This window comes from Flavobacterium sp. UBA7663, from assembly GCF_002483315.1.
GTDB lineage: Bacteria > Bacteroidota > Bacteroidia > Flavobacteriales > Flavobacteriaceae > Flavobacterium.
Map to the genome: position 1 here is coordinate 103979 of NZ_DLHR01000006.1, position 57671 is coordinate 161649.

The window sequence follows — 57671 nt, forward strand, 5'->3', positions numbered from 1 at the left end:
CAGTTTTAGGTGTTAAGTATTTATTATCAATCTGATCATTTTGAGCATCTGCTTCAGATGCTTTATCTTCTTCAATATTAAGTTGACTATCAATTAAATTTTCAAACTCTTCTTGAATAGGTCTTTTACCAGTTTCAAAATAGGATTTTAATATTCCTCTATTTTTTGTTGCCATAATTTATTTTTTTTGTTGATTATCTTATATAAAATGTTCCTCCTACAATCATTTCTCCTATTCCTCCAATGTCTTGCCAGTTTACTTCATTATGTATTGTTAAAATACGCTCCTCATTACTCATCATGCCAGCTGTATTTTCAGTAATTATTTTAAAATGATTGTATATAGAATTATTTTCATCATTCATAATTGATAAAGTACCTGACTGTAAGTTTGTATGCGCCAATGGTAGATAATTATTCTGATTATTTGTTTGTAGTTCATGTATTTTTACCCAATTACCTTGTGAATTCATTTTGTATAAATGATACTTACCTTTATAACAAGTTTTTTCCCAATGAAGTACAATCGTTGATAATTCATTATTAGAATTTAAAGGCTCTGAATAATAATCTAAAACTGGAGAAATAGGGCTATAGTTCTCAACAACATTAGTAATAATCAATTTTGAAGCTTCTGAAGGGGCATAATCAACTACATTTACTAATTCCTTATCATTATAACGAATTCTTCTAGAAACTGTTAACCTGTAAAATAAAGGATCTCCAAATGGTATTTCGGACAAATCGGAGAAGTCGTCCTCAAAAATCCATTTACTTTCATCTAATAAATTTTCAACTTCTAAATCGAGAACCCTTACTAATTTCATCGTTCTTATTGATAAAGCATCAGATGGATTATCTGCCCTATAAATTGAAACTTTAGCTATATTTTGAGCTTTAGGATAAGCATTAATTTGTAATTGTACCGATGGAGTAATTCCTAAAGTTCTGTTTTCTAAAACTGGAATTACTTTAATAATCTCAGGGGCAATTGGTGGAGCTGTGTTTACCAAACTTATTGGACCAAGTATTTCACTATAATCACTTGTTTTCAATTGATTATTAATTTCTCTTACGGCATAGAAATATTTTGCATTAGAAGCGCCATCTAATCCATAATCTGTAAATTGAGATTCATATTGCTGTCCTACTGGATCAATACGACACATCATAGGTGCCATATCAAAATTTGATCCAGGATCAAGTGTTGGTTTTATCAAATTACCGTTACGGTCTCTAATAACTTGTTTCTTTGGAATTGGTTTATAAGGAATTGGTTTTACAAAATTATATAAAACAGGAATCTCTGTTAATGGTACAAAACAATTTAATAATACATCTTTTAAAAAATCTTTAATCTTCAGTTCCGTATTTCTAACATCTCCATTAGGTAAAACTACTTCAGGAATAACAGTCTCATTAAGATTTAAAATAGGAACAGATATATGTCCTACCTGATTTGGTAAATTATTATAATACACATTATGGGCATCAATAAAAACATTTATACTCTCTATAAATGATGCCTTGTCTGGTAAAGGTAAAGTTCTATCTTCAAAAGTAGCAAAGTTGCCTGATGGATAATTGAAACTTAGTAAATTGTTCCATCTATCTACATAAAAATCTTCATCTCCATTTAGAAAAACATCCCTCATAACCTGTTGAACAGTGTTTAAAATAGGTTCTTCATTCTCATCATATCCATATACGGCATTATCATAAATAGCAGATAAAAACTGTATATCACTTGCCCTGTTAAACTGTACGGAGTATGGTTTATGAATCTCTTCAGGTGTACCATATTTTGTATTGAAGGTATATGATGATTTCCCGAAATAATCTGGACGTGTAGCATACATACCTCCTGTTGGCTTCTGCGGTTGAATAGGTTCCATTACAGCATTAGCAAACATCAATGCTGGAATAGACATTTTGGAGAAGAAATTATCTGCATTATCATACTGAAACTCATTAGGAAAATCCCAACTTCTCAAGCCAAAAACAGTATAACGTACCTCATCATCTCCTTGAGGTAAAACATTGTCTTCATTCAATCCTAAATTATCATCTTTATACAAATAGACTTTATAACCAGGATAATAATTAGTCATTTGGCTAATTGAATTAACTTCATCATCCATCAACTTCCATTTATATACATCTAAATCATTTAAATCGCTTGGAAAAGTTAAATCCTCAATATAAAGGACTAAGTCATTAGTTGTTGAACCAATATTTTCTGTTCTAATTACTTTAAATTCCTTTCTTGGCTCATTTACATCACTTAATGTATGTAACCTAACTACCCCATTATACCACTCAACTGAATTAGTACCTGGATTACTTTCTAAATGATATTGTGAATGTTGCGGCAGTTTAAATCCTGGAAAAGTAATTTTATATAACCCTAAATGTTTGAGAATAAAATCATCATTTGCGCCCGTATCATATTCACCATCTCCGTCTTCATCAACTTTTTCTAATACTTTTTCTATCGTTGCATTTTGATAAATTCCTCTAAACTTTTGTACATGAGTTTCAGTATTACAATCAATATTTTTAATTATAAGCTCATCTTCTCTATGTACTAAAGTGTGGTCAATATTCACACTAAACCCTGAATTATTTGGTTGCCCCCAAATAGAAGGATTTTGCATATTTTCTACAATCATAAACAAACTACCAACTTCAGGAACTAAAATTTCAGTTTCTGGGTTAGATACAGTACTTAAATTCAAAATTGCTCCACTTGCATCAGCTTTAAAAACTATAAACTTTGGGTAAGTTTCTGTATTATCTACTTCATGAATAATGTATTCAACATTATCAACTAACATTATACTTCCTATGTAATTAGCTTCCAAACCACTAGGAATTTCTGGAATCAAACTATCTCCATTACTATCAAAAACAAATTCTGATGTCTCAACTTCTATTAGCAAAGGGTTACTATTACTCCCAACAAAACTTATTTTACCAGAAACACTATTAGGCACTTGATTTCTAAAGAAAATTTGAACTTTCTCAGCAAATAATTCTTTACCATTATCTGTTTCATAATAATTAGGAATAGTTTCTCCATTTATTTTTTGATGATAATCAATCAATTCCTGGGCATGATTGTATTCAAAAGTTAAACGAACTAAAGTTTTATCCTGATTGGGATTTTCACCGAATAAAAATTGCTCATCTGATGTAGTTAACAATAACGGAAGCTCTTTTTGAATTAGGGTTGCTGTTACATTTGTTGGTGGCAATAATTCATTTTTCGGAGAAATAATCGTTTCTACTGTGTAAATAAGATTACTTGGTGTAGCTCTACTAAACCAGTTAATCCCATAAGAAGAATAATCCAAAAAACCACTTTCTTTTACAGCATGAGTAAATAAAGGTTTTCCTTGTTCAGGTATTACTAACTCAACTGTTTCGTTAGTTAATTCTCCAGCAATTCCACTAGTGTCAATATTAAAATATTGTGGATTATAAGATAGCTCGGGTTTAATCCAATTTATTTCTCCTGCTTTTCTGTACTCTAATCCCGCAAAAACAGGATCAGTAGTTTCACAAGCTACAAATTCATTACTTATATAATAAAATGGTACATCAGCTAATTCATCAATTGCATATTCAGGGAAAAGAGAGTAGTATTTAGTCTTTCCATCAGGAGAATACCCTTCTTGTGTGACTAAATTAATTGATTCGGAATCCGTAAATTCTTCTTCTCCTTCTTCCACTTCAGAATCATCATAACCATTATTAAAAAATATACCTGGAATAGGTTCTTTTAAATCAATTGGAATAGGTAAACGTTGATCATTCAAAGATGTAGGTAAAGAACAATACAAATGCTGTACTTGTCTAGCTCCCAAACCATCATTCAAATCACCAAAAGTAGTATATTCTGAAAGATAAACATATTCACCATCAAACACCAATGGGTTTAAATCTAATGTGCCTAATCCTAACATTCTTGCAACATGGTAATCCAAAGAACCTAACTTTAAAACTTCAAGAAAAGGAATTTCAATTCCTGAATTTTCTGTAGATTGTTCTGGAATGTAAGGATCATATTCAGGTTCGTCACTATCAGGGTAAGTTTGACTACATGCCTCAACATCTGCATAATTTTCAAAAGGGAATATTTCCACAGCTGTAGGATTATTAAATGCATCACTCAACTCAATATACTTTTCAACAGAAGTATGAATTCGCTCAAGTTCTGGAATACTATTCGAATTCCAACGGGTGTGATAATTTGAAACATTAACAAATGCCTGATCATTATATCTTAGCCAATTTGCCAGACAATTTGCTTGAGGCTCTAATCGTTGGTACGCTACATTAGTTTCTTTGGTTAAAGCGTACTTCCCAAGAAAATTCCATTTATTTTGTTTTTTTGTATTAATAATAATATCTGAATAGAATTCAAATGATAATAACTCAATATGTGAACCAGTACTACTAAATCGAATACTTCTGATATTTTCCGAGAGCAATGGTTTATCATTTAGTTCATCAGCAGCATATTTTTTTCTTAATGAGGCTGATTTTGGAGAAGTAATTTTATTTTCCGACACAGAAAGTAATTCTGTTTTAACAGAATTTGTACTATTTGAAATTTGAAATTTTGGAGAAATTTTAAAACTGAGTTCCGTTTTAGTTTCAACTTCAATAATACCATCACCATAATTTTTAATAAAAATTAAAGGTTCTGTAGCAGGATTAATAGTTGCTCTAACAAGATTATATTTACTAATATCTTTAAAATGAACATGGAAAATTTTTCCATTAATCTCATAAATCCAATTTCTTTGACTACCAATTTCATTAACTTGTAAAGGAATATTGTTGAAATCTAAAATAGTTTGATATGAAACATATTTAGATCTGTAAATTTTTACAAAATCATCACTTTTATTAAAATTGTGCGTTGTAGTAGCATAATTAGCTTTTGGTAAATGGTTAGATAATACATCTCGTAATGCCCAACGCAAATGAATCCCTTTTGTACTATCATCTCCCAATGAACCAGCAGATTGCAGATATAAATACCCGGATTGAATAGAAGAATAATCTGTTAAATCAAAAACATTCTCACAATTACAGTTACCTAATTGTGATAAATATTCTAAAATAAACTCAACAGCACTCAATGCTTCAAAATAAAACACATCTATTTCTTTTCCTTCTTTGTAATCAATAAAAGCTATAATTGCATCAATTTGAAATTGTAAATTCTTATCAAGATTAAGATGAGGGTAACTAATATTTATTTGATTAAAAATTTCTAAAAATTTCTTGAAGCATTCTTTAAATACAATTAAATTTTTAGCAAAATCAGGGTTTTTAATTTTAACTGCTTCAATACAACTAGTAAAAACTTCAAGTAATTTATTATATTCAGCACATATTTTTTCGTCTTTGATACACTGTGGGTCAAATGTTGAACAAATGTCTTCAGTCACAGAATTAAGATTATCTACGTTTAAATTACTCGTACCTAAAGAATAATTACTATTTATAATTGAATAATTAATTGTGGATTCTTTAATAAAAAATCCTTTTGGATCAATGCTTAATGGCGCTACATCAAATGTCTTACAACTATTAATATCTATATCTAATTTCCCAATGCACACCATATTACTCTCACCCTGAAGCATTCCAAAATTCAATAATAAAGTATCATCATTAGTAACCTGTTTTATTATGCCCCAAGCTGGTTGTGTTAAGGGATATTCAAATCTTTTAGTCCATATTACATCAAAATTATTATCAATTTTAGTTATAATACTTTCTGTTCTAGTATAACTTTCTAAATAAATAAAATCTCTATTAGATTTAAATTGAGGAGAATTTTGACTTGATAATATTATCTTTGCTAAATTATTATTAGGATATAGAGTTGAGTGTTTTATAAAAACTGGAAATTGATTTTCTAAAAGACCAGAGATTATATATTCTTGATTAATAAATTTAACATTCTTCAATAAAATATCAGATTCAAATATATTTAATGGAGATAAATTAAAATCTAGTTCTAATAAAACTCCCTTATCTATAAGTTGTGTGCTACTAGATTTAAAACCTCCATATATTGACAACTTATTAGCATAAGATGTTATTTCACCAAAATAAAATTCACCATCAGATGAATTTATATTCTTTTGACTAATAATTGATCCTGTAGCTCCTATTTTATAAATTGTCGTTTCATTAATTCCAGTTTGATCCTGAATTGTATTTAACATTAAAAAATATATCTCATTACCAACATTTATGAGCTTCTGGTTTTGATACCAATCCTCATTTAAAGTTCCTTGTTGAAATCTTTTTTCCCAAATAAAATCTCCGTTGCTATTTATTCTAATCAAAGCGGAATTAGTCGAAAGACTATCGACTGCAAGAACTAGAAAATCACTATTTGAACAAGCAATTATATTTATAAATTGAAAACAACCCTTAATGTTACTGTATCTTTTTTCCCAGATTATATCGCCATCTAAACCTGTTTTAGTAATAATCCCGTATTGGTTACCATTGAAACCAATACTATAAATTGCTTGACCTATCTTTTTAGAATTAATATAGGTGTTATTTTCAGTTTTTATATATTTTTTTAAAAATGACATACTTTTCTAATTAATTATTTAATAAATCAATGGGTAATATAACTTCAGTCATAACTGGATAATTGAGTACAACATCATCTCCTGGTAAAACATCTCTGTAGACCTTATATTTAAATTTCAAGCTAATGTTTTCAATAATATTTTTTGCAGAATTCATAATAATAGCTTGTGAGTGATCTTTAGAGAATAGAACCATATAAGAACTATTAACATTACCGTCTGCCATTACTTCAATAGTATCTTTTATAACCTCTTGTCTAAACTTAGGATTATTAAATGGTTCAGGATTTCTCACAATTAAAGCTATAATAGAACCAGTATTAGTATCCTTTATAACATTGACCTCTGTTGAAAAAGCTTCATTTAAAGGTTTCAAACCTAAAACACCCTCAAATACTCTATCAAATGGGTGTTGATAATCATTTGTTAAAGTTTCAATTATTTCTGGTGTAAATCCAGTCAAAGCCTGTTGATTTGTTATATTATTCCAATTCCAAATAGTAGTATAACTGGCATCAATTTCAGCTTGAGTAAATGGCTTTTCTAAATTGAAAATAGCATCTCTCTGTACCAAATTACCTTCAAATTCTCTTTCTAAGAAATAACTTTCAATTTGCTCTTTAAAGTCTTTGTAACGTGAAGTTTTAAAAACAAACTTATGAACTTCTCGGGTTTCATCAATAGCGGCTACTGTATCGAAATTACCATTATGATTTACATCAAACAAATTATTTACAATAGCTGTGTACAGCTTATTTGGTTTTAAATGCTTCGGAAATATAGTAACATATTCAGATGCTGGTTTAGTAATAATAACTTCCCCCATACAGTTTGGTGCTTCCATTAAGTTAAAATAATGGTCAATAGCAAATGGAACTTGAGGATTTTCCTCAGGATTCCATACTTCTTCAGTCTGCGGAATGTGTGTATATTCATTATCATTAGGATTATAATCGAGATATGGAGGATTAACAATTGAAATATCCTCTACTGGATCTTTAATCACAATTTTAAGTCTTCCTGCTAGACTATTATCGCTAGAAGGTGCATTTTTATAAGACTCCCATTTATGGAAAAAATGAGTAGCATACGCTTTACTAAAGAACAACTGAATTTGTGTGGTACTAGCAATTTGTCCGTTTATCATTGATACCTGGTCATCATAAAATAAAGGTTTAGCACTCAATAAATTACCATCAGCATTCGGATAAGATCGATTATAATCAATATATTGTTTCAATGTAGTTAACGGATACTTATCAGAATGAGCAACAACTTTTAAAGGTTTTTCAGGATTACTTCCCGGTATTTTTATATAGATTCCTGTAACAGCATCTCGTAAATATCCTGTGGTGTCCTCTAATATAAATCCGTTCGTATTGTTAATATATAAACTACCATTTTCATTTTCTAAACCATTATTACTTACTACAAAATAACTATTCCCATTGGTATTATCTTCTTTCAATAATCGATCTCCGTTTTTCAATTTAAGATCTCCATAAGTTGATTTATCATGTGTATGGAAATATCCAACAGGACCACCTGTACTAAATCCAAAGGTGTATGGATAAAATTGAATAGTACTGCCATTATCTACATTATCTTTCAAGATAAAATGTACGTAATAACTGGTATCTGGTCTCCATATAGGTTGAATATATTTTGTTATTCCATCTATTGCCGCTTGCGCATCTTCTGCAATAGCTTCTTGTGAAGGTATATTAATATTGTATTCATAATCTTCAACTGACATCCAACAAACTTGATGAATCATCGTAAATTCTTTTGGCGTACATTCACAAATACAATTACCAATCTCATTCAAATAATTAAGTATAGACTGAACCGCACTCCATGCTAGTGTATAATTTTGGATATCTTTTTTACTTAAAAACTGATTAATTAATTCCAATTCATAGTTAAGATATTCTATTAGATTATAGTTAGGATCAAATGCCGCTATAAGATTCTGAATCTCTCTGTAACATAACGAAACTGTTTCAAAATTTGACCCAGTAATAATTTGTGGGTCAATCAAACAACTTTCATAAATGTTCGAAATCTGTTGATAAAGTTGACAAACTTTAGGATCCTCTTCACCACATCCTTCTTCTTTACAATATTGTTTTATTTCAGAAGTGATTATTTCAGAATTTGAAGAATGCTCTTTTAATCCTAATTCGTAAGTTTCTTGTTTTGCATCAAATTTTATAATCCCTAATTCATTATTAATTAAACCAGAAATACTCAGCACATTGGTTAAACAGCTTTGTAAATGAGAATTAGTGTGAACAACTAGAGACCCTTCATTTTGATTAAAACAATTTAAAGTAATAGCATTACTTGCTCTATTAAATGTAAAATTCCTAATTCCGTTTGTTCCGCTATTTAAATGTATTTCTTTACTCCATATTACATTAAAATCAAAACTCATTTTATGTAAAATACCATTATAATCGTTATTCTGAAGAAAATAAAAACCTTCATTATTTAGCTCGATAGAAGAGTTATGATTTGAAGTTGAAGGAAATTGATAAGTGTTATAAACTCCTTCTTCATTAATTAATAGCGCAAAAATACCATCTTGTTTACTGTCATAACCTGATAGTAAATATGAACCATCATCCATAATTTTAATATCATGTATAGTAGTGTATCGCTTATCAATTTTTAAAGAAGAAATAATTTTTAAAGTGCTATCCAATTTTATAATAACACCAACAGAATCATTGTAATCACCTTCAATATACCTTCCTGCTACAACAAGACCTTCTTTATCTTCACAAATAGCATTAATAATAAATTCTTCTTTTTCAATTACCAGTAGAGTTCCTTTGATTAAAGTTCCAGATGAATCAACAACAGCCACGAATGGTTCTTTTTTAGTATCAATTTGGTTTCTATCTGAAAGGGTTAAATAAAACTGAAACTCCTTTTTTGATGGTGTAATATGTACAAATATATCTTCATCTTTCCATTCAATATGTTTAAACCATATAACTTTACCATCTTCAGGATTAAAACTTAATAAATAATGGTCTTTTCCTGTTGTGGCATAAACAATATACTGAAACTGATTTTCCTCTGATTTTTCAATTTGAATGATACGCTTGAAAATTAGTTTTTCATTCATATTCTCCAGAAGTTGATATTTTCTTTCCCAAATCAAAGTACCATCAGTAGCGATTTTACTAATTAATCCTTTTTGTTCAGTTGTACCTATTGAATAGATAAAGTTGGAATCTTTTTCAATAAACTCTTTTGAGTAATAATAATTTAATGCATCTTTCTTAGAATATCTATTAATAAATGATGATGAATTTCCATTATCACTTGCTCCACAAATCAATTGATTCAATTCTTGTTCTAATAATACAGTCGAAAGAATATCTCCATCAATGGCACCAATAGAAATCAAATTATTATCATTTTCAATAGTAGCAATTTGATCGTTAATTAATGCTATTTGTTGACTAATACTACTATCAAAAATAGGTTCAACTACAATTCGAGTAATTGGTCTCCAGTTTTCATGAATAGGTAGCCATTCTCCAATAGCGTTAGTGGTGTAATTATATTTTATTTCTTCGTTTAATGAGTTTCCAAATAAAACCATTTCATAAGGCTCATTTACATTTGAAGCATTTGGATTTGGATTTCCATAAACCACATTAAACATTATATCATTTTGAGGACTTTGTATAATAGAATAGAATTTTACTTTAACCCCATTACTATAATTACTCAATTTTAATCCAGTCATTATAGTGGGTTGAGGCAATAAAATTTCCAAGCCATTCCAATTATTGAAAGCTAAAGATTTAGGCACATTAAAAACGTTTGCCTCTTCAGTTATATAGGCAAAATCTTCATCTGGATTTGGTGTAATCAATTGAAAAGATACATCGTTTGAGAAAAGTGGTGTATTAACATCCCCACAATAATACTTGGCATTCAATGGTTTTTGCAAAAATTTAGCACACTTATGCTCTTTATGTTCTGCTTCACAAAACAAGGTAGAAGCATTTACACCATATTGTTCAGGTACATACCAACCTGGCTCTCCTTGCTCAGTATATGAAAATGGAGTTGTTGCTAATATTCGTACGGCATTATATATCCCATCTGTTTTTTGGAATTGCCCAACTTTCAGATTGGCAATACTAGGCTCATTAGGATATAACGCCTCATAAGGATGATAGCTTTCCCATATATTTTTTGTCTCATTCCAAAATTTAATTTCCAGATGGTCTATAGTATATTGATGTTTAACTTGTCGAATACTTCTTCCATTAATAGTACTTACAGGTGGAATCAAATCCACATAATTTGCTGGTGCATTATTAATACCTCCTATTAACTTTCTTACAGAATTGTTAGGATCTTGAGCGTTACCTGGTAATAAACCCTTTTGTGATTTTATATCAATATAAGTGTCCAGTGGGATAACATGATTTAATATTTTTCCATTTTCAAAATTTTCAGGAGTTCTTTCATTTAAAGGCACTTGATTATCATCAGGACGAGAGCTTAAATAACAAAGTGAAAAAGATTCATTTGTTAACATGTTAATACCTTCTACAATTTCATCTAAAACTACTATCTGAGCTTCTGTTAATGAATTAAGATTATCAAAACCTCCTAAGAATGGATTAATTGGAGTTCTATCCACATTTTTATTAAAATTCCAAACTACTTCAAGATTTCCACTGAATTTAAATAAAGTTATGCGCTTACCAAATATCTTAATACCAACCTTAACTCTAAAATAGAATTTACCATAGATCAAGAATGGTTTTGGTGCTTCAACACCAAACAAAATTCCTATTTCTAAGTTTAAAGTCACGAATAGAACTCTCACTCGAGCACTAACTCCGGCCATTAAATAAGCCCCCATTTGAGGTCTTTCAAAACTAATTTTACCACCTACTTCAATAAAAGCATGTGCTTGCACTTTAATGACACCGTAATTTCTATCAAAATTAAATTCACCACGAGCGCCTGCTTCAATACCTTTTGCCGATAGCATTACATAACTCTTAATAGTAAGTAATGTTAATATTCTAGCAGTAATTGGATTAACATTAGTACCAATATTTACATACCAAGGTTTCTGATTTTTAAAGAAGAAACCAGCCTGAACATCTGCATAAACCGTTAATATTTTTCCATTTCCAGGCAATTTATAATCAGCACCAAATCCAAATTCTAACGAGTTATCTCCAACTGCTACAAAAGCAAAAAATGGAGGATCTTTAGTATCATCAAGTCCTAAACGAGCAGCAAGTATATTTGCTCTTCCGTCTATCATAAATAAAGAAGGTATAGAAAATAAAGCCATTGCTTTTATACTAAAAGTATATCCATCATCAGCAGATGTCCCTAAAGTAGCCCCTGCACCCAAAGAAACAAGAGTATTGTAGTTTACACTCTTATCCGGCCCATTAAACTTCTGTACATTTATTCCTAATTTTGGAGCCTTATAGTATTCATACCAAGTATTATCTGATGTTAATCCTGGTACTGCTTGTTTCTCTGCAACATAACGATAACCTAATAATCCTCTAAAACCATAAATGGCAAATGAACCTAATGGAATAGGAACGGGAGGTTCTAACTCGCAATCAATTATAAATGCTGGATATTTTGGCATCAATTTAATATCTGCCTTTCCTGCTAAATTTACAGAAGGTATTTGCAGCGTTATTCCACCAGCATACTCTTTAGAAACCCCCGGTTCAGGAATAGTTACCCATCCATTAATTTTCGCCAAAGATCCTGAATTAGCAGGAATTACTAAATCTAAATATAAAGTCTGAATGTGTAAATAAGGATGGGGTTTATCATCTAAATCATCTACACAATAATAATATTTAACCCCATCTCCACGAACTTCAATTCCCAGTGGATCTATACTAACACCTCCGTCAAATCCGAAGTAATTAAACTTACGCATTACGCCATTAACCTCTTTTTGGTGTGAACCATAATGTATAGCCGAAACAGTAATTTCAACTGGACCAAGTGGTAAAACAATTGGATCTATAAGTTGTACTGAACCTCCTTTAAACTCAATAGAACCATCACTATAAATGCGTAATCTTTCAATTTCAATTGGACCTAAATTTAAAGTTTCTTTTAAAAATCCTTCAAATTGTAAGGTTCCTGAGGTACCAATATAAAAGTCATCGTCTTCTTTACCTAATTCTACACTTTTCATTCGATAGGTGAAAACGTTAGGAAACTCTATAGGGTATGGTGGTTGTGCTGAGGCTGTTAAATTAAAATCACCATCATCACTTAAATGTCCATCAATATTTATACGAACAGTTGTGTTTGGAGGTATTTGACTTCCATCAGGGTATGTGGCTCCATTTGGATAAACAAATTTTTTAATTTCCAATGCCCCTTTGATGTTGGATGAAATAACTTTGTTTTGTTTGAAAGTGATGTCAAATTTTTGGAAACCAACTAAAAAGCCATTATCGCCACCTACATTTGCCCACATAGTGCCATTTTCTGCAATAATAAAACTCGTTATGAAATTTCTAAATTCTTGCGAACCTCTAAATTCTCTGATAATACCAGAAGAAGATACTTCTAAAGGAAATTTAAAATTGTATAAACTTTTGTTGGTGAGCGAGTTTAGATAACTTAATAATTCTACTTCATTATTTATTTCAATTACTTCTTCATTGTTGGTTGAAGCATTATTCTTTAACCCTTTAATTGGGTATACAAATTCGAACTTATCACTAAAAAAATCTATAATTTGACCATCAGAAGGATTTTGTGTAGGTACAGCTTCTAAAGCAAAAGTACCCGAAACTCCACCTGTACCAATTAACAAATTATATCCTCCTATTCTTAAAGTTGAACCGTTGGTATTTGTAGCTGACTTAAACCATTTAGCTGGTAAAGTTACTGATAAGGCGTCTGCATAAACACCTCTAAAATCAACAGGCCGACCATCGGCATCTGCTTCTGGAATGTTAACTTTATCGCTTAAATCTAACTTTAGTTTTTCTAATTGAAGTAATAATCCCGTTTTTCCAATTTCGCTATAGGTAGGACGTAAATCCCCTACCAAATCCATTTTGTAACCTACACCTGCTTCTGTATCGGCATATAAAAGTATTTTACCAAAATAAAAACGAGTTAACACATTACTATTCTCTGGCTCACGCTCCCATATACCATTACCATCAGTATCTTGGTAAGGATATAAAATATTTCTTGGAAACTCAATGGCAGCTGAAACAGTAAGTGTGGCTCTAACTTTAGGAATTAAAATGTCTTTTATATAACTTTCAATATCTGTTGGGATAAAGGATCTAAAAAATACTTCTAACTTTTTCTTGGTTTCGTTTAAATCATTGTTTAATAAATATGCCCCAAACGCATATAAAGTGGCATATTTACCTGTATGGTCATTAATTGCCTGAACTACTTCTGTTAATTTTGAATCTTCATTTATGGTTAAATTCAAAGATTGAATTACAGGGTCGTTGTTATATTGTTTTAAATCATTAACAAACTGCTCTAATGCGAGTGTATCTTCATCAATAGGCACCGTAAATGTGTTAATAAACTTAGCCAGTGCTTGCTCTTCTGAGATATTAAGAATAATTAAACCTAATTCAAAAAACTCTTGAGGTGTGAACGAAAAATTATTCAAATCAAAACTGCGCAAATAGGCTAATATTTTCCACTGATATTCTACTGTAACAGGGAAAGCTGAAATATTAAAATCAGTAGTTTCGCTTTCATCAGGATTCAATACTAAACTTATGCCCGAACCAAACAATTCTATTGCCAGTTTATTAGATACTATGCTCAAGCTATAAAAAGCAGCATCACCTTTAGGGCTTTTTTTGTACTGTAAATCTTTATAGTGAATTTTACTAAATAAACTTTCAATAGCTTGTTTTAAAAAACCAAGTGACTCAGGAAAATCATCTAAAGTAACCACCGAAGATAAAGTAGGATAATATCTTTTAATTACTGGCTGTGGTGCTGATGGTGTTGGCATAATGCTTTTTTATTATTTCTTAGTTATAACGTATTTTTTTGTTTAAAAAAACATATTCAGTATATGATCCGTTTTTATTTTGTTTTTTCATTCTTGCTTCAATTTTATCTTTATATAAATAGAATGTCACATCATTTATATCTGTACTCTTTAGTATTGCTCTTTTATCAAAAGGAAAAACTTCAAATAATTTTTTATTTAATTTTTCTTCATTTTTTATTTGAAAATAAATTGTTTGATTTTTGCAATCAAGATTGTCAAAATGTAGTTTTAAATAAGGCTCATTATTGCTATCATATTCAATTTTATAATTTATATATTTAAAAGAGAAGCTTATAGATTCAGAAACTGTTATCATTTTCCCTAATTCATCAACAAACAAAAAGTCTTTATCCGAAAGTTTTAATGTTACTTTTGGTTCTGTAAAATAAAATTTTCCTTCTGGTGTAATTATGTCATAAAACCTTGCAATTGGGTCTGGAGTATATTTTCTAAAAAATAAGTTTATATTATTTCTACATTTTTTCTCATCAGTATTTTTTAAATATATTTCATATCCAACAGTTGAAGAATATTGATTAGTTTTTGCATAAATTATTTTTGTTAGTTCGGTTAAGGTTATATTATCATAATCAGAAATCAATAAATTTACTTTATACTTTTTTTCAATATCTTCAACATATTTTTTTATTTTATTTTCCGTATCGTCAGATATGTATCGATTTAAAAACTCTGCCATTGCTTGAGCTTCTGAAATATTTAATATCCATAATAAATTTTCATAAATTTCAAAATTGTTTGAAGGCTTGTAACTATTCAAATCAAAACTGGAATTATAAGCTTTAATTTTCCATTTTGATTCATGTTGAATACTCAAATTTCTGGATAATTTATCATCAGTACCATATTCTAGAAAAATGGCTGAATTACCAATTTCTATTTTTTTAGGTTGGTTTGTCCTTAATGAATAAATGTTTAAAGCAGCATCTTGATTGGGACTAACTTTAAAACTACCAAGTCTAAAAGGTGTTTTATTTGCAAAATCGATTAACCAAGTTTTAAGATTAGTCAATTCGCCAGGAAATTTACTTGAATCGTCAAAATGAATAGAGCTTTGAGAAAAGCATGTAGCGTTTACTAAGAAAAAAGCAACAATTAATTTTTTTCTTAATACTCCGAAAGCTCTATTTGATTTTTGATTATTCATATTTATTTCATTAATTCATTATTCTAACCTCAATTTTATTAACATATATGAAAATGGTAAGCATAATGCTTTTTTATTATTTATTATTGTCTTGTATTTATATAAGAATGCTTTTGGTATAGAATGATACAAATTACATTCTAAGGGTATTTTTTGTTTAGGAATCTGCTACTTCATAGCAATGATAACAAGCTATAGCTTCTCTGACTTTTTAACTATTTTTTCTATGCGTTTGTCTAAATCTTTCATGAGTTCTTCAAGGGCACTTTCGCACATAGGTAAAATTTTGCTAGGTTCTAAAACGGGAATTCCGCCGACCATTACCCCTGTTTTTTTAGATTGCTCACTCTCGTTAATGACCCATACTTTTTTGCCTGTTTTGTCATAAAGAGCAATGCGAGCATACACTCTCATTTTTACAGTAGCGGTGCCACCTATACCAAAACCTTTGATTAACGAAAAGTGAATGCGAGTCATCATTACACCATCGGCTTGTTCTTTAAAAATGGTTGCCATGCCTTCTTCGTTAGATTTACCAAGTAAACCTTCGTATATCTCTTTATAACCTGGGTAGTTTAACAAACTAAAAGCCGTTTCGTTTTCTTTTTCACCCACTTTTGGTTCAAAATCTTTGTAGGCTTGGTTGTTAATAACTTCTTCTTCTAGCAACAGCGCAAAAGGAAATTTTTTAGCATAACTATCAAAAAAAGCAGTATGGTATTTTTCTAAGATAGGTGCCAAATTAAAATTAGGATCGTTTTTTAAATCTAAAATTTTATCTGCCACAGCTTTAACACCATTGAGCCCTAAATCTGTTACATCAACGGTTTTGTCTGTAGAAAAAGATACTACGGCTACTTTTTTTTCTTCCTTGTTTTGTGCTTGCATTATTGCCGTTGCACATACTATTGCTAAAAATAATTTTATTTTTTTCATTTTTGTTGGGTTTAATTGTTTATTTTTTAATCTATTCTTTTGTTATAAATATTTTGCTTTAAAGTGTTCTTTTGAAAAAATCAATGATTTTGCTTTATAAACAGTTTATTCCCATTTTGCAAAGTAGATAGACATATTTGTTTCAATGAATCATAATCAAATAAACCTAAGGGATGTGGCTGGATTTGATTGCTAATTGATAATAATTGATTGTAAAATTCTTGTAATCTTTTTATTTCTGTAAAATCATTACCAAAATCCATATTCATATTATATAGATAAACTAGGCTTTCATTATGAGAATTTGTATCAAAAGGAATCCAATTAACTATTGAACTAAAATCAGCACTAAACATTCTTAACTCAAATATGATTTGATTGGAGTTGTTTTTTTCAATTAGTGTAGTTTCTAATTCACCCATATAATTTTCTGTATATAAATCTATTTGTATCATAATTATTTTGCTTTAAAATGTCCTTTTGTTAGTATTTCTTGTTCAGTTGGTGTTATAATAGGTGGTATCTTTTTTTGCCTATTTATCAAACCTTTCCAATTATCTGAACCTAAAAGGTTTGTTTTATCCTCAAACTTAAACCATGTTCCATCATTTAAATAAATCTCTTCAATTTTTTGAATTGATCCATTGGGGCTTCCACTCTTTTTCCTATTAATAACCCAAATCTGTCCATCATTAAAATAAGGAGACCCAGGTATTGGCTGATGGACTCGAGCGGAAATCTTAAATCCATTAGTATCTGTCCATACAAATCTAAATTGTAAATATCCATTTTTATTTAAGTCTGGTAAAATTTCTGCAATATGCGGAATTTCTACAGGACAAAACTTTCTAATAAAACAAAAATCTTGAAACTGATATACAGATGGTATCCATTCATCAGGTATGTTTTTTAATAAAAGTTTATCTGCTTCATTAAGGTTATTCCAGTTTCTAAAAGTTAATGGTTTTGCTTTTAACTCATTTATTAAATGTGGAGGTAAAATACCATAATGTTCACACCATTTTATCATTTCAGTTTGCCCCAGCTCAATAAAATGGTGTTTTGTAACTCCATTTTCTAAATGTATATAGGCATTATCATCTCCGTATTTTAACCATTTATTAATAAGCGAGGGGTCGTTTTCAAATTTAGTAAAATTAGGAGTGTCTATATCAATAAATATTTGTAAAAACTTTTTTCTTTTTGTAACTGCCACAATTTCTATAGTAGGTTTTGTTGCTGCGTTAGAAAAAAACTTTTGATAAGAACTTACTAAATCTGTGTTTTTTAATAAGGTTAATTCAATCCTTTCAGGAACTTTTAAAAATCTTAATGTATTCCAGTTATCTATTGCATTAATACTGTTTATATCTTGGAAAAAAGATTTACTTCTATTTTGAAAATCAAAATAAAAATCTGTTTTTTGAACATCAGTAAAATCGTCAAATTTTGTAATCAAAGGACTGTCTAAAGCCAATCCAAATTCTGTATGTAACTTGTTTCTAAAAGTTGCAAACATAACACTTGTATCAGCAATAGAATTTACTATAGTTTTTATAGCAGGATCTATCCTATAAGTAGTTCCAGCAGCTGTATGAGCATCAATTTCAAGGGATAATTTTTTACAATTTTTAATCACTTTAAAATTTGTAAATATAGAGGCTACTCCTGTACCAAGAGCTAAAAATCCAAAAACGGTTCTTTGAGTTTGATATTTTTCAAAATCGGCTTGATTATTAGTAGTACTCGCTAAAAAGGCATATTCAGCTGATATTATACCCGCTCCTAAAGAAGCAGTATTTAAAACATTTGTAGCTGTTTGCCATTTAATAATTACATTACCCGTTGTTATAGTTGCATCAGCAGCTCTACCAAAATTAGATAGTTTTCTCAAATATAGTAGTTGCCTTACTGATGAACCTCCTCCTGATACTGCAAAAAGAATTATTTCTATACCTACTTCTATAGCAAAGCTATATTTAGCATCTAAATCTTTTAATTTATCATAATCTTCTGCATAGTAAAACAAAAATGCAGGTATGATTGCTTTTTCGGGTATTTTTAAATCTAAATCAGAAGTATAATGACTTAATGAAATAGGTTGATAAATATGATATGTTAAATCGATTTTGCTTTCTCCTGCATCACCAGACCCAATGTAATTGGGAGGCAATTGAGGGTTATCAACTGAATAACTATAATATCCTGTGGTATAATGTGTGGTTTTAGTTATAGTTATTTTGTTATTTACAATTCCATCTTTTGCTTTATATACATTTCTATAATCTTTCCTTAATCTAAAACCATTATCAACATACATTTCTCCTTCAATTCTGGCAAATTCTAATGTTTTGTCTGTAACAGGTTCAAAATTACTATTTACAAAGTAGTGTAATCCTTGATTAAAAAAATAACAATTATCTTTAATTTGTGTTATTCCATTATTATCAGTATATTGTGGATAGTATTTAGAATATTTCCAAATTTTAGTTAGTGCGTTTATATATCTTTTTTTATTGTCTTTATAAATGCCTAAATCAGGCACTAATGGATATCTTTTAATACGATTATCATCTAATTTATCATATAGAATTTTAAATAATGATTCATTATGTGTAACCCCCATAGATGGAAGTAATAATTCATCTAAAAATCTATCTGCCTGTGGAGATGTTATTGATTTGATTAATTTTATTACAACAGATTCTCTTCGATAAGGCATTGTAGTTAACCAATAAGAATCATCCAACATCACGTTAGAAAATTCATGTAAAAACAATACCTTTTTTTCAACATCAATAACTTCTAATTCCTTTTCATTAAACATTGAAATTAACAAAAACATTTGTTCTGATTCTGAGGCTTGCATTATTTTTTCTCTTTGTAAATCAAACCATTGTTTATATCTAATCAGATAATTTCTATATTCTTTGTAATCGTCATTTCCATAAAAATAAAAATCCAAATCTATATCTTGTGAAAATAAAACGGTTTGATTATTAAATGCAGGTAATAAATTCCTATTAGTTAAAAGAGTATAAAAATCTGGATCATCATTTTTAAACTTTGTTAATATCTCTGCAATGTCAGCAACAATATTAATATCTATTTGCTCTCCGCCAGAAATTATTCTATTACCGTGTTTGTTTATAAAATTTTGATAATCATTACTAATGATTTGACAGTTAGTTTCTGAAGTAGAATTAGCATTTGAAGGAGCTATAACGCTAGAGTAATTGCTAAAATGATTTCCATTAAAACTCCATGAAAAAATACCTGTACAAAACTTATATGTATTCTGTGTTTGAACAATTTTTTCTCTAACTGGTAAATGTATAATATCACCAACTGCAGCTGGTATGAAAGCATTGTAAATGGCATCTTGTGGAATATCTTTTCTAAATGGTCCTTTTTTTTCTATTAAAGCTTTCTGTTCTAATTTATTATATTCAGATTCCATAACATAAATTGGATTGCCTAAATTAACTCCATCTTCTATGCTATCGCTTACACATATATATAATACTTTATTAAAAAACTTTTTAACTGTTCCATTATTGTTATAAATAATAACATTTGTATCACTAACGCTATTTTTTTTCACAACTTTACCTGATACTAAAACTACTGCTTCACCCATAACTATAAAATTAATGGTAGATTAAAGGATTCTTTATTAAAAAATATAATTTTCTCATTGTATGATAAACTTGTAAACACCACTCCATCTAAAGTATAAATAGTAATATCCTCAGACAAATTAAAATATGTTACTTCACCTATCGAATTTTCTGCAGTTATTGCTAAAACATATTTTTTGTATTCAATATTTTCTATTGATTTAAAAAAATCATCTTCACTTTCTAAAACATTTCTAAAATAAATTTTAGGGTTTATAAGATTATTAGTGTTTATCAAGTCTAAAATCTTTTGTTGTTCTTCTTCTGTAATACCCAAAACCAAAGAAGTAGGCAATGAACCATCAACAGTTTTTAAAACAATTCCATTTAAAGTTTCTCCTGTGTCTGTAAACGGTTTTATTTCTATATATTCATTACCCGGCAAGTTTGGCAAGGTTTGAAAATTACCAAAATATTGTTGGCTATACCCCGTTGCCGTTTTATCTGAAGATGATGTAGGAGAAAAATTAGAATGGCTACTTTGCTCGTTTTCTACAATGGCTAAGTAAGTAAACAAAGTAAGGTTTTCGGTTTCACTAACCGCTATGGTGTTTTGTGTTCGCTGTGTAAAAGCAATCACACGCTTTCTGTTTTTGTCTAGTTCTCCTTGATTAAACAAAAGAGGTTTATAGCTGTGTACATGGTAAATTTTATCAGCTTGTAAAAACGAAATAGCATTTATTAAATCAAAAACATCGTCCATGTATTTTGTGGTAAATAATATATCGTCTGGGGTATCAGGGTTACCATCATCAATTCCAGGCTTAGACAAGATTATGTTTTTACCAATATATACTAATTGTATAAAAGAAGCTATATTATGGTTATTAGCAATTGGAGAATGGAGTAAAACCGTTTTGGTAAAAGGTGTCTCTGGCACTCCTTCAACAGTAACAGGAATGAGGTCTTTTGCCTCCACAAAATTTTCTTGGTTGACAGAGCCTATTTGTGCCATATCTCCATACAAACTTACATTTGGGTTTTTATCTGTTGTAAATTGTAACGCAATAGTTTGTTTGGTACTACTTGCCTCAGGTGCTGCTGTAAAAACTTTTACAGGCCAACTATTGGTTTCAAATGTGGTTTCTGTTAAAGTGGTTTCACTTAAACCAATTTTTAAATTATTTGCATTGGTTTCGCTTACTACATATTTATTATAGAAATTATAGGATCGTTGCCTATTGCTTTGCACATAAATATAAATAGTGTTTTTAGTGGCAAATTTATCAATCAATGTAGCCACATCTTGTGGTGTTACTATGGGTTGAGTTTGTCCATGCCTAAATATTTTCCCACCATCATTTGCATGTAAACCATAGTATGCAGCAGGATCTAAAAATTGCGTGATGGTTTCACGTGCTAACTTTTTTTGATAGGCATTCGTAATCCCAGAAACATTAATTATATTAGAAGCCGCTCGAGCGAATTCCAAGTCAAATTTAAAAGGGTTTTGATCGTTAGCTACATAATAATCCCCGTAATTAAGCACAATATCTAAACCTATCGAACCTGTTTCAGTTGCCAAATGTGTACCTGCGGGAATTATAGGAAATTCAAAATTTTTAGTTGGGTCAACAAGGTTTTCTGCATCACCATCATAAGATTGCGATATTTTGTAAAAATAACTATCAATTAAATCTGTTTCAGCTTGTGTTGTGTTATCATCAGGATAACCAATGTATCTTGCTAAAAATTCTGGTATTGGTGGATGATTTTGATAGAAATTAGTAAACTCATTCTGAATATGGGTAATTAATCCATTGCCTGTTAATTTTACTTCCCCATTAGGTTCTATAAAATTAGATTTAGATAAACCTCTATATATAAAGTATTTTATTGAAATTCCATTTATAGGTTGTATGTATGGCTTTAAAATTAAATTCACTTTAGTATCGTCACCAGTCATCGGTTGGATAAAGATTTGACCTTTACAAATGCTAATAACTTTCTTATTAGTAACACTTACAATTGAAGTAGTTCTAAATTGGTTTTCATCTATAATACCAAAGCTTTGTGCAGCTGTTTGTGTAGCAAAAACCCCATCTTCTAGAAAGAAAAAAGACTTAGCATCTAATTTTGCAACCTTATTAGTTCCTTGATCGGAAGAAGTAGCTTGTTGCGTTTGTGTCGAATCTAATAATTCAGCCATAAATGATATAATTGAAATAATATTATTTTAGAAAAATATTTCTTTATCTGTAAGCTCTAAAACTACCGTTTGTTACTGAAATAGTAACGCCATTTTCATCTTCACCAGTAAAAGTAAACGTTCCTTTTACATAATCATCATTTAACTCTGTTATAACTAATGTTCCACTTGTTGCTGTGTAAGTAGCATCACCAACCCATAATTCTGCATTATGCAAGGTATCTAAATTTGTATCATTTGGTGTTTCATCTGTAATTGTATGACTTCCCACAGTTGGGGTAACAGGCATCCATAAAGAAATACGATTATAAACCGAACTTATTTCTTGCTCACCCATTATTAATTTTTGTAGCGATGTAATGGTTGCTGGTTCAAAATCATAGTTTACACCATTAACTGTATATTTTAAATAAAGTTCACTATCACTACTTCCAGAGGAATCATCTGACGAACAAGCAACAAAACTTAAAGAAAATAAAACTAAAAAAAGGAAAGATAATTTTTTCATGGTAGAATAATTTAATTGTTTATTTAACAAATGTAAGCTTGATAATTATTCCAATCAATACGTATTTTTACCCTATTTTAATGTTTTTTTTCTAAAAGAATTGTATTTGTTTTTATAGTGTTTATTATCATAAAACAAATAAAAGAAATAGCTTAAAGTATTTTATACTAAGCCTTAATTTGCATGTTTTCAATTTGTCTTATTGATAAATTTAATTCCCTGAATAAAAGATTTTGATTAATAAACTTCAAAATTTTTAATTTTTTATCCTGATTTAAACTAATAGAATCTTTATCTATTTCACTTAAAATAGAATTATCAAATAATATTGTATTGACTTCAACCAATGAAATACTACTTAATTTTAAGACGGGTAATTCACTCAATAAAATTCTTTCAACTAATTTATTATTCTTTTGAAACGATCTAAAATATCTTCTAAAATAAGCCGCTAACTCTTCTCCTCCTGATTCTACTAATTCAACAATCTTGAATAATGTATTATCTAAACCAGTTATGTAATCATCAAAATTTTTACTCGTAGCAGTACAATTCCTAAAATCTAATTGATCATTATAAACTTTAGTAATCTTACATGAATTATCAAAAAATGTGTTAGCATTAAATTGGCAGTTTAAAAATCTATTATAATTTTCAATTACACTATTAGTGAAGTAAAAATCAGAAAGATCTAGTTTTAGATTTAATATCTCAGGAACATCAACCAAATGGAAATTATTAAGTGCATGAAAACTTTCACTATTGAAATTTCCAACAGAAAACAATTCTATGATGATGGATCTGGTATTTATTTTAACATCTTTTAATTCGTTTATAAAAATAAACAAATTGCTTACAGCTTTATTTATTAGAGACTTATGATTTTGATTAGTCTGTAAGTTGTTAATTTCACTAATTAATACTTTAAAATAAAATATTAATTGCTCCCAAGACATTTCGCTTTTTTCTATTTTATTCTTTAATCCAACAAAAATTGCAGAATTATAAATCAAACCACTCGAAATCATTGTTAAAAATGAATCGTTTAAAGTAAATGAATTAGGATTTATTAATTTTGAATACAATGCATTTACTCGGAATACATGATTGTAAAAATCAAATCTAAATCGATACCTATCATCAATAGAACAGAAGAAAGGATTATCTTTTAAACTTTCCTCAATATTTTTAAGCATAAAAGATGCTTCTATTTTTTTTAGTAATAAATCAATATCTTCAAGATGAAAATAACCATTTTTCTCTATAGCTAATAAACTCAACAACTTTACATATTCATCTGTTTTCAGTTTAAAACCATGCTTTTCTTTTTTTGCAATTTCCCTATCTATAATTTTATAAAATAGATAATCATTACTATAATTTTTTATCAAAATTTCAGAATCATATCTATGCTGTAATAAATTATAATCAAAGTCATTATCAACAATGGTGCAAATAATTTCTAATATGAATGGAGAATAAATATAGTCTTTCTCGTCTTCAGAGTGATGATCAAAAAAATGATTTAACAATTGTAATGAGTCAGTAACCTTTTTTTGATTATTGCTAAAATTTTTATTAAAATATTCCTCTGCTAATTGTTTGTTGAATTTCAAAAGTTTGTAGTAATTGTGCTTTTGAAATAATGAATCTTGTGATTTTATCAATTCATCAATGTATATATCCCTACAACTAATAATTAATTTTCCTTTGCCTAATGTTTCTTCAAGCTGATTTAAATCAATAATAAAATCAAGTAAACTAAAGTTTGGCAAAGTTGAGATAATCTCATCAATCCCGTCAATGATTACTGTAATGTTTCCAAAAGCGAAATTTGATTTTAAGGTGTTAACATCAACCCCTCCAAATTGAATATTAGAGATTTCAAAAATTGTTTGCAAATTAAATTTTGATGTTTCAACATTTCCTCTTTTTTGAATAAAGTCTATATATGTTTGTGTATTTAAAAATATCACTAAATGATTATCAAAATTTTGTAATATTTCATCGTGAATTTTTTCACAGACTGTTGTTTTTCCATCACCACCACCTCCTGTAATAAACGAAACTGTCGTGTCTTCATTTTTAAGCCAGTTAATAATATCATCCAATGTTTCATCATCATTTTTTAATCTAAAAATTGGAGAAATAAAAACTTCTTCTAACAATCTGTTCTCTATATCTTTTCTAATATTTTTCAAACATTTGTCATATAGGTATTCATCAATAAAACTTACTTTATTCTTAGGAAATTTTTCTTGGATATAACGTAAACGTAAATCTGTTGTTTGATTATAATCTTTAGGCAATAAAATTGTTAAGTTGGTTGAATATCCATCTGAGTAATCCGATTTAAATTTACTTAAAACATCATTCCTCTTGTAGTCGTGACTAAAAATTAGAAAATTAATAACAGAATTGTCATAGGTGAAATTATATAAGCAAAAGCTTTCGACATCCTCAAAACTTTTAAATGCATGTGTAGGAAATAAGCTTCTAAGTACATTCTCAATATCTTTAAAACTATATTTTAAATTTTGCTTTGGTTTTAAATAGTCTAATATTAGTTTTTCTATTTTACTTGTGTTTGATAAAGATACTGATCTAGGGTTTTTATATTTTTTTTCGAAAATTTTATTACTAAAGTTTGTAAAATTTAGTAGAATTGGCTTAATTTCATACTCTTTTAAGTAATTAAAAATTTTACAAGTTGGCTCTTTTGAATCTAAATTATCCTGAATAATTTTAGGAGAAACAACAACAATAGCGTTTTTTATAAAGTCTAATTTACTAGTGTCTTTAAGCACTATAATGTTGTCAACAAAATTAGACTTCCTATCTTTTGCTTTTTGTAAAAGTGCAGCACTTGTGGTTACAACATTATACCCTAACTTTGAAATAATTTGAGAAAGTTCATAAGTGTTGTCCAATTCTTCTTTGTCAAAGGTTAACGCTATATACTCAAGTGTGTTATTTGAAAATATATCTATATCAAACAAAACAGATTCTATCTTTCTATTAACTTCAAAAACTTTTAACTTATCTTCTTCATTGTATAAGTGTTGATAAAGTGTACTTAAATCAATAATATTCTTATCAAAATCAAATGAAAAACGATTATCAACAATTTGAAGTAAATCTTGTTTGGTTTTATTATTAAGTCTTTTTTTGGGAGTCAAAAATAAAAAAAACAACTCTGTTGCCTTTTCATAATGTTTATATTTTAAGACTTGCTCAATAGTATGTTTTATTTTTTCAGGCGAAAAAGTTGAGCTAATTTGAAACATAACTTTATTTTCAAAATCAATTCCATCAATGCCTGGAAAATTTTTATCAATTAAATTAGTGTTTTCTAATTTGTAATTATATGCCAAATTAATAACCTCCAACAATGGAGTTTCTAGAAGAATATTTAAACTCTGATCATTTACACTGTTTTCAAATTCTATTTTACTTCTTATTAATCCTAAATTAGTGTTTAATTTATCGTTGAGATTACGTAAAGTTGTCATTACAAAAGGTTTTTAAATCAATTGATTGATAATAAATTGATAATTCATCAACAAACCTATGCGTAACCATTAAATAAATCAATACGTGTTTTTACTTAATTTTATTTCTTAGTAAGGAAAATCTTAAAATAAGATTGCATTCTATAATTCATCCAATCGAATTGCATTTATCTTTAAAGCGTATAAAACAACACCAAGAAAATTTTTAGCTTTTGTTTTTTCCATCATCCGATTTTTATGCTTTTCTACAGTGCGTTGACTTATACATAATTTATCTCCCATTTCTTTACTACTCATTTCAACACAAGCTAATTTAATAATCTCAATTTCTCTAGAACTCAAAGTTAATTGAATTGATAAATCTCCGTTATACTGAACCTTTTTTTCCCACAAAATAGCTTCGCGTATAACTGCTCCTAACTCAATATCAAAATAATAATCTTGCTCAACTACTTTTTTTATTGCACTTTCTAGAAGTTCAGGTGATGAATTCTTTGTAAAAAAACCGTTAGCTCCACACTCCATTACTTTGTGTATAGCTTCTTTAGAAGTTAATTGAGATAAAATCAATATTTTAATTTTTGGGTTAATTGAATGCAATCGTTTGCATACTTCATAACCATCAATTATAGGCATTTGAATATCTAACAATAATACATCAACTTCCTCATTAGAAGCATATTTTAAAAACTCCAATCCATCATCAGTATCAAAAACAATTTCTAATTCATCAAATGTTGATAATAATAGAGCTAAACTTTTTCTAAAAAGTTGATGATCATCAACTATGGCAACTTTAATCATATTTTTTAGGCAAATAAATTATAAAATGATTCCCCTCAGCAACTTCACATTGCTCTAATCTTGCTCCTATACTACTCAATCGCGATTGTATATTTTGCAATCCGGAACCTTTCGATTGTGAATAACTATATTTAAAATCAAACGATACCCCGTCATCAACAATTTCTATACGTATTTGTTCAGCCGTTTCATAAATATCCAATTTACATTCAGTTATGGAGCCATATTTCAACATATTAGATGTAAACTCTTGAACCACTCTAAACAATTCATATCCAATAGCAGTACTAACTACAAAGTCTTCTAAATGTTGTTGTAAAATAAAATTTTTAACTGTAGATTTACTTAAGGTTTCAAAATAATCCTTAACAGCCATAATAAAACCTCCATTCTCTAATAATGGCGGCATAAGCTTATAAGAAATCAATCGAGTATTTTCAATGGTTTGCTCTAATGCTAATTTTGTTTCTTCTAACAAAGACTGATTTTCATTATCTGTAATTTTACGTGACAATAATAAAAAATAGTTTCTAATGGCACTCAAATCACTCTGCACACTATCATGTAGATCCTTTGCAATTCGTTGACGTTCTTTTTTCTCACTCTCCAATGCAGTTTTTAAAAGTAATTCTGTTTCTTTTTGCTTCATCTTAGCAAAATGTCGTTGATAAAACAATACCATAAACAAAAGTCCAAATGCCAAAAACAACATTACAAATGTCCCAGTCCAAAACACTACATTTATTTCACTCGAGCTTTCCATATACCAATAATCAATAACGAACGTAAAACTAAGTTTAAAATTATATTTAAAAGCCAATAATATTGAAAATTTGATTTATCAATATTATAAATTGTGCTGGACATTAAAAATAAATATACTGTTCCACAATAATAAATTATTAAACCAGAAATAAAATAAAAATTAGAATTCTTTAATAGATTATCTACTTCTAAACTTCTAAACATTTTTCTAAACCATAAAATAGAAAAAGTTAAAACAACTATAGTTTGAAATATATTAAAATATGAATTTAAATCTAAAAAATTAAAATCAATCCACAAGCTAAAGGTTAAAACAACTAATAATCCAAAAACACCACAAAACAATAAAAAAATAAACTTGTAAGCCTTGTTCAACAAATAATAAAAAAAATAATGCAGACTCAAAAAAGCTAATATTTTATATATTAAATACCATTTTTCGAAACTAATTTTTAAAATAATAGTCCCTAAAAACTCATATAAACTAGCAATTAGAACTGTTAAAATAAAAGGATAGATTTCTTTTAATCCAGTTAAGTTCTTTTTAATAATTTGGTAGAAAATGAAAGGTAGGGTACCGTATAAAATCGTAAAAATCAACAAAATTTTCATAAAAAAAGTAGGCAATTTTTATACCTACTTTGCAAATTTAATTATTTATTCATTAGACTCGTCTCAATTGGACAAATTGGTGGGCAAACCGCCAAGTCATCATAAATAATTCCATCATCTAATATTTCTTTTCCATCTACATCAACACCAATCAAAACTAAACTAATTCTTTGCTTTTCTTCATCATAACCATTATATATTCTAAGTCCTACACAACCATCTTGCTTCATAATGTCTTCTATATTTTTTGAACCTATAAACGAAGAATTAATTTCCCCATTATATTTTGTATCAAATGCAATAACTAGTTTTTTTGCATGCTCTAATGTTATAATACCACCTGTATTCTCATCTAATTTCATATTAAATATTTTAAAGTTATATGGTCAAAATTAAAGACATTGAAAGAGTTGTAAAATGTGTGTTTTTACTACATTTTATAAGTATTTATACGTAATTCAGAGGATTAAAACACGTTAAACAAAAAATTTTACAAGAAAATACATCAAAAAAGATAATACAGATAGGTATTTATACGTAATGTAACTTTTGGTTTAAATAAAAAATTTGTAGAAAAGCAAAATTTTAGAATAAAAACAATTTTGATTTCCAAAAACACAAACAATAATTAAACTAAAATTTAAGTAAAAACACGTATTGCCATATCACTTAGTAAATCATAATTTTAAAAAAAATTAAACACAAAATAGTATGCTAAACTTACTTCAAAATTTATACACCGAAGAGCACAGCTTTAAAGAGGCCGCTCATGATTTCACAACAAAAGATGGCGACATCCTAGGTTCAGACAAAATTAGTGGTTTAGAAATCAGATTATCTCATGTCATTATTAAAGATAATAAAACAGCTAAAATTTTCCCATTCCCAGGATTAGCTAAAATTTATTTTCTAACACTAGTGGTGTCAGATGTAGAAAATCAAATCATTAATTTAGAACTAAAAGGTTTTGAAAAAGTAGATGATGGTGATGCTTTGTCAATTGATAAAACAATTTTCTATTGGAAGCAAACGAAAAAAGAAAAAGTTCCATCGCAAGTCCATGTAATGACATCAATTATAAAATCGAAACAAAGCTTGAGAGATGTAGCTAAAATAATGGAGAACATAAAAAACGATAGCGATTACAAAGACTTGGCGGGTAAACTAGCAGAGTTCATTAAAGATGCCAATCAATTCTCAAATATTACAAATTTAATTGGTACTGTTTCTTCAATAGTTGGAAAACATCTCGGCAAGGTTGAAGACAAACCATTTCTAACATGGTATCAAAGTTTTACCGATATTGATGGGGATTGGGACAAATTAGGTAAAACTTACAAACACGCAGAAAATAAATATGCAGCCATGGATTTATCAATTACTATTAGAGATAAAAAAAGAGATTAAAAATAATACATAAACACTGTATTATACATTTAAAAAGTAAAAAGATAAAAGAAAAGCATTATTTATTTTGATTTTAAAATACTTATTGTCTTTCCAAAGTCTTTCTTTAGATGCAAAAAAAGTCATCAAGTACTTATGAATATTTTTTATAAAAGCCTGAAAGTGAATTACTGAAATTTGTTAAAAAATGTAATACATCAACCAAAATAGTAATGGGATAAAGTCCATAAAAATGATATATTAACTTAATGAAAATATAAAATATGAAAAGTAAATTTTTATTACTGACATTGACAATATCTATTTTGATTATGAATTTAGTACAAGCTCAAAACGGTATGCCAGATAAATTTTCAAAAAGGAATAAAGACATTTTATCCCTTAACGCTATTGTTGCTGATAAGTCATATTATTCTCAAGCAATATTAGAATATCAAATAGTAAAGAAACTAATTGACAGGTATAGTGTTACAAATAAAGTAATTGAAAGTTCAAATGGTAAAATTGATGAATTCAAAAATGTAGTGATATTAGGCAATATTGATCCTTCAGATTTCGATTATTTAGGAGTAAAACCATGTAATTATCGACTTCCTGAAAAAATAGAAGATTTAAAAAGCGGTTTTCAATTTAGACATTATTTGTTTAAAGGAGAAAACAAAACGGCTTTAGAAGCTTTTGGAATCATTAATAATGAATTTAGTAAAGAAGACTTATATGTTGTTATAGACTACATCCAATACCAAGATTGTGGTTGCGATGCATTACCAAAAATCAGGTATGCAGTTGGTATACGCTCAGAATTTAAAATTTCGGGAATGAATCTTAATAAAGATAAAAACAAAGATTCTGAAGTCAAAAATCTAAACATTGAGAAGTTAGCTGCTAATGTGGAATTTGGAAGATTAAAAGTTGATATATCAATGAAGACTATAGGTATAACAGGAAAACTTGCTAGACTTAATATTCCTACTAATACATCATTCAACGTTCAAACATATGGTGAATATACAAAAGTAATTGATTTTATTAGAAATTCAATTGACCAATCAAGTGACACCACAGCCATCTTTATTCAACCAGAAATAATTCCCGTCATGGATGAATACAGAACCTCTATTTCAGAAATTAATACAGCATATTTTGATGAACTTTTTGAAATAAAAAAAAGGTACAAAAAATATTCTAAAAAACTTAAAGAATCAGAAGAAGATAAAATGAGTTCAAAAATAGATAGTATTTTGAAACTTTCACTTTATCAAGAGGTTGTAGAAAAAAATTGGAATAGAGAACAGCTGACGAACATAGACAGATTGATGAAAAATTTAAAAAAATATGAAAAAATTCTTCTATTCGTTTCAAAACCCGCAGAATTTGAAAGTAATAAAAATGCTAATATGGAAAGTCATAGTTCTACATCAGAAATATATAAATCACTGAGAGATAAATACAATGATGCTATAGTACTTATCTATGAAGGAAAAAAATCAGATGCTATTAATAAACTTCAAGAAATTAGAACAGAGAAACATAATTATGGAAATGCTTATGAAATATTGAATTTACTTTCTATTGAAACTGATGATAAAAAAATATTCTCAAAAATAGTAAATGAATATACATGGCTTATAGATATAGAAACACTTAACAAACTAAAAACAAAACTTTAAAAGATAAAACTGCATATAAAATTACTATGGTAATTACTCCAAAAAATGCAACAAAAAGAGTAAGGATTACAGGAATTCCTCCCATAATTTAATTATCATGAATTCAAGAATAAAAATATCAATCTGTAAAAAAATCAAAAGAAGCATTATATATTACTTTTCTTCATTAATGAGCTTTATTTTTTCACCAAATAAATTCATATTACTCAACGGTTACCAAATAATTATTTTTACAGCAATCTTTATTTTTATTACAGTGATGCTATCTATTTCTAATTAAATTACGTGTTTTTACGTATTGTTTTTATAATTAAAATAAATTTTATTTGAAAACTAACTATAAATCTAAGCAGTATAAATTTAATGATATTTACTATTTATGGGTAATGCAATAACACCGCAACACAATACTAAAATTTGACAAACAACTATGGCGACAATTCACTTTTTAAATGTACTTGAAGGAGACTGCAATATCATACAACACGACTCAGGACGTATTACAGTTATGGATATAAGTAATGCCTATAATGATGAAGACACTGATGAAGAAAAAGCTGTAAAATCTTCAAAAGAAAGAGAAGAAATGATAAATAGAACTCACGTTCCATCTAATAAGACAAACTATAACCAAAAGAAAGAACCCGATAATCCAATTGATTATTTAAAAACCAAACTAAAAGTTAGTAGTATTTTTAGATTTATTATTTCTCATCCAGATATGGATCACTTGGATGGAATTAAAGATTTATATGATGAATTTGAAGTTGTAAATACTTGGGATACTGACAATGATAAAGATATTGACCTCAATAATTTTTTTGGTGGATACAACAAAGAAGATTGGAAATTTTATAAAAATTTGAGAGCAGGTAAAAACACAGAGACCAAGCGTTTAACATATTTTTCAAAACAAAGTAATCAATATTATAATGAAGACGACATTACTATTTTATGTCCAACTGCTGAACTTGTAAAAAATGGCAACGACACAGAAGACTACAATGATGCTTCTTATGCTATATTATTTACACCACCAAAAAAGGACGGTGGAAAGTGGAAGATACTATTAGCGGGCGACACTCACGATGATTCATGGGATTATATACTGAAAAATCACAAAAGTGAAGTTTCTAATATTGACATCTTGCTTGCACCACATCACGGAAGAGATTCAAGTAGAAACTATGACTTTTTAGATACTCTTAATCCAAAAGTTACATTATTTGGAAATGCGAGTTCTGAACACTTGGCATACACTAAATATCCAAAAATAAGAATTACTAATAATCAGGCTGGTTATGTTATTTTAGATACCTCTCCTGACTATTTGAAAGTTTATGTGAAAAATTTTGAGTTTGCAAGAGATTTTAGAACCAAACAAGGTTGGAACGAACCAAAATATAATTCAAAACATAAAGCATATTTTCTTTTTTTATATGAAGCAAAATAGACATAACAATGAATACCTACTATTTTAAAGCAAGACTTTTTCCAACGGTATTGACTTCAATACCTGCAATAATATTATACAACAGGTTTGTATCTTCATTATATCACGAAAAACTTGAAAATATTTTTTTGGTGCTTCCGACAATTACCGACATAATATTATCATCAGCCATTGTTTTTTTGCTTGTTCAAGGAAATCGCTTTTTATCCAAAGAAATATTTCAAAAACTTTATTTTAAAGACGAAATAAATATGCCAACAACAAATTTGTTGCTAAAATCAAATTATGAGCTTGAGACAAGTATCAAACAAAAAATTGAAGATAAAATCAAAAATAAATTTGGAATAAATTTACTCTCGGAAACAAATGAATCAGTAGATGCCTTAAGAGCAAGAAAACTAATAGTAACGGCTGTTTCTCAAATCAGAAATATTTTAAGAGATAATTCACTTTTGTTACAGCACAATATTGAATACGGATTTTTTAGAAATTTAATTGGTGGCTCATTTTTAGCTTTTGTAATTTCAGTGATTATTCTTATTCATTCATATTGTTACTGCAACCTAACAACAAGAAATTTGGGTTGGATTCTTGCTGTTGCATATTTTCTTCCAATATTGTTTAGCAAACTTATTATAGACAGATACGGAAAGTATTACGCTAAAATTTTATATGAACAATTTTTGACAATTGATTAAAAGCAATAGATATAACAACATAAAATACAAAGCCAACATCACGACAAAAAACAAAAACGACAAAATTTAAAAAATGGGACTTAAACCGTACGACAGAAAAATAAGCCAAATATTCAATAACATTCAATATGATGTTGATTTTTACCAAAGAGAATATAAATGGAATGACGAACTTGAATATAAACCTGTTTCCTCATTGCTCAAAGATATTTTTTACAGATTTGACCTTGAAAAATACAATCCAAATCAAGAGATTAATCAAGAAAGCACAGACAAACTTGAATGGTACTATCTAAATACTTTTATGACAAACCTTATCAAAGGGAAAAAGTACATTGTTGACGGACAACAAAGACTTACCACTTTGACATTGGTTTCAATTGGGCTTTATCATTTGGCGATAAAGCATAAACTTGAACAGCATATAATTGACGCATTAAAAAACTCAATAGTAGGTGTAACCGAATTTGGTAAAACGTTTTGGATGGGCTTCAAAGACAGAAAAGATGCACTTGAAGATATTTTAGATAATAGCAAAGACTTTACAAAAAGGAAAGATGATAACATTATTTCTGAAAGAAATATTTATAAAAACTATTTAGTCATACTAAACAGTTTGGACGCAAAATTCGCTACACCACATAAATTACAAACATTCATTTCTTATTTCAGACATAGAGTTTACCTTATAGAAATTGAAATTGATAAGGATAAAGATGTGGCAATGGTTTTTGAGGTAATTAACGACAGAGGTGTTCCGTTAAAACCTTATGAAATTTTAAAGGGTAAAATATTAAGTCAAATTGATATAGCTGACAGAGAAAAGTACATTGAAATTTGGGAAACTCAAATCGAAAAAATCGAAAAAAATGGTGAAAATGAAATCGATGAATTTTTTGGATTTTATTTTAGAAGTAAGTTTTCAGACAACGCAGAACAGTACAGTAAACTTGACAAGACAAGATATCACAAAACCATTTTTCTTGACGAATACGAATTGAAAATAGGTTTAAAAAACAATGAAGAAAAGGCAAGATACTTTGTAGAAAAAACTTTACCCTACTTTTCAGATGTTTATGTTGAAATGCTAAAGTACTATAATGATTATTACAAAGACTTTGAATTTATTTATTTCAATAAATTGAATGATATGGACGGACAATTTGTTTTGACTTTATCGTCAATTGAATTGGACGACAAAATGCGAAATGAAAAACTTAAATTAATGCCAAAATATTTTGACAAATTTTTCAGTTTACTAAACTTGACCAATAGTTATAAATCAAATGAATTTAATACAAATGTTATTTCTCTTTCCATTGCTATTAGAAACGCATCAATAGATTTAGCAAAGGCCAGTTTTGACAATCAACTTCTTACAGCAGTTAAAAAGAAGTATGATAGAGAAACATTAGATGAAGCGTTCAAATATGAATTTTTCAAAAATGTTGGTTACAATGACTTTGGAAGAACTTTTCTAAGATATTATTTTGCAAGAATTGACCATTTTATTAGTGATTTTTCAAATGAAAGTGAGTATGGAAGTTATTATCAACTTGTTTCACAATCGCAAGGTGGCAATGTTTATCATATTGAACATATAATTACTAATCACGAAGACAACCTAAAGTTATTCGTAGATGAAGAAGAGTTTAATTTTCAAAGAAATAGACTTGGAGGACTTTTACTTTTAAAAGGCAAAGACAATCAATCTTCCGGAGACGAGCTTTACTCAGAAAAATTAAAAACATATAATGTTGTAGGTACATATTATGCAAGAACATTGCTGCCAGATATGTACCATAAGAAAGTAACTTTTGCAAAGTTTGTCAAAGACAACAACTTAAACTTCAAGCCATATCTAACTTACGGAAAAGAAGAAATTGAAGAACGACATACTTTACTTTATGAATTGACAAAAAGAATATGGGAATAAGTCCGAACCCTAACATCAGCTGTTTGCTGTAATATTCAGAAAAATCGCAATAAAAAGAAACTTACAGAATAAAATTACAATATTTATAATTAATCTAAAACATCTTAAAATATGGGGGAATGGTCTAAAAAAATCGGGGAACAAGGAGAAGATATTGTAAAATATTTTTTTGAGGAACTAATTGGTTACAGAAACTCATACAGAACAAATATCACAATAGATTGTAATCATAGTGATGACCACAAAAAGAAAGGCTCTGAAAAAAGATTAACTCATGGTGTTGATGGATTGGTTTCTTACAAATCGCCATTATTTGATGAATTATTAGAAATAGGAATTATTTCATCTAAATATACTTTTGATAAATATCCAAACAAACCAAAAGAAAAGTTCAAAGACTTTTTTGTTGAACTTGCTTTCACTATGAAATGTTTTCTTCATTCTCCAAATTACAGAGAAATTAACTCTGCCACCTCAAATGTTTCTGACACTACAATTACTGGAGTTTTGTTTTATTTGTCAAATAACGAAGAATCTAGAAGTCAGAATTTAGTTGAAGAAATCGCTGATACATCTTTTCAAAGCTATAATCTTTCTTACGATAAAATTTTAGTAGTCGATAATTCGAGAATGGAATTTCTTTTCAACTTAATCCAACCAATAAAAAATAGTTTTGGAAATGATAATTACGATTTTATTTATCCAAAAACAGGAATGAATAATTCGATGACGCAAAATAATAGTTTTGGCAAAAAATTACCTTTACAATACTTTTGTTCAAATATAATTCCAATACGAATAAAACAGGGAAGTAACACAATATTATTTATTGGTACTAGAGATAAATTTGATGAAAATGATTTATTAAAATTAATTGGATTATCAAAAGAGTTTAACCATTTAGAAGCTACAACTAAAACAATGATAAGCTTTCCGGACTATAATAAGTTATCACATAACGAAACAGTAAAAAAAGTTTTAGCTCAACTTGAAAGTGTGAATTACTCAGACCAGATAGAAGTAGTTAAACATGATTTTGATTTTAGAAACGTATAGAAATTATGGCAGTAGAACAAGAACAAATTAAAGATTTTTTGCCAATTGGTGAGCAATTACGAGCAATGATTTCACAATCATTTTTGACAGCTAAACATCTTAAAGATTTATTAAATGATCAAGGTGTTTTCATTGACGAAAACGATAAGAATAAATCTATTCCTATCCTAATGTCAACCATTTTAAGTCCGAAAGAGTTTGAAAGGCTTGTAGAAAATCAAACTACTAAGGAAGAAAAATTTAAAACAAATACATTGACAATTCCATGTAAAACTGAAAAAAAGTTACTTGAAATTATCCCTCCAAGTTTTTCGTTAAACAAAATAATTGGTGAAAATCTAGTTTACAAACCAAACTATAAAGTAAAGGGAAATCCTCAATTTGAATTGGTCGAAAACAATCCAAACAGGATTCAATTATCATATGAAATTGAAAGAGATAATAAAACAAAAGATTGGGTTCAAACTAAAACTACTCATAAAGCGTTGATAACAATCGAGAAAAAATCAGATTCAGGAATTAATCTTATCTTAACTAAAAATCATACATCCAAAGAAACAAATGAAATAAATGAAATGCTTCTTAAGAACTTGAAAAATAACTTTAAAGATGCAAAAGTAGTTAAAGAAGAAGAAGATTTTGTTAGAATACTTTTCAAAGATTTTGATAATAAGAATCGAATTCAATTCTTCTATAGTTTTACATCACCTTCAATAAGTAGAAATTTGGAGTTTGTTGAAATTAGTGACATCAATGTGCAATTAGATGAAAACGTAAATTCACCTCTGGAAATTAAAGACTTCATCTCTGGAATAAAAAATTTGAAAATAAATGGTTCTGAACTTCAAGAACATATTTTTATAACAAACCAATCATTTCATGATAAAATTATTTTTTCGTCAATTTCACTTAAGTATAAATTTGATATGATTGGCACAGGAGTAAAAGGCATTTGTATTGTAGATTTCTCTTTTCCTGAATATGTAAATAAACAGAAAGTTATCTCAGAGTTTCAATTCGATTTAACCATAATTCCTGATAAAGAATGTAGAGATTTTATAAACTTCAACAAGTTGAATAATGATATTTCAAAAATATTTGAGAATTATAAACTTGAGCAATTTGAAAAGTACAAACTGAAAGGCGAAGAATAAAATACTACTGTTTACTAAATGGCTGGTTTTATTTTCCTTAGCTGGAAAATAAAACCAGCCGAAAATTCACATATCTTTACAACAAAGCGGTAAATTTAGAAACCAAAAATTGCGATAGAAACCTGAAACCGCCACGACTAAAATAAACTAAAATATAAAAAATGAATATTCAAGATTTAGAAAAGATTTTAAACCAAATAGCAGAAAGCAAAAACATAGAAATATCTGATATCATCGAAAAAATGTCTGATTATGCTGAATTACGTTATAGTAATTGCATCGAAGAAAATGACAGAAAAATTATTGATACTGTAAAAACTAAAATTCTGAAAGGATTATATAAAATGCCAAATCATAGCTATGTAACAAGCAAACCAAATTACAAAGAAAAGTTTAAATTGGATAATTTGGAAAATGAAAAAGTAACACATGCCGTAAATGAACTTTATTCAGAAGGATTAATCGATGGCAATGAAAATTATGCAGAGTTAACAAAAAATGGAATATTAGAAGTTAAAATATTAACTGGGTATCTTTAAAAAAAATTACTGCTGGTAATTACCGTTTAGCAATATGGTGGGTTTTGGCTTCCTTAATCCGCCACATCGCATAGAGGCCAAACATTAGGCGTTATACTATGAGCGACACCGCGAACAATCAACAAATGAACGAATGAGACAATCATTACTTGATCTTATAGAAAAAACAATTGTTTACCAATATGACTTGCCGAATACAACAGCAGGAATAGCAAAAACTATTGTTTCAGTTGATAATGACCAATGTTTCAAATCAATAGACAATAACAAATTCACCGAAATTATTTACAACTCCATTTTAGAATATTCATTTAACGAATTTGAAATTGAAAACAAAGACTATGACAAATTACATTATATAGCCTTACAAAAAAGATTAAAATACAACCCAGATTTAGACCTTGATCAAAAAGTAAAGTATGGTTTTTTAGGTGAAGTAATTTTGTTTAGTGTTTTGTATGTATTATTTAAGTCACAACCTTTAATAGCAAGAGGATACTTTTACAATCCATTAGAAAATTCTGAAACAAAAGGTTATGATTCTTACCATTTGATTGAAAACAACAATCAAACGGAACTTTGGTTTGGAGAAGTTAAATTTCATAAAAACTATAAAACTGGAATCGATAGTATATTTAAAAATATTAATAAAGCTATTTCGGACGATTATTTGAAAACAAATGTATTTGCAATTTCAAATCAAATTAATAATCTCCATTATAAAGGGTCTAAAATTGAAACAGTCATAAAAGATTGGGAAGAAAACCCATATTTATCAATAATTGATGAGCTTAAGCAACATAATATGAAACTGATTTATCCAGTAATGTTATTGTACGAAGAAGACGATTTAGGATATGATGATAGTATTAAAAATATCCCAAAATATATTCAGGAAAAATACACAGCGAATACATTCAGTATAACTGTTGACTATTCTATTTTTTTTATTTTGGTTCCAATCAAAGACGTTAAAGCAATTAAAGAAGAAGTAATCAAATGGATAGAATTGAAGAAACCACTAATGTCTTAAGACAAATCAACAAATTCAATTCAAAAGAAATATCTGACGATATTCTTATTAAATCCGTATGCGATTATTTCAACGAAATAAAAAATGACACATTAAATCAATCTGACTTAAAATTTCTAAAGTATATTTCAAATGTGGTAGGAATACCGCATTATTTTGACATATTGAACAGCCAATTCAATCAAGAAACAGAAATAGAAGAATATAATTTAAATACTTTTTCCTCATTACTTTACGAAAGTACTTTACATACAAATGAGAACTTAAAAGTCCATAAATATCAAATGAAAATTATGGATTTATTTCAAATAGGGAAATTGAACCGATATTTTTTATCTGCAAGTACTTCGTTTGGTAAAACACATATTGTTTTTGAAATAATTAAAAAAATGAACTACGAAAACGTAGTTTTAATTTTTCCAACCATTGCTTTACTTTCCGAAAATTTGGAGAAATTAATATCTGATGACAACTATGAATATTTTAGAAGCAAATATAAAATTCATACTTTAAGTGAGGTAACTGAATTTGAAGAAAATAATTTATTTATTTATACACCTGAACGGTTTTTGTCTTTCAAAGAGAAAAATCCAACAAACATAACATTTAATTTCGCCTTTATTGATGAGATTTATAAAATTGACAACGAATATTTACTTGATGAAGAAGTAAAAGAAAATGAAAGAGATGTTGCATATCGTTTGTCTGTATTTTATGCTTTGGAGATCAATGTTGATGTTTTATTAGCTGGTCCATATATCGATTTTTATGATTCTCAAAAAACAGGATATAATTCTTCATTTGACAAATTTCTTAGCCAAAACCAAATTGAATTAATAAATTTCAATCAGTATGAAATTGTAAGCAAATCATATGAAGATATTAAGACTAAAAAGCATATTGACGTTGATAAATTTTTAGAATTTGATTTCGAGACCAGCAGAAAGACGGATAGACTAATTGAAATAATCAAAAAAATCAATGAAATCAATGAAAATACAATCGTTTATTGTTCAACAAGAAATTACACAGAGACATACGCTAAAACACTTTTAGAATCAGATGTTTTCAATAATCATTCAGACAATGATTATTCAGACTTTATTAAACATATATCTAAAAATTTCAGCAAAGATTGGACAATAATAAAAGCATTGCAAAAGGGAATTGGTATTCACCACGGTTTAATACCAAAGTATATTCAAAAAGAGATTATCTCACTATTTAATTCAGGTCAATTAAAAGTTTTATTGTCAACAACAACAATTACAGAAGGTGTTAATACTTCTGCGAAAAATCTTATTGTACTTCACAGTAAAAAAGGAGATAAAGAACTCAAGAAATTTGATGCCAAAAATATTGCTGGAAGAGCAGGACGTTTTTTATATCATTATTCTGGAAGAGTTATAGTTCTTCAAAATGACTTTATGAAAGCAATTGAATCAGAACCAGAAGGAATCAAACATAAAAACTATGACTTACAAGCTCCGAAAGACGAAATAGATTTGTTTTATTCAAAGGATGAGTTTCTTTCACAAGCCGACCAAGATAGAAAAACAGATATAAAAGCAGAGCAAGAAAAAAGAGGAATTCCAGATGAAATATTCAACTTATATAAAGTTGTAAGTCGGCTTGATAAGATTACAATTTATGATGAAATTAAGAAACTTAATACTTCGGAAATTGAAACCATAAATGCACTAATTAGAAAAATACAATACAAAATGGATATTGACAATGATGGATTTCAAACCATTCTTAAAGTCATTTTTCCAATTGTAAAAAGTGAAAAGCTAAAATTCTTAATATCAGAAACAGATAAAAACGGGCAATTTTCAATTCTTACTCATTTATTACACTTTTATTTAGTTGGTGGATTTATGAGTTCGGTAACTTTTAAAATTGCTCAAGGTAAGACAATTGACAAGTCTATTTCAGAAACTGCTGAATTTGTTTACAACACTTTAAAATATCAAGTAGTAAAATATCTTGGGGTTTTTAATATTATGTTTCGTTTCATTCAATCCCAGCAGAATAACAAAACATTTGAAGATGTAACAGGTATTGATAGACTTTTATTAAAACTTGAATATAATGCTTTGACAGAAAACGGACGAATTGCAAGTGATTATGGAGTGCCTTCAAGTGTTTTAGAATATTACGAAAACGAAGAAAAATCGAAAGACACTAAAGCTAATTTTGACAATTACGAAATGAAAATATTTGACAGAATAGAAACAATTATTAACGGAACAGATAAAAGCACAAACGAATAGAAGTAGTTTGGAGAAGTGTAGGTTCAGTACTTAATTGAATTTCTGTTTTCAAAAAAAATTAGCACTAAAACAAACTTAAATACATCTAAATAAAAAACAATCCATTAATTAAGTATTTTATAACAGAATCAAGAATCTAATACATTTTTTGAAATATTATATAAAATGATAGACAATATTAAACAAAAATCATTTGCAATCATAATCGCTATTGAAGACTACAGATTCTCTGATGAAAAAACAGGAATAAACTCTGTAAAATATGCACGCAATGATGCTTCCAAATTTAAAAAATTACTCAAAGAAGATTTTGGACTTTTAGAAGAAGATATTTTAATGTGGACTGATAAAGATGCAACAAAATCAGCTTTAGAGGATGAATTGAAATATCATATAAGGCAGTTAACTAAAGACAATAGATTCTATTTCTATTATGCTGGTCATGGATTTTATCAAAATGGATATAATAAATTAACCTGTTGGGATTCACATCCTGATAATTTAGACGGAACAACAGTCTCTATTAAAGAGATTCTTCTTGACCCATTAGAAGCGTCAGAATGTACACAAAGTTTAATATTTTTAGATTCTTGCTCAACCTATCTAAAAAATAATATAGTTGCAAGAGACCTAATTTCTAATTTCAATAATAGAGAACTAGAAAATTTTCTTAAATCAGAAAAATATCATGCAATATTCATGTCATGTTCTCCTGGCGAAAAATCATACCCGAATGATGTGTTAAAGCATGGTATTTGGACATGGCACTTAATAGAAGCTTTGAAAGGGAATGTTCCTGAAGTAATACTTAATGATGAATTTATAACCGACTCAACCCTTAAAAATTATTTAAGTGATTCTGTGCCTAAATATATAACACAAAAAACAATATTCAGAAATACTCAAAAACCATTTGCTAAAATCAATTCTTCAAATGATTTTTTAATTAGAAAGATTGAAAAACCTGAGTTAGAAATAAATCAAGACTTTCCTAAACTTAGTCTTAAATTTGACTCAATAACTCTGAGAAGAATTATAGTTTTAGATATTAGAAAAGCCTCCGGTTTTAAAAAAAATCATTTTATTCCCGAAAAAAATAGTCCTTCGGGAAATAGTTTTATTCAAAGTCTATTTGAACAAGAATTAAAAGATGAAATTCAAGAAGTTTATGTGAATACTAAAGAAGTCTTATCATTTAGAAAAAGACAAATTGAGTATAGTGCAGAATCTGGATATGGAAATGTTGAAAATGATGTTTTTAGGTTTTTTATAGAAGTAGAACAAAATCCTCTTGACCCAAGTCAAGCTAAAATAACTAGAAAATTACAAATTAGAGTTAATAGAAATCAACTACCTGAAAACTTTGATGATATTTTCCCTAATCAAATAAATGAAATTGCTATACCTATTGAAGGAAATATTGATTTTGATGAATTAGTAGAAAAATTTGAAAATCTTGCTGATGAAGATGGAGGTAAGCTTAGTGATAATGAATTAAAAGGAGAAATAGAATATCAAACATATAGCGGGCTTTCCATAAAAATTAGTACGAAGAATATGGAATTAATTATTAATCCTAACAGAGACATGAAATGTTTGGAACTTATCGATTCATCAATTGAAGGGTTAAAAAAAATATCAGGTACATCTATAAAATTTTTGAATTAAACTCAAAATAAATATATGGTAAGACACTTAATATTACACTTACAACATTAGAAATTTGCTATGTTAATTTACGCAGTAACATCTGTATAAATATTATAACAATGATACTTTACCCAAATTAAGTATAAATACGCATTGACAATTGACTACATTATCAATAATTTTCAAGAAATTTTTAATAATGAATCAAAAACCAATTATAAACTGCCATACCCATATTTTTACAGGCGAAAATATACCTCCATATATTGGAAAAAAATTCATGCCAGCAATTCTTTACAGGCTACTTACAGTTCCTCTTATTATTGGAATTTGTAAATTTTGGTTTACCAGCAAATACAGCCCTTATAAGTTTAATTTTAGTTTTCAAAATAGCAACCTAAAAAAAAACTTAGTAAAACTTAAACTTTTTTGGCAAAGCATCTGGTTAATTAGAACTTTAGTCGATTTAATTGGTTTTTTACTTGTAATATTTTCATCTTATTTACTATTCAAATACTTCTTTAAAGAAATTAAATTTTGTGATAACCTTCTCATTAAGCTATACAATACTCCACACTTAGAATTTCTTGAAAATGATGCCATACAAATTCTAATAATTCTGTTCACAATAACAGGAATTCCATATGGGCGAAAAATAGCAATGATGATATTCAGAAACTCAAAAAAACTCTCATTGTTATTCATTAACGAAGATCAACTAAAATTCATTACTAGATATATAAGCATTGGAAGATTCGCTTACTACAAAGAACAAAAAACAATTTTTAAAAGATTAAAAGACCAATATCCAAAAGATACGCAATTTGTCGTATTACCTATGGATATGGAATTTATGAAAGCTGGTGAGATAAAACCAGAAGGGAATTACCAAAATCAAATGGAAAAATTAAAAGAGCTAAAACAAAAAAATCCTCAAATAATTCATCCATTTGTTTTTGTAGATCCCAGAAGAGAAAATGTCGGCTATGCAGATTTTTTTAAATGGAGAAACAACAAAGGAAAAGTAGTATTAGAAGAATGTTTCATCAAAGACTACATTGAAAAAGAAAATTTTGCAGGATTTAAAATTTATCCTGCATTAGGATATTATCCATTTGATGAAAAATTACTTCCTCTTTGGAAATATGCTGCGGATAATAATTTGCCCATCATGACACATTGTATAAGAGGTACTATTTTTTATAGAGGTTACAAAAGAAAAGAATGGTACTATCATCCAATCATAAAAGATGTTAAACTTCCTGATGAATACATGTTATTGTCAAAAAGCAAAAACATTGATTTCACAGTTGACTTCACCCATCCATTGAATTATCTATGTTTGTTGAACCCTTTTTTACTAAAAGAATGGATAAAAAAATGCAATAAACCTGAACTGTTTGAATTATTTGGTTATTCAGAAGCAACTGATAGCATTAGTTCTGATTTAAGTAATTTAAAAATTTGTTTTGGTCACTATGGTGGGGATGATGAATGGAAAAAATTTTTAGAAAGAGATAGAGATAATTATTCACACAAAATGTCCAATAACTCAAATGGTATTGAATTTCTCAATCCTCAAAACCCAAATCTATCATATGGTGGATTAATGGATATTTGGAAAAATGCAGATTGGTATACTATAATTTCCAGTTTAATGATACAATATCCAAAAATTTATGCAGATTTAAGTTACATCATCCATGATCAAGAAATTATACCACTATTAAAACATACTTTACGAAATGAATCATTGAAAAGTAAGGTATTATTTGGTACTGATTTTTATGTAGTTCGCAACCATAATTCAGAAAAAGACTTACTTGCTCAAACAATGTCAAATTTGTCTTCTGAGGAATTTGATTTAATTGCCAGAGATAATCCAATAAATTATTTAAAAAACTAAACGGTAAAGCTATGATGTACAAAATTAAACCAAACGATAATTTATCAAAAATTGCCAAAAAATTTAATTGCACTGTGGAGCTAATAATGGCATTCAATCCAACTATTAAAAATCCAAATCATATATATGTCAATCAATTAATTAAGATTCCTAATCTTGAAGATGTACCTGGACCAATAATCATAACCGAGACAACTGATGTTTCTTTATTTATGAACAGAGCAAAATCAGCCATTGGAAAAGGTATAAAGTATAAATTAGGTTCTGGAGGGATGAAGCCTGAGTTAAACCTACCAACAGCAGATAAAAAATGTGATTGTAGTGGATTTGTTTGTTGGGTATTTAAAATTTCAAGAAAAACAGATATTCCATTTTACCAAAAATTTGGAGGTTGGATTTTTACAGATTCTATGGAAGCAGATATAAAAAGTGTTTCAGGTATATTTAACAAAATTGATACCCCAGAAGTAGGTTGTATTGTGGTCTATGGAGCAGGAAATAAAATTGGACATGTAGGAATTGTTTCTGAAGTAAAAAACGGAAAAATGACTAAAGTAATTCATTGTAGTTCAGGAAATGATAAAAAATATAATGATTCCATTCAAGAAACATCCCCAACTGTATTTAATAGACCAGATATTCTATGGGGTCGATTTACAGATCTTATATAATTCTATTTTTTTCATTATTTTCAAATTTAAGAACTTTTAAAAACAATCAAAATTTTAATTTTTTATTTCTTATTTTTACAATTAGAAAAAACACAGAAATATTTATTAATCAAGTTCTATTCCTGAACACGAAATTGAACACGATTTTATAAAAAACTAGTAAATTTTGGTCTCGGAAGCCCAGTAAATACGTTGAAAATTTACTGATTGCCGAATTCATAACCCTGAGGTCACGGGTTCAACTCCCGTCCTCGCTACGAAAACCCGAAATTTTACTTTATTGTAAATTTCGGGTTTTGTTTTTTAAATCTAATCCGTTGATAATGAAATTAAAACATATTTACATAGCCCTTTTTGCACTAATTAGTTCTTTGGGATTTTCTCAATTAAAAACCATAACTGATAAAACTACTTATCCATTTTGGATTAATGTTCCCGAAAAAGAAAACTCCGAAAAGCAACCCATTTTAATTTTTCTTCACGGGAAAAGTCTTTCTGGAACTGATTTGAATCGCGTAAGACGTTATGGTGTTTTACGTGCAATGGACAAAGGAAGAAAAATTCCTGCTATTGTTGTAGCACCACAATTGGCAAAAGGAAGTTGGAATCCAGATAAAGTTTTAGAAGTTTTAGAATACGTAAAGAAAAACTACAACGTAGACGAATCAAGGATTTACGTTTGTGGTATGAGTTTAGGCGGTTACGGAACCTTACATTTTGCAGGTAAACACGCTGAAAAAATTACTGCAGCAGTAGCTATTTGTGGTGGTGGAAATGTGAGTGATGGTTGCAAATTAGCCACTATTCCACTTTGGATTCAGCATGGAGATATAGATTATATTGTACCGCTTTCGGAATCTCAAAAAGTGGTGAATGCCATTAGAAAATGTAATGAAAAAGCAAATCTAATCTTTTCGATTATCAAAGGCGGAAATCATGGCAATGTGGAACGTCTTTTTCATGAAGATGCCATGTACGATTGGTTATTTAAACAGAAAAGAGAGTAATTCACTGCTTTCTCTTATCTTTGCCACATGAGTATTACATTATTATCTTCGCCTTTACAAGGTTTTACCGATTTTAGATTTAGAAACGCTTTTCACAAACACTTTGGTGGAATCGACACTTTCTATTCGCCTTACATCAAACTTAACGGAAAATTGGTTGTAAAAGGTTCGTATGAACGTGATATTCTTCCTGAAAACAATAGTACGTTAGAAGTTATTCCGCAAATAATCACCAATGATGTAGAAGAATTTTTATTTGTTGCGAAATATGTACAGCAATTTGGTTACAAAGAATTAAATTGGAACTTAGGTTGTCCGTATCCAATGGTGGCTAAATGTGGTATGGGTTCTGGATTGATTAAAAATACCAACCAAATTGAACATATTTTAAAACGTGTTCATAATGAAACGGATATTATTGTTTCAATGAAAATGCGAATGGGTTACGAAAATGCAAGCGAAATTTTAGATGTTTTCCCCATTTTAGAACAATATCCAATAAAAAATATTGCGATTCATGCTCGAATTGGCAAACAATTATACAAAGGTGGTGTCGATTTAGATTCATTTCAAAAATGTTTAGACACATCAAAGCAGAAAATTTATTACAATGGCGATATTACGTCGGTAACAAAATTTAAAGAATTACAAGAACGTTTTCCCTCCATTGACCATTGGATGATAGGAAGAGGCTTAATTGCTGATCCATTTTTACCATCAATGATTAAAAACAATACAACAGAATATCCAAAAAATAGATTGGAAATTTTTGAAGCTTTTCACGATGAAATTTATCGAGAATACGATGCGTATTTGCAAGGTCCAACTCCAATTCGTATGAAAATGTTAGGCTTTTGGGAATACTTTTCAGAATCCTTTTCAAATCCGCAAAAAACGTATAAAAAGATTAAAAAAGCAGGAAACAGCAAGAATTATGAAGCCGCTGTGAAAGAGATTTTTAAAAACGGGTAAACAAAATTCCTATAAAGCAATTATAATCAATTCATTAACAGTTATTAAAAAAACAATACCAGTTATTACTTCACCCCTATCTAATAAATAGATTTTCCTAACATTTGTTCTATAAATAAAAGCCAAACACCTTGTTTACAACGCTTTATACTTATTGATTGTTTATTTAAAAACAAATGTGTTATGGAAAGAAAAATTACCCAAAAGCTCCATAAAGAATTGATAGTAGTATTTTGTCTATTCTTTTTTTGCATCGCAAAGGCTCAAATCCGAATTTCATATCAGGGATTTGACAACAAACCAGAAGATTCTTGGAATTATACATCCACCTTAAACTCTGGAACCATTCAAACCAATACAAGCACATTTGTTTCTACACCAAATTCGTTAAGATTTGGCGGTTCAAACAGTTCTTCACCAGATGATCCTAATATTAGTTTTGATAATATTGATATTAGTAGTTTCACTAATGTTTATGTTAATATTTACTTTTCTTCAAACGGAACACCAGATGATAATGATGATTTATATTTAGATATTTCCTACAACAACGGAACTTCATACACAACTTCGATTAAGTTAATTGATGGGAAAAACAGTACAACTTCAGATGTTTATGCATTTAATCATGCCGCTAGTTCTGGCAACACTGTTGGTTCTCCATACACTTATGCTATTCCAAATGGCAATACACAAGTGAAAATTAGAATTCGATTTGATGAATTAAATGGAGGAAGTAATACCTCCGATTATTATTTCATAGACAATGTTAGTTTACATGGAAATGTTACTGGAAATCATCTAGAAATTCTTGGAACAAACAATACAACTATACCTTATAACGCATCGGTTTCATCAAGTTACGGAACAGATTTTGGAGAAACTCAAATTGTTTCAGATCCTGTAATTAGAACTTTCACGGTAAAAAATATTGGAACTAACACCATTAACTTAACCGGAACTCCTTTAGTTCAAATCATTGGAAGTTCTGATTTTACAGTTACTCAAAATCCAAGTAATTCAATTAACACTAATAATTCAAGTATTTTTCAAATACAATTCAATCCAAGTTCTATTGGAATTAAAACGGCACAAGTTTCAATTACAAGTAATAGCGATGATGTGAGTCCGTTTTTATTTGACATAACTGGAAAAGGAATTCAAACCTTTTATGACAGTGACAACGACGGAATTTTTGATAATGTTGACATAGACGATGATAATGATGGAATTAGAGATGATGTTGAAGAATCAAATTGTAATTCTCTGAACGGAAATAAAGTAAATTATAAATTTCTTAACGAAACCTTTGGTGCCGGAACTCGTACAACTATCAACACTACTTATAATGCTTTAACCACTTACTGCTTTGAAGACGGAACCGTTGGGGTAAACACTCCAGAATGTCCAAATCTAAACTTAACTGACTTAAATGACGGAAAATATACTGTTGGCTCATCGGCACAAATTGCTTCATGGGCACCTTCTTATTGGCACATGGGCGGTGATCATACAGGAAATCCAAACGGAAGAATGGCTATTTTTAATGCCTCATATACTCCAGGAATTTTTTACACGGCAACAATTACAGGTGCACTTCCAAACATTCCAGTTACATACAGTTTTTGGGTTTTAAATTTAGATAGAACTGACGCTCCTGGCATTGCAACTCGATTAAGACCAGATGTAAGAGTAGAATTTCGCGACATGAGTAATAACCTAATTACTTTTATTGAAACTGGAGATATACCTCCTACTACAGCTGGAAATTTAGCTGGTGACTGGCAACATTTTACAGCAGATATCAACCTTAACGTAAGTGCTTTTCAGGTAATTTTTATCAATAACGAAACTGGTGGTACTGGAAATGACTTAGCTTTAGACGACATCTTAATTTCACAAACTCTATGTGATTTAGACGGAGATAATATTGCCGATGTATTTGATTTGGATTCTGACAACGACGGAATTCCAGATGTAGTTGAAGTGGGACTAGGTAATTTATCAGATGGAAAAGCCTATTTATACCAATGGATTGACACCAATCAAAACGGAATGCATGATGTAGCAGAATCTCACACAATTCCCGATAACGACGGTGATGGCGCTCCTAATTACTTAGATTTAGACAGTGATAATGATAGTGTTTTTGATGTGGATGAATCTTGGGCAGGAAATACAAATGCTTATGTAGGTTTTGAAAATGGTGATGGCGACATCAATGGTGATGGAGCAGGTGACGGTCCAGAATCGGAAGATTTTAGAAATAAAGACACAAACGGAGATGGCAACTTAGAAGGTTTTGGCGACGGAATCTTAGATATTTATGATTATGCATTTAATATTTATGGAAATGAAAACCAAGGTACAAATGTAGTTCCTTTTGTTTATTATGTTAAAGATACCGATGGCGATGGAATTCCTGATTATTTAGATATAATGTCTAACGGAGTAACTTTTGATATTTCACATACCCTTTACGCTAATTTAGACACCAACAACGACGGAATTATAGACGGAACTACAGATACTGATGGCGACGGAATTGTAGACGCTTTTGACACTAATAACGCTTTCTTTGGTTCGCCAAGAGATTTAGAACGAAAACTTTTCATTGCTTTTGATGGTAGAAACGATTATGCAACTGACAACAACGTTATAAACAATTGGTCAAATGCTTCTTTGATGGCTTGGATTAATATCAATCCTGCATTTTCTACCGATGGAATTTTGGTGGGTCAAGACAAATTTCATATTAAAATAAATAATTCGAAAGAAGTTGAAGTAGTTGCAAACGGAATAACGTTAAACAACAATTTGGCACTAAATTCGGCACAATGGATTCATGTTGGTGCGGTTTATGATGGTTCAAACGAACTATTAAAATTATTTGTAAATGGTGAAATGGTTGCGAGCACTTCTATTTCTGGAACTATTTCAGATACTTCGCTATTTACCATTGGAAAAAATTCAATTACAAACACGCAGTTTTTTAAAGGAAAAATCGATGAAGTTCGCTTGTTTAATATCGCGTTAACGGATTCACAATTCCAAAAAATGGTATATCAGGAAATTCAAGATAATAGTAGCCAAATTCGCGGAACTATTATCCCAAAAGACATACCAAGTTTACCATGGATTAATCTTGTTCGTTACTTTAGAATGGATAACTACAAAGATGATGTCATTGATAATCATACTACCTCAACAATTGATACAACCCCAGGAGCTAGAATCTTCAATATTAAAACAATTGCCGTTCAAGAAGCACCAATGCCTTTTGTAACAGAACAAGTTGGAGATTTTCCAACAGCAGTGCACTCAATTCCAAATGAAATTCGCGGATTGGATATTGCAGATTACGATTGGTCAATTGTCCATGTTAAACATAATATCAATTCAAACATAAATCATATAGACTTAGGAATGATTGTAGATTCAAATGTTTTAATTGACGTTACCAATGATACTAAACTTCATAATGATTGGTATTTAAAACTGAATGGAAAAATTGATTTGCATGATTATTCGCAGTTGCTTCAAACTAGCGATAGTGATTTAGATCCTACTAGTATTGGAACCATAGAAAAAGATCAAAAAGGAACTGGAAATTTATATAATTATAATTATTGGTCGTCTCCCGTAAGTTCTATTGTTAGTACCGTTAGTAACAACACCGGATTTACCGTTAAAAATGTTCTTCGAGATGGAACAAACCCATTAGCTCCACAATCAATCATCTGGACATCTGGACTAAATAGTGTTGCAAATCCACTAAGATTAGCAAGATATTGGTTGTACAAGTTTACCAATTTAACATCTGAATATGCCAATTGGCAACAAATCAATGAAAACACCATACTTCAATCTGGTCAAGCCTATACAATGAAAGGAAGCGGAATTGTAACTCCTCCAAACATTCAACCTCAAAATTATGTATTCACAGGAAAACCTAATAATGGCTTAATCAATCACAGCGGAATTCAAATAGGAATTAGCAATATCAATTTAATCGGAAATCCTTATCCATCAGCATTAGATGCCGATGAATTTATTACTGATAATTTAAGTACAATTACAGGAACACTTTATTTTTGGGAGCATTATTCATCAAACAACACTCATGTACTATCTGGATATCAAGGAGGATACGCAGCTCGTAACTTGGTGGGAGGTGTTCCACCTGTTTCACCGGTACTAATAAGTGGTTTAGGTTCTAGTTCTCGAATTCCTGGCAGATATATTCCTGTTGCGCAAGGTTATTTTGTTAAAGGAAATTTGAATGGAGGACAAATAACTTTTCAAAATAGTCAAAGAAAATTTGTAAAAGAAACCAATGCCAACTCTAACGAAATGTTTAGACAAAATAATGTTGCTACAAGCGCACAAAATGGAGATGATGATGAAATTCCTGATAATTTTACAAGAGTACGATTAGGATATACTGGAAATACAAATTTCCATCGTCAACTTTTAATTGGTTTTATGAATGAAAACGCAAATGATGATTACAACTTAGGCTATGATGGAGAAATAATTGATATTCAACCAGACGACATCTATTTTCAATCTGGAACTTACAGATTGGTTATTCAAGGTGTTGGATACTTTAATACAAACTCCATTTATCCATTGACTTTAAAATCAAGTCAAATAGGAACAGTAAATTTCATGCTTGATGGTGTAGAAAATTTTGATTTAAGTCAACCAATTTACATCCACGATAATACAAACGATACTTACAACGATATTAGATCATCAAATTTTAGTGTAGTACTTCCAATTGGTGAAATTAATGATAGATTTTCTCTGCGATTTTCAAATCAAACATTATCAAACAATGCTTTTGAAAACAATCAAAATATAGTGTTTTTTAATTCTGAAAGTCATCAATTAGAAATTATAAATTCAAAAAACACTGAAATTGAAGAAGTTACTTTATTTTCAATTTTGGGACAAAAAATTAATCTTTGGAAAGTTAATAGTTCTGAAAACAGTATCAAATTACCAGTTAAAAATGTTGCCACTGGAATTTATATTGCCAAAATAAAAACCAATGATGGCAATTACTTTAGTGAAAAAATAGTTATCAAATAATAGAATTTAAAAACGGATACTTATCCATTTGAAAGTATCCGTTTAATTTTTTCTAAGTCTATTAGTGAGTTCTCTTTAATTTCAATAAAATATAAAACCTGCCAAGCCTGAGTTTGTATTGCCTGTTTATTTTCTGGTTTATCCCAAGGCGCATACACTCTTATACCTCGCTTTCCTCCTTTTCCATTTTGAGAGACAATTCCTTTAGCAACTAAAACCGATTTTGGAAAAATAAACTGACCGAAATTTTCAGAATCTCGTACCGAAATAATCATAAAATCTAATGAATCTGCAACATCAAAAGGAGCTGTTATACCTTCGCTATTTCGTTTCCAAATAGCAACAAATTGTCCAATTTTTGTAGGAGTGATATTCGCAACACGAAATTGAATTTTATAGTTGTTCAATTCAAAAGAACAAGCACCGTAATTTGTGCTTTCAGGATTCCAAATAAGATTTTGAAATTGAAAACCACACTCGTTATAAAGTAATTTTTCAGCAAGTTGCAAATCGGTTTGAAAACTTTCTGTAGCCATAAATGGAATTGTTTTTCTAAATTTTGAATCGATCTCCTAACTTTTTCCCAATCAAATAAGCGACTCCAATTCCTAAAATCAGAATCCAAAGATTCATGAAAATATAAAATGTATACGCAATTGGATTTTCAGTTGAATTGAAACAATAACTATCAATCAAAAAACAAAAATTAGTAGTTTCTTTAGAAAATAACGACAACGCAAAACTCATCAAAAAAGTAATTCCAATCGCCGACAAAATATAAACCACGTTTTTATTCATCGGTTTTTTACCTGTGGGCTGAAACACATTTCGTTCAGCTTCAGTACGTTTATTGTTCTGAAGTGACCAAATTACTTTTTTAGCTTCGTCGTCTACATTCATATTAATTTATTTTAACGCAAAGGCGCAAAGTTTTTCGCAAAGGCATTTTAGGACAATCTAAAGTCTAATCTTTGTGTAAAAAAGAGACGCTTTCAGCGTGACAAGTTTGCGTGTAGCAAAGTTCGACTTTTATTTATTGTAATAACGTAACTAATGTTGCAAAGTCTACTTTTTGTTGTTCGCCAGTAGCTAGGTTTTTGAAGCCAAATTCTTCTCGTTCTATTTCCGATTCTCCTACAATAACAGCAAATGGAATACCTCTTCTATCGGCGTGTTTGAATTGTTTATCGATTTTTGATTTATCTGGATATAACTCAACTTTGATTCCTTTTTGACGCAATTTACCGATGGCTTTCATCGAATACAAAGCTTCTTTGTCACCAAAGTTTAAGAATAACGCTTTTGATGTCGCTAAAACAGCTTCTGGAAACAAACCAACTTCTTCCATTACCAAAGCAATTCGGTCTAAACCAAACGAAATTCCAACACCCGACATGTTTTTTAATCCAAAAATTCCTGTCAAGTCATCATATCGACCACCGCCACCAATTGAACCCATAGCTACTCCTTTTGGCGCAGCGACTTCAAAAATGGCGCCCGTGTAATAATTTAAACCACGAGCTAATGTAACATCTAAATCCAAGAAAGCGGTTTGCAAACCTAAAGTCGTAACGTTGTCACAAATGAATTGCAGCTCGTTTACGCCTTTCATTCCTTCTTCTGAATTCGCTAATAATTGCGCTAATTTTTCTATTTTTTCGTTGATAGTTCCAGTGAAATTGAACAATGGTTGTACCTTCTGAATCGCCGTTTCCGAAATGCCTTTTTCTGACATTTCTTTCTTCACACCGTCCTCACCTATTTTATCTAATTTATCTAACGCTACTGTAAAATCAATCAATTTATCCGAAGCACCAATTACCTCAGCAATTCCAGATAAGATTTTACGATTGTTAATTTTAATAGTAACGCCACCTAAACCTAACTGACTAAAAACCGAGTCATACAATTGCACCAACTCCACTTCTTGCCAAAGCGAATTGGAACCCACCACATCGGCATCACACTGATAAAACTCTCTAAAACGTCCTTTTTGAGGTCTATCGGCACGCCAAACCGGTTGAATTTGGTAACGCTTAAACGGAAACTCAATTTCGTTTTGGTGTTGCACCACATAACGTGCAAATGGAACGGTTAAGTCGTAGCGAAGGGCTTTTTCGGAGATATGACTAGTCAATTTTAAACTATCTTTATTTTCCAATAATGTAGCATCCGCTTTAGATAAATAATCTCCCGAATTCAGAATCTTAAAAATCAAGCGATCACCTTCTTCACCATATTTTCCCATTAAGGTTTCTGAGTTTTCAAACGAAGGTGTTTCAATCGGTTGAAAGCCAAATTTTTCAAAATTGGTTTTTATCGTACTGAAAATATAATTGCGTTTCGCCACCTCTGCTGGTGAAAAATCTCGGGTTCCTTTTGGTATGCTTGGTTTTTGTGCCATTTTTCTAATGTGTCAATTTGAAAATGTGTCAATAAGACAATTCTGATTTTTTGCAATGCAAATATCGGATATATTCGGCAGTATAAAAAATCTATTTTTTGGTTTTAAACACATAGGCACATAGTTTAAATTTAAACTAAAAAGGCATTCCATTTTACATCAAAACACATAGCTTTTGTGAACTATGTAAAGTGAAACACCTAAAACTATATACAATCCAAATCTAATGTGTCTATGTGTTTAAAAAAAACTCCATGATACTGTAACATTTTACTCTTACTTTAGTCTTATAGTCATGGTAGGATTATTTAAAGAAAATACAAAAATTGCGCTTGATTCTATTAAAGGACAGGCTTTGCGTACTTCGTTAACGGTTATGATTATTGCTATTGGAATCACGGCTTTGGTTGGAATTCTAACGGTAGTTTCGGCTTTAGAAAATACGATTTTGAAGGATTTTGCTTCTATGGGAGCGAATACTTTTTCAATTAGCCAATACGATTTTTCTTCTGAAATTAATCAAAACGATACGGAGCAACGTATTAATCCTATCATCAGTTATCCAGAAGCCAAGGCTTTTCAAGACAAATTTAATTTTCCATTTACCACAACCTCTTTATCATTTACAGCAGGTTCGGCGGTCGAAGTAAAATATGGCGAAAAAAAGACCGACCCAGAAATTTCTATTGTTGGAGTAGATGAAAATTTTTGTCCGAATAAAGGTTTAGAAGTGGTAAAAGGAAGGAATTTTAATTCTTTTGACATTTCAAACAACAATTACGTTTGTGTTTTAGGTTCCGATTTTGAAAAAGGGTTATTTGAAAACATCAATCCGTTAGATAAAACCATATCAATTCGTGGAGCAAAATTCAAAGTTATTGGTGTTTTGAAAGAGAAAGGTTCAACTTTCGGAAATAGTCAAGATTTACGTGTTTTAATTCCAACACAAGTAGCGCGTTCACTGTTTTCTGCTCCAAATATCAATTACGACTTAGACGTTATGGTTACCAATGAAGCTCTTTTAGACGAAGCGGTTGACGATGCCATTATCACAATGCGAAGAGTGCGAAAATTAAGTCCGGTTGAAAAAGAAAATTTCGGAATTGAGCGTAGTGATGATTTGATTCAAACCTTACTTTCTAACACAGCAGTTTTAGGAATATCGGCTTGGGTAATCGGAATTATTACGGTTTTTGGTTCGTCGATTGCATTAATGAATATAATGTTGGTTTCGGTTTCTGAACGCACACGTGAAATTGGTGTAAGAAAATCGCTTGGCGCCAAAAGAAGTACAATTGCTTGGCAGTTTTTTACTGAAACACTAGTAATTGGTCAATTAGGTGGATTAGTTGGAATTTTATTAGGAATTCTGATTGGTTTTGTCATTGCATCAGCCATTGGTTTTGACTTTGTAATTCCTTGGATGGCGATTATTGCTGCTTTCATCACAACGTTTATTGTAACGATTGTTTCTGGATTATATCCTGCAATAAAAGCTTCTAAATTAGATCCAGTGGAAGCGTTAAGATACGAATAAAAAGTTAACCACAAGAAACACAAAGAAGGCACAAGGTTCACAAGGTTTTTAAAATAAACTACTAGAGGTATTAGATAAATATTCACCACAGATTCACAGATTTTAAAAATCCCTTTTAATCAGTGAATCTGTGGCAAAAAAAACAAATCGAAGCAGAGCTTCGAGGAATTAAACCAAACGAAATTAAATCATCGTGGGACTTTGTGAAAAAACTTTGTGAAACTTTGTACTACAAACCTAAATTGAACATTTTATCATTCGATCATTACCGTAAATATCTTTTTTCAATTCGATATTTTTGAAACCTAGATTTTCAAGTAATTCAACGGTTTCTTTTCCTAAATATTGATTGATTTCGAAGAATA

Annotated in this window: 35 protein-coding genes (2 of these 35 running past the window's edge); 17 read left to right on the top strand and 18 right to left on the bottom strand. The window is 29.3% G+C overall.

What is annotated here, in order from left to right:
- From B2741_RS01135 to B2741_RS01200, 14 genes are all read right to left on the bottom strand, one after another.
- Window positions 1-175, bottom strand: partial view of a hypothetical protein gene (locus B2741_RS01135; protein ID WP_291134649.1) — the 5' portion only. Its footprint begins 749 nt before the window's first position; the window shows 175 of its 924 coding nt (coding positions 1-175); it begins with the start codon at window positions 173-175; the stop codon falls past the left edge of the window.
- 19 nt (window positions 176-194) lie between these two features.
- Window positions 195-5990, bottom strand: a complete 5796-nt coding sequence (locus tag B2741_RS01140; protein WP_291134651.1) for a hypothetical protein — start codon at window positions 5988-5990, stop codon at window positions 195-197.
- A gap of 652 nt (window positions 5991-6642) precedes the next feature.
- On the bottom strand, window positions 6643-14667 hold the full coding sequence (locus B2741_RS01145; RefSeq protein WP_291134653.1) for a hypothetical protein: 8025 nt from the start codon (window positions 14665-14667) through the stop codon (window positions 6643-6645).
- Between the two features lie 19 nt (window positions 14668-14686).
- Window positions 14687-15874: a hypothetical protein gene (locus B2741_RS01150; protein ID WP_291134654.1), complete on the bottom strand. Its 1188-nt coding sequence runs from the start codon at window positions 15872-15874 to the stop codon at window positions 14687-14689.
- A gap of 192 nt (window positions 15875-16066) precedes the next feature.
- Window positions 16067-16810 (bottom strand): hypothetical protein, encoded by a 744-nt coding sequence (locus tag B2741_RS01155; RefSeq protein WP_291134656.1) that lies wholly within the window; start codon window positions 16808-16810, stop codon window positions 16067-16069.
- Window positions 16811-16890: 80 nt separating this feature from the next.
- A complete protein-coding gene (locus B2741_RS01160) occupies window positions 16891-17265 on the bottom strand; it encodes a hypothetical protein (RefSeq protein ID WP_291134658.1) in 375 nt (124 codons plus the stop codon).
- A 2-nt stretch (window positions 17266-17267) separates the two neighbouring features.
- On the bottom strand, window positions 17268-20450 hold the full coding sequence (locus tag B2741_RS01165; RefSeq protein WP_291134660.1) for a hypothetical protein: 3183 nt from the start codon (window positions 20448-20450) through the stop codon (window positions 17268-17270).
- A gap of 2 nt (window positions 20451-20452) precedes the next feature.
- A complete protein-coding gene (locus B2741_RS01170; protein WP_291134662.1) occupies window positions 20453-22639 on the bottom strand; it encodes a hypothetical protein in 2187 nt (728 codons plus the stop codon).
- A gap of 43 nt (window positions 22640-22682) precedes the next feature.
- Window positions 22683-23147: a hypothetical protein gene (locus B2741_RS01175; protein WP_291134663.1), complete on the bottom strand. Its 465-nt coding sequence runs from the start codon at window positions 23145-23147 to the stop codon at window positions 22683-22685.
- 167 nt (window positions 23148-23314) lie between these two features.
- Window positions 23315-26659 carry an SMEK domain-containing protein gene (locus B2741_RS01180; protein ID WP_291134665.1) on the bottom strand — a complete coding sequence of 1115 codons (3345 nt, stop codon included), beginning with the start codon at window positions 26657-26659 and terminating at the stop codon, window positions 23315-23317.
- Window positions 26660-26800: 141 nt separating this feature from the next.
- Window positions 26801-27463, bottom strand: a complete 663-nt coding sequence (locus tag B2741_RS01185) for a response regulator transcription factor (protein ID WP_291134668.1) — start codon at window positions 27461-27463, stop codon at window positions 26801-26803.
- Window positions 27456-28112 (bottom strand): sensor histidine kinase, encoded by a 657-nt coding sequence (locus B2741_RS01190; protein WP_291134670.1) that lies wholly within the window; start codon window positions 28110-28112, stop codon window positions 27456-27458. The genes B2741_RS01185 and B2741_RS01190 overlap by 8 nt, the downstream gene beginning before the upstream one ends.
- 92 nt (window positions 28113-28204) lie before the next feature.
- A complete protein-coding gene (locus B2741_RS01195; RefSeq protein WP_291134672.1) occupies window positions 28205-28840 on the bottom strand; it encodes a hypothetical protein in 636 nt (211 codons plus the stop codon).
- A 41-nt stretch (window positions 28841-28881) separates the two neighbouring features.
- A complete protein-coding gene (locus B2741_RS01200; protein WP_291134674.1) occupies window positions 28882-29202 on the bottom strand; it encodes a hypothetical protein in 321 nt (106 codons plus the stop codon).
- Window positions 29203-29551: 349 nt separating this feature from the next.
- On the opposite strand from B2741_RS01200, the gene B2741_RS01205 reads away from it, so the two are divergent.
- From B2741_RS01205 to B2741_RS01280, 16 genes are all read left to right on the top strand, one after another.
- The gene (locus tag B2741_RS01205) at window positions 29552-30247 is read left to right on the top strand and encodes a hypothetical protein (protein ID WP_291134676.1); all 696 of its coding nucleotides are present in this window, start codon (window positions 29552-29554) and stop codon (window positions 30245-30247) included.
- A 263-nt stretch (window positions 30248-30510) separates the two neighbouring features.
- The gene (locus tag B2741_RS01210; protein ID WP_291134678.1) at window positions 30511-31917 is read left to right on the top strand and encodes a hypothetical protein; all 1407 of its coding nucleotides are present in this window, start codon (window positions 30511-30513) and stop codon (window positions 31915-31917) included.
- A 430-nt stretch (window positions 31918-32347) separates the two neighbouring features.
- Window positions 32348-33370 carry a hypothetical protein gene (locus B2741_RS01215; RefSeq protein WP_291134680.1) on the top strand — a complete coding sequence of 341 codons (1023 nt, stop codon included), beginning with the start codon at window positions 32348-32350 and terminating at the stop codon, window positions 33368-33370.
- A gap of 8 nt (window positions 33371-33378) precedes the next feature.
- Window positions 33379-34068, top strand: coding sequence for a hypothetical protein (locus B2741_RS01220; RefSeq protein WP_291134682.1), 690 nt, complete (start codon window positions 33379-33381; stop codon window positions 34066-34068).
- Between the two features lie 73 nt (window positions 34069-34141).
- Window positions 34142-36004 (top strand): DUF262 domain-containing protein, encoded by a 1863-nt coding sequence (locus B2741_RS01225; protein WP_291134684.1) that lies wholly within the window; start codon window positions 34142-34144, stop codon window positions 36002-36004.
- Between the two features lie 111 nt (window positions 36005-36115).
- On the top strand, window positions 36116-37060 hold the full coding sequence (gene gapS4a / locus B2741_RS01230; protein ID WP_291134686.1) for a GapS4a family protein: 945 nt from the start codon (window positions 36116-36118) through the stop codon (window positions 37058-37060).
- A gap of 5 nt (window positions 37061-37065) precedes the next feature.
- Entirely contained in the window at window positions 37066-38214 is a 1149-nt protein-coding gene (gene gapS4b, locus B2741_RS01235) for a GapS4b family protein (RefSeq protein WP_291134688.1), read from the top strand.
- A gap of 161 nt (window positions 38215-38375) precedes the next feature.
- The gene (locus tag B2741_RS01240) at window positions 38376-38753 is read left to right on the top strand and encodes a hypothetical protein (RefSeq protein WP_291134690.1); all 378 of its coding nucleotides are present in this window, start codon (window positions 38376-38378) and stop codon (window positions 38751-38753) included.
- 133 nt (window positions 38754-38886) lie between these two features.
- Window positions 38887-39786 (top strand): HamA C-terminal domain-containing protein, encoded by a 900-nt coding sequence (locus B2741_RS01245; protein WP_291134692.1) that lies wholly within the window; start codon window positions 38887-38889, stop codon window positions 39784-39786.
- On the top strand, window positions 39753-42062 hold the full coding sequence (locus tag B2741_RS01250; protein ID WP_291134694.1) for a helicase-related protein: 2310 nt from the start codon (window positions 39753-39755) through the stop codon (window positions 42060-42062). Before B2741_RS01245 ends, B2741_RS01250 begins: the two co-directional genes overlap by 34 nt.
- A gap of 165 nt (window positions 42063-42227) precedes the next feature.
- Window positions 42228-43730, top strand: a complete 1503-nt coding sequence (locus B2741_RS01255) for a caspase family protein (RefSeq protein ID WP_291134696.1) — start codon at window positions 42228-42230, stop codon at window positions 43728-43730.
- 181 nt (window positions 43731-43911) lie between these two features.
- The gene (locus B2741_RS01260; protein WP_291134698.1) at window positions 43912-45618 is read left to right on the top strand and encodes an amidohydrolase family protein; all 1707 of its coding nucleotides are present in this window, start codon (window positions 43912-43914) and stop codon (window positions 45616-45618) included.
- Between the two features lie 11 nt (window positions 45619-45629).
- Window positions 45630-46289 carry a LysM peptidoglycan-binding domain-containing protein gene (locus B2741_RS01265; RefSeq protein WP_291134700.1) on the top strand — a complete coding sequence of 220 codons (660 nt, stop codon included), beginning with the start codon at window positions 45630-45632 and terminating at the stop codon, window positions 46287-46289.
- A gap of 323 nt (window positions 46290-46612) precedes the next feature.
- Window positions 46613-47296, top strand: coding sequence for a prolyl oligopeptidase family serine peptidase (locus B2741_RS01270; RefSeq protein WP_291134702.1), 684 nt, complete (start codon window positions 46613-46615; stop codon window positions 47294-47296).
- 27 nt (window positions 47297-47323) lie between these two features.
- Window positions 47324-48268, top strand: coding sequence for a tRNA dihydrouridine synthase (locus B2741_RS01275; RefSeq protein WP_291134704.1), 945 nt, complete (start codon window positions 47324-47326; stop codon window positions 48266-48268).
- A 183-nt stretch (window positions 48269-48451) separates the two neighbouring features.
- Window positions 48452-53365, top strand: a complete 4914-nt coding sequence (locus tag B2741_RS01280) for a LamG-like jellyroll fold domain-containing protein (protein ID WP_291134706.1) — start codon at window positions 48452-48454, stop codon at window positions 53363-53365.
- 20 nt (window positions 53366-53385) lie between these two features.
- Here the strand turns inward: B2741_RS01280 and B2741_RS01285 are convergent, their stop codons facing one another.
- The 3 genes from B2741_RS01285 to hisS form a co-directional block, all read right to left on the bottom strand.
- Window positions 53386-53901: a MepB family protein gene (locus tag B2741_RS01285; RefSeq protein WP_291134708.1), complete on the bottom strand. Its 516-nt coding sequence runs from the start codon at window positions 53899-53901 to the stop codon at window positions 53386-53388.
- Between the two features lie 16 nt (window positions 53902-53917).
- Entirely contained in the window at window positions 53918-54265 is a 348-nt protein-coding gene (locus tag B2741_RS01290) for a hypothetical protein (protein ID WP_291134710.1), read from the bottom strand.
- 133 nt (window positions 54266-54398) lie between these two features.
- The gene (gene hisS, locus B2741_RS01295; RefSeq protein WP_291134711.1) at window positions 54399-55769 is read right to left on the bottom strand and encodes a histidine--tRNA ligase; all 1371 of its coding nucleotides are present in this window, start codon (window positions 55767-55769) and stop codon (window positions 54399-54401) included.
- Window positions 55770-56064: 295 nt separating this feature from the next.
- Between hisS and B2741_RS01300 the strand changes: the two genes are divergently transcribed.
- Window positions 56065-57306 (top strand): ABC transporter permease, encoded by a 1242-nt coding sequence (locus tag B2741_RS01300; RefSeq protein ID WP_291134713.1) that lies wholly within the window; start codon window positions 56065-56067, stop codon window positions 57304-57306.
- A gap of 237 nt (window positions 57307-57543) precedes the next feature.
- Here the strand turns inward: B2741_RS01300 and prmC are convergent, their stop codons facing one another.
- A protein-coding gene (gene prmC / locus B2741_RS01305) for a peptide chain release factor N(5)-glutamine methyltransferase (protein WP_291134715.1) crosses the window boundary here: on the bottom strand, window positions 57544-57671 show its end. The gene runs 727 nt beyond the window's last position; only the last 128 of its 855 coding nucleotides appear in the window; the start codon falls outside the window, past its right edge; its stop codon occupies window positions 57544-57546.

Bases quoted from the DNA above. Each gene is read 5' to 3' on its own strand.
- B2741_RS01145 (WP_291134653.1), bottom strand. From the start codon at position 14,667: ATGCCAACACCATCAGCACCACAGCCAGTAATTAAAAGATATTATCCT.
- B2741_RS01150 (WP_291134654.1), bottom strand. From the start codon at position 15,874: ATGAATAATCAAAAATCAAATAGAGCTTTCGGAGTATTAAGAAAAAAA.
- B2741_RS01155 (WP_291134656.1), bottom strand. From the start codon at position 16,810: ATGAAAAAAATAAAATTATTTTTAGCAATAGTATGTGCAACGGCAATA.
- B2741_RS01160 (WP_291134658.1), bottom strand. From the start codon at position 17,265: ATGATACAAATAGATTTATATACAGAAAATTATATGGGTGAATTAGAA.
- B2741_RS01165 (WP_291134660.1), bottom strand. From the start codon at position 20,450: ATGGGTGAAGCAGTAGTTTTAGTATCAGGTAAAGTTGTGAAAAAAAAT.
- B2741_RS01170 (WP_291134662.1), bottom strand. From the start codon at position 22,639: ATGGCTGAATTATTAGATTCGACACAAACGCAACAAGCTACTTCTTCC.
- B2741_RS01175 (WP_291134663.1), bottom strand. From the start codon at position 23,147: ATGAAAAAATTATCTTTCCTTTTTTTAGTTTTATTTTCTTTAAGTTTT.
- B2741_RS01180 (WP_291134665.1), bottom strand. From the start codon at position 26,659: ATGACAACTTTACGTAATCTCAACGATAAATTAAACACTAATTTAGGA.
- B2741_RS01185 (WP_291134668.1), bottom strand. From the start codon at position 27,463: ATGATTAAAGTTGCCATAGTTGATGATCATCAACTTTTTAGAAAAAGT.
- B2741_RS01190 (WP_291134670.1), bottom strand. From the start codon at position 28,112: ATGAAGCAAAAAGAAACAGAATTACTTTTAAAAACTGCATTGGAGAGT.
- B2741_RS01195 (WP_291134672.1), bottom strand. From the start codon at position 28,840: ATGAAAATTTTGTTGATTTTTACGATTTTATACGGTACCCTACCTTTC.
- B2741_RS01200 (WP_291134674.1), bottom strand. From the start codon at position 29,202: ATGAAATTAGATGAGAATACAGGTGGTATTATAACATTAGAGCATGCA.
- B2741_RS01205 (WP_291134676.1), top strand. From the start codon at position 29,552: ATGCTAAACTTACTTCAAAATTTATACACCGAAGAGCACAGCTTTAAA.
- B2741_RS01210 (WP_291134678.1), top strand. From the start codon at position 30,511: ATGAAAAGTAAATTTTTATTACTGACATTGACAATATCTATTTTGATT.
- B2741_RS01215 (WP_291134680.1), top strand. From the start codon at position 32,348: ATGGCGACAATTCACTTTTTAAATGTACTTGAAGGAGACTGCAATATC.
- B2741_RS01220 (WP_291134682.1), top strand. From the start codon at position 33,379: ATGAATACCTACTATTTTAAAGCAAGACTTTTTCCAACGGTATTGACT.
- B2741_RS01225 (WP_291134684.1), top strand. From the start codon at position 34,142: ATGGGACTTAAACCGTACGACAGAAAAATAAGCCAAATATTCAATAAC.
- gapS4a (WP_291134686.1), top strand. From the start codon at position 36,116: ATGGGGGAATGGTCTAAAAAAATCGGGGAACAAGGAGAAGATATTGTA.
- gapS4b (WP_291134688.1), top strand. From the start codon at position 37,066: ATGGCAGTAGAACAAGAACAAATTAAAGATTTTTTGCCAATTGGTGAG.
- B2741_RS01240 (WP_291134690.1), top strand. From the start codon at position 38,376: ATGAATATTCAAGATTTAGAAAAGATTTTAAACCAAATAGCAGAAAGC.
- B2741_RS01245 (WP_291134692.1), top strand. From the start codon at position 38,887: ATGAGACAATCATTACTTGATCTTATAGAAAAAACAATTGTTTACCAA.
- B2741_RS01250 (WP_291134694.1), top strand. From the start codon at position 39,753: ATGGATAGAATTGAAGAAACCACTAATGTCTTAAGACAAATCAACAAA.
- B2741_RS01255 (WP_291134696.1), top strand. From the start codon at position 42,228: ATGATAGACAATATTAAACAAAAATCATTTGCAATCATAATCGCTATT.
- B2741_RS01260 (WP_291134698.1), top strand. From the start codon at position 43,912: ATGAATCAAAAACCAATTATAAACTGCCATACCCATATTTTTACAGGC.
- B2741_RS01265 (WP_291134700.1), top strand. From the start codon at position 45,630: ATGATGTACAAAATTAAACCAAACGATAATTTATCAAAAATTGCCAAA.
- B2741_RS01270 (WP_291134702.1), top strand. From the start codon at position 46,613: ATGAAATTAAAACATATTTACATAGCCCTTTTTGCACTAATTAGTTCT.
- B2741_RS01275 (WP_291134704.1), top strand. From the start codon at position 47,324: ATGAGTATTACATTATTATCTTCGCCTTTACAAGGTTTTACCGATTTT.
- B2741_RS01280 (WP_291134706.1), top strand. From the start codon at position 48,452: ATGGAAAGAAAAATTACCCAAAAGCTCCATAAAGAATTGATAGTAGTA.
- B2741_RS01285 (WP_291134708.1), bottom strand. From the start codon at position 53,901: ATGGCTACAGAAAGTTTTCAAACCGATTTGCAACTTGCTGAAAAATTA.
- B2741_RS01290 (WP_291134710.1), bottom strand. From the start codon at position 54,265: ATGAATGTAGACGACGAAGCTAAAAAAGTAATTTGGTCACTTCAGAAC.
- hisS (WP_291134711.1), bottom strand. From the start codon at position 55,769: ATGGCACAAAAACCAAGCATACCAAAAGGAACCCGAGATTTTTCACCA.
- B2741_RS01300 (WP_291134713.1), top strand. From the start codon at position 56,065: ATGGTAGGATTATTTAAAGAAAATACAAAAATTGCGCTTGATTCTATT.